The following is a 56,372-nucleotide window of genomic DNA, read 5'->3' as shown; positions in this document are numbered from 1 at the left end:
ACGGCCGCGCCGGCCCAGGCGGGGCTGGGCGGCAGGCTGCGGCGGGGCTGGGCGGCGGGCTGCCCCTGGTGATGGCGCTGGCCTGCGGGGTCGCCGTGGCGAACGTCTACTTCCCGCAGGCGATCACGCCATTGATCGCGCGAGGCTTCGGCATCGGCCAGGACGCGGCGGCCGTTCTGGCAACCGTCACGCAATTCGGCTATGCCGCCGGGATCTTCCTGCTGGTGCCCCTCGGCGACCGGCTGCCGCGGCGCCCGCTCGTCACGCTGCTGTTGGCCGTGACCGCGCTCGCGCTGCTCGTCGCCGGCCTCGCCCCGGCCGTCGGGCCGCTGCTCGCCGCCGGTGCGGCGGTCGGCGCGGCCACCGTGGTGCCGCAGATCCTGCTGCCCATGGCCGCGGGCATGGCCGAGCCCGACCGCCGGGGTGCGGTCACCGGCACTCTGCAGGCCGGACTGATCGGCGGCATCCTGCTGGCCCGCGCCTTCGGCGGCGTACTGGGCGAGCACTTCGGCTGGCGCGCCCTGTACCTGGTGGCGGCCGCGCTCACCGGTCTGCTGGCCCTCGTGCTCGGCCTCGCCCTGCCGCGCAGTGCCCCGGCCGTGCGCGATCGCTATCCGACCCTGCTCGCCGACACCCTCCGACTGCTGCGCCACGAGCCCCAGCTGCGGCGGTCGGTCTCCTTCCAGGTCACCGTCTTCGGCGCCTTCAGCGCGGTCTGGACCGCGGTCGCCCTGCTGATCACGGGCCCTCGCTACGGCATGGGAACCCAGGCCGTAGGTCTGCTCGCACTGATCGGCGCGGCCAGCATGTTCCTGGCGCCCGCAGCCGGCCGCTGGGTCGACCGGTACGGCCCCGACCGCGTCAACCTGTGGTGCGTCCTGCTCGCCCTCGCCTCCGGCGCGCTCCTCCTCACCGGCCTCGCGGGCGGTCCGGCCGGCCTCGTCGGGCTCGCCGCCGGGCTGCTCCTGATCGACGTGGCGGTGCAGTGCGGCCAGGTGGCCGACCAGGCCCGCATCTTCGCCCTGCGTCCCGAGGCTCGCAGTCGCCTCAACACCGGCTACATGACTTGCGGGTTCGTCGGTGCCAGCGCCGGCTCCTGGCTGGGGACGCGCGCGTTCACCCAGCTGGGCTGGGGCGCCGTCTGCGCCCTGGTCGCCCTCGCCGCGTCGCCCTCGGCGCGTACCTGTCCGGCCGCCACGGCACCACGGCACAGAATGACTCATGACGAGCCCCGGACACGGCGGAATCGACGTGCTCCCGCCCGCCCTGGGAGGCAACACCTTCGGCTGGACCAGCGACGAGCCCTCCTCCCGACAGGTGCTCGACGCCTTCGTGGACGCCGGCGGCTTCCATGGGCAAGCACGGCACCAGGGAAGACCTCGGGCGCGTCTCGCGCGAGCAGCGCGCCAGCGGATACCCCTCCGCCGCCGGACTCGCCGTGGTGGACACCCTGCCCGCCCTCATGGCCTCCGCCGAGCTGACCCTCATCCCGGAGGAGATCAGCGGTCTCGACGAGGTCTCCGCCAGGGTGCCGGAGCGGATCCCTCGCTCCGCCGCCGTTGTCCGCCCCGGCGCGCGTCCGATGATGGCGCGGTGAGGTCACAGAACGGCGAGTCGGTCCTGGCATGCCGTTCATGGAGGGCATCCGTCGGAGCGTGCCGTCATGCCGTCCGTCAGCGATGCCGACCCGTTCGCCCATGACCTCCCGATGGATCGTGAACCGCCGCACCGGGCCCTGCACCAGGCCGGCCGGGAGAGCCTGGTGCTGTGCGGCAAGAGGGCCTTCAACGCCTTCGGCCCGCGCAACGACCTCGTCACGGCGGACGCCCACCGTATGGCGGGTCTGCCGGCGTGGGTGAACGTCCAGTGCGCACGGGAGGCATTGAGCGAGGACGGCTTCGGCGCGGCAGTCCGGGCCGCTGCAGACCGCGGTGAACTCTCCCGCACGGCAAGCACCGTTGGTGGCGCGGTCGCGGCTGACCGGCGGGGCTGAGCTTCTTCCTGGCCCCCTGGGCGACCCCGACCGCTTCGACCCCGCCCGTGACCCTCCGGCCACGCCGGCTTCGGCACCGCCACCCCGACAAGACCCTGCGCTCGTGGGCGTCCTTGCCCGTGCGCGTTCACCCGGCTGCCTGACCAGCCGACGCCGGCCCCGGGCCGCTCCCGGGGTTCTTCGAGTCCGCCGCATAGGATGGCCGAATGACCACAGTACTGCTGAAGACCTCGGCCGGAGACATCACCCTGGACCTCGATGAGGCGAAGGCCCCGAAGACGGTGGCGAACTTCGTCGAGTATGTCCGGGCCGGCCATTACGACGGCACCATCTTCCACCGGGTGATCCCGGGTTTCATGATTCAGGGCGGCGGCCTGACCGCGGACATGAAGCAGAAGCCCGCGGCGCAGCGGGTGGAGAACGAGGCCAAGAACGGCCTGCGCAACGACAAGTACACCGTGGCGATGGCGCGGACGTCGGATCCGCATTCGGCGAGCGCTCAGTTCTTCATCAACACCACCGGCAACGACTTCCTGAACTACCCCGGTCAGGACGGCTGGGGCTACGCGGTGTTCGGGAAGGTCGTGGCGGGCAACGACGTGGTGGACGCGATCGAGGGCGTGGCCACCACCTCCCGGGGCGGGCACGGCGACGTGCCGGTGGAGCCGGTGACGATCGAGTCCGCGCAGTTGGTCTGAGGCCGGTCACCTCCGCCCGCGTCGCCCGTCGCCGAGGCGACGCGGGCGTGAACCCCGCTCGGACGGCCAAGGGATCCGAGCCCAGCCAACGGGGCACGAAGCGGACGCCGAAGGCCATGGGCGCTCACGGGCCGCGGGTTGTCCGGCGGGAGCGTCACCAGGATCTCGTACTCGGTGGCGCCGTCGATGTGCGGCCTCGTCGAACCCGCGGTCGCGCCGTGCCTTCGGCGCGTCCACGGCACGCCGCAGCCCCGCGACAGCCGAGTCGTACCGAACGCTTCGGCGATCCGGCCGCTCGGCCCGGGGCGCGGCGGGTGCGTTGAACGCGAGCACATGAGGCAGCACGACCTCGTGGGAGTCCACGCAACGGGCGAGGGCGGTCAGGTCCGAGGTGATGCTCACCGGCACCGGCACCGACAGCGACAGCGACGGCGTGAGGGTCGCGTCGTAGACGATCGAACGCGGAAGAACACGCGGATCCACGCCGGTGGTCCTGTGCGCCCCTTCGGCCGGCTCCAGACACCGGTGGCCTCCGAGCCCGCGTACGTCGTGGGTACAGCCATCCCGGGGATCCCCCTGGTCAGCGCGACTGCCAGGAGCAGTTCCCGGCCGGCCTGGAGCGGAGCGGTCCCCTCGGTGAGGAGTGACAGCCCCGTCGGCCACCCCGCCGACGTCAGGGTGACGCAGGCACGATGCCGTCGAGCACCGAGTCGACCACCTGCCTGGAGAACTCGGCGTCAGGCCGCGGTGCGTCGGGGTGGAGGAGCGAGCGGGAGAGGACCGGACCGACGATGAGCTCGCCGATGAGGGCCGGGTCCAGGTCCGCTCGGATCTCGCCGTGCCGCTGGGCCGCGGCGAGCAGGTCGTACAGGGCCTGTCGGCGCGGGCCGATGACCGTGCGCAGGAAAGCCTCGTTGAGCTCGGGCAGTGTGCGGATCTCCGCCGTCAGGACGGCGAGGTTGGTGCCGGAGTTCTCGCTGAGGTAGTCGCGGCGGATGCTCTCCAGGACACGGAACAGAGCCTCGCGCAGCGGCACGCCCGTGAGGACGGTCTCCTCCTCGACCTCGGCCTGAAGACGCTCCAGCACATGCAGCAGAAGCGCCTCCTTGCCGGGCCAGCGCCGGTAGAGGGTGGCCTTGCTGATTCCGGCCTCGCCGGCCACCGCCTCCATATGCATCGCGCTCAGGCCCATGCCGCGCTGCATCAGCCGGAGCACCGCCTCCACGATCCGGTCCTCCGTGCCCTCGCGTCGGGGCCGCCCCCGGTGGCGCGTCGCAGGCCGGACCGTGCCGACCGCGGTCCCTGTGGTGTCGGTCATCGCCCCATTGTCCCAGTGCCCGTGCGGCCGGAGCGGCTCCGGTGGTGCAAGACGATTGTGCTGCGCCACCGGGTGTTCGTAAGCTCTCCACATGAAAGGGATTGAAACGTTTCAATCCCTTCTGTGCTGCTGACGAACGTGCCCCTGACGAAAGGAATCCGAGCCGTGGCCGAGGACAACAGAACCGCCCTGAGCCGCCGGCACCTGCTCGGCGTCATGACGGCGACGGCGGCAGGGGCGGCTCTCCCGCTCACCGCCGCGCCGGGGGCTCGGGCGGCGAGCGCGGCGGCATCCGCCGGACACGGCTCCGCACCCGTGCACCTGCGGGTCAGCTCCAGGGTCGAGCCGCTGGGTACGGAGACCGCGCCGACGTTCAGCTGGGTGCCCCGGGTGGCCCGGCAGAGCGCGTACGAGATCCAGGTCGGCACCGCACCCGGCGCGGCCGACGTCTGGCGCAGCGGGAAGGTGGCCGGCGCCGAGAGCGTCGAGGTGCCCTACCGGGGTGGTGCGCCGCGCTCGGAGCAGACGTACTTCTGGCGCGTGCGCTCCTGGGACGACCAGGGCGTGCCCGGTCCCTGGAGCGAGTCCGCGACCTGGGAGACCGGCCTGCTGAAGGGCGAGCGCGACTGGTCGGCCATCAGCGGCGGCCGTCTGCCGCAGGACCACGACTGGCAGGACCTCACCGCGACGGTGGTCTTCCGGGGCGGTCCTGACGCCGGCGGTGGACTGTCCCTGCTCCTGCGCGCCGAACCCATCGGCAAGACCTGGGGCGAGGGCCTGAACTGGACCCTGCGGCAGAGCGGCGACGCCATGCAGCTGGTCATGACGACCCGCCACTACGCCGGCAACACCTGGGTGGACGACGGCACTTCGGAGCCGGACTGGGGCGTGAACCACTACGACCCGCGGAGCGAGACCAACCCCACCACCGCGGGCACCCGCAGCGTCCCGGTCGGCACGGTCACCCTCCCCGCGTCGACCGGACTCACCAAGGACACCTGGGCCACCCGCGACCACACGGTGCTGGTCACGGCACGCGGGCTCACGGTGACCACCACGGTCAACGGCGTCGAGGTCGACAGCCGCACGCTCAGCGGCGACCAGATCCGCCGCCACGGAAGCTTCGGCTTCGCCGGCGGCACCTCGGCCACCGTTCGCAGCGTCACGGTGACCGGCACCGGCGCCCCAGACGTCACCGCCGACCTCACCACGGGCGCCAACCCCTTCGAGGCCGGCATCGGCACCCTCGACGGCCTGACCTTCCCGCCCAAGAACCCCTACATCCCCGCCAAGAACGCCGTGCTGCCCCTGGCCAACCCGGCACCGGTGCTCCGCCGCGCCGTCACCCTGCCGCGCGGTCGCAGTATCGCCAGGGCCCGGCTGTACCTGAGCGCCGCAGGCAACGTCACCTTCACCGTCAACGGCGACCCGATCACCGTCGACGGCCGGCGGGCCACCCGGGAACGGACCAACGTCCCGAGGCTGCTCACCGAGCAGAGCACCTACGACCGCACGGTGCTCTACGACACCTTCGACGTCACCGCGCTGCTGCGGGCGGGCCAGGAGAACGTGCTCGCCGCCGAACTGGGCCGTGGCTGGTACGGAGTGACGACACCGCAGGAGTGGTACTGGCACCTCGCCCCCTACGCCGGTCCGCCCCGCCTGCGCGCGAAGCTCGTCGTGACGTACACGGACGGCTCGGCCACCTCCCTGGTCACGGACGGGGACTGGCACACCGCGGACGGTCCGACGACCTTCGACTCGGTGTACTCCGGGGAGAAGTACGACGGCCGGCGGGCGGACGCACTGGGGGAGTGGCGCTCGACCGGCTACCGGGCGGGGCGCGACTGGCGTCCGGCCACCGTGCTGATCCCGCCGGGCAGTTGCTCTGGGCCGTCGCCCACATACCACGGCGCGCTGCCGGACACGACCGTGCCCGAGGGTTTCAAGCCCGCCGTCCTGCGGGCCCATGAGGGGGAGCCGGTGCTGGTCAGCCAGATCCTGCGCCCGGTCTCGATCACCGAGACCGCGCCCGGCTCGGGAACCTGGGTCCTGGACTACGGGCAGATCCTGACGGGCTTCGTCCGCCTCACGCTCACCGGCATACGCGTCGACAAGGAAGGCCTCACCCTGCGGATCCGCGGTGGCAACCGCATCACGAGCGGCGACGGCACGGCCGGCTCCCCCCCTCTCCGTGGAGGAGGAGAACTTCCAGCACGACGCCGACCTCCAGACGCACTACTACACCCTCGGCAGGCGGCCGACGCAGGTCTGGGAGCAGCAGTTCAGCCACTTCGGCTTCCGCCATCTGGAGGTCATGAACCTCGAAGCCGTCCTCGGCCGGGCCCCCGACCTGACGCGGGACGCCGATGTGCTCACCGTCGCCGTAGCCCGCTCCGGCTTCGCCCGCACCGGCACCTTCACCACCGACAACGCCCTGCTCAACCGGCTTCAGCGCAACCTGGAGCGGGCCGAGCGCAACAACCTGGTGCAGAAGCCCACCGACACCCCGTCCCGGGAGAAGAACGGCTGGACCGGCGACGCCATGGCCAGCTCCGAGTCCGAATCCCTCACCTGGGACGTCAACGGGGTCCTCACCACCTACCTGCGCCACTTCCCGGACACCCAGATCTCCACCGGCCAGCTGCCCATGTTCGTGCCCATCGCCAAGGGCGGCTACGGCTACGACCACACCCCCGGCTGGAACGCCGCGTGGACGTACTACGGCAACAGCCGCCTGTTCGCCGAACTGTACGACCACCAGGACACGTTGCTGACATACTACGAGACGCTGTTCACCGCCGAGAACGACTACCTCTTCGACGCGTCCCTCGGCGCCTACTCCGGGGCCGAGGATCCGGCCAGGCAGCGACCGCGCCGGCGTCGTCGTGGCCGCCGGCGCCGGGGTGGAGGGGCCGGCCGTCGGCGACGAGGTGCTGAGCTGGGCGGTGGCGGGCTCCCTTCACATGGCCGGCGCCACGGCGTACGCGGCCGCCCGCGAGATCCTCCTGGAGCTTGGTCGGCCTGGTCGCCACCGGAACCGTCGAGGTGCCGATCGCCGCCCCGTACCCGCTCGACCGCGTCGCCGACGCCTTCGCCGAACTGGAACGGCGGCACACCCGGGGCAAGATCGCGCCGGCCCCCTGAGCGGCCCCGGACCCCGGGCACGCTCCGGAGATCAAACGAACTGGTTCGTTACCATGGGGGCATGGCATACGACTCGGCAGCGACCAGAGAGCGCATCCTCGCGGCGGCGACCAGGGAGTTCGCCGCGCACGGCGTCTCCGGTGCCCGGGTGGACCGTATCGCCACCGAGGCCAAGGCCAACAAGCGTGCGATCTATGACTACTTCGGCGACAAGAACAAGCTCTTCGCCGTCGTCCTGGAGCGCGCGCTGGCCGAGCTGGCCGAGGCCGTACCGCCCAGCGAGGACCTGCCCGGGTACGCGGCACGCCTCTTCGCCTATCACCGGGCCCGTCCCGAGGCCCTGCGCCTGGTGATGTGGGAGGCCCTGGAGATCGGCGACCAGCAGGTCCCGGCCGAGGAGGCCCGCACCCGCCACTACCAGGACAAGATCGACGCCGCCGCATCCGGCGGCGCGGGCGGCGACGCCCGCACCCGCGTGTTCTTCACCCTCGCCCTGGCCGGCTGGAGCATCGCCATGCCCCAGCTGCGCCGGATGATCCTCGGCCCCGACTACAGCCTCGACGACCTCGGCGCGGATGTCGCCCGGGCCGTGCGGACCCTGCCGGCCGGCCAGGAGCAGCAGTAGGGCCGGCTCACGGCGCCGGCGAGCCTGAGTGCGATGCAGGCGAAGCCGAGCGCGATCCGGGTGCGCGGTCGGGAACGGAAAGCGAAGTGCTTGGCCGGGGCCGTCCCCAGGCAGCACAGGTGAGGCAGCGCGGACAGCACGCCGGAGGGTCGGCGAGGCGCCCGGGGCGACGGTCGTCGACCAGGGCGATCAGGTGCGGGAACGAGGTGACTGCGGAGAACACGGAGGCGAACTCCAGGGCGTGCAGGGCCTTGAGGGAGCGGGAGCGAGCAGGGCGTACTGACGGTGCGGTGACAGCCGGCCGGACAGTGAGCCCGCGATCGGGGGCACGACCAGAGCGGTCCGCGCGCTGCCCTGTATCAGGGTGAGGGCCTTCGACAGGGCAGGCCCGTCCAGGGCGGCGCCTCCACCCGTACCCGGCCGGCGTCGGCTTCCGCCATCTGCGCGACGAGGACAGCCTCGTGCACGCCACGCGCACGCGTACCGGATGCTGCATGTTCTCCACGATCCGCCCCGGCGAGGCCTGCGTGACCTGCCCCCGCACCCTAAAGTGATCGACATGGCGATACCTGTACATGCCCTCGTGCACCGTCCGTTGACCGTACAGGCCGTCGCGGAGCTCGTCGCACTGCCGACGGCGCCGCAGGTGCCCGACGACTCCGACGCCATGACCGAGGAGATGCGGCGTCGAGGATGGGAATGGGAGCACCAACTCGTCTGCGACTCCTTCCGCACCGCTCACCAGCACGTGGTCTGCGACGAGTACGGCAACCCGTTCGGTAACGCCGGCTCACGGACGTTCCTCGTCTTCGGCGAGGTGTACCCCGTCGACCCGAGAGACGAGGACATGAGGAACGGTCCATGGCTGTACGGCTATATCGAGGGCTGGGAGCAGGTGCCCGGCTGGGTCAGCCGCAGACCGTCCACCGACGAGGACTGTGAGGCCGTACTCGCGCAGGCGGCGCTGGCGGTCACCGAGCACCTGGGCGAAGCCCCCGAGCGGACGACGGTGTCGTCGTACACCGCGGGTATCGGCCCTGAGCTGACGCACCGCATCTGGCGCACCCCCACGCACGCGCTCATTCTCGGGCCGACGGCCGACAACGGCCCCTACGGCTATCTCACGCACCTGCAACTGTCCTCCACGCCACTGACCTGCGCCCCCGACCTGCCCCCTGCAGGCGACAAGGACGGCTTGGACAGATGGATCACGGCGCATATCGACTGGTAGAGCGCAGGTGCACCTCCCACTCGCCCAGTGACAAGCCTCCTGGGAGAGACGGGCGGTCAGAGGCAACAGCACGAGCGTCAGGGTTCCGACGATCGCCGCGGCAGTCTGTGCGACAGCACCGTGGTGGCGTCCACGTCACCATCCGGCTGAAGGTGTCGACGAGTTCCTGGGTGGCTTCGCCGGCGATGCCCACACGGACGTCCGTGCGCGGAGCTTGTCCGGTTGCCCAGGCAGCCGAGCCGCGATGGTGCCGGCGTTCGGACCTGCGTCCCAGCGTGCCGAATTCGCGCGACAGGAGGTGCGGGCTCTGGAACGCTACGGGCTTGGGCCTGCGGCCTGGACAGCGACGATCGGTACGAGCACGCGATGGGTGATCGATGACTTTCACGCTTGAGGGACCGGTTCTGGACGGCACGCTCGTGCGCCTGGAGCCACTGGATCACCGCCATGCGGCGGACCTGGCCTTGGCGGCGGAAGAGGACCGCAGCTCCTATCGGTTCACCTGGGTGCCTACGGCGTCCGAGGTCGAGGGATACATCGATGTCCAGCTCGCCCGTGCCGCCGCCGGGAAACTGGCCCCGTACGCGCAGGTGGAGCAGGCGTCGGGGCGGGCGATCGGGGCCACGGCCTACTGGGATCCGCGGCTGTGGCCGACGACCGGCGGACTGTGCGCGATCGAGGTCGGTTTCACCTGGCTCGCGGCGTCGGCCCAGGGCACGGGTGTGAACACCGAGGCCAAGTACCTGCTGTTCCGGCACGCGTTCGAGAACTGGGGTGTGGCTCGTGTGGACTTGAAGACGGACGCGCGCAACAGCCGGTCGCGGGCGGCGATAGCAGCGGTCGGCGCACAGTTCGAAGGTGTGTTGCGGAACTGGTCCCGGTCCTGGGTGCCGGGCGAGGACGGCCGACTGCGTGACTCCGCGATCTTCTCGATCACCATGGAGGAATGGCCGGACTGCCGCACCAGGCTCGAACAGCGCATGGCACGCGGCACTGAACGCAGGCGACCGGGAGCAGGTCTGCCTTTCCCCGCCTGAGCCCGAGCCCCGTGTACACCGTGCCGTCCGGGCGAGTGACGGCGCCGGTGTCAGCGGCAGAGGGCGGTGAGCGGCGGCAGACCGAGCGGCCTGGTCAGCCGACACGCCCTTGGTCCATGCTGGCCCCTGCCCGCCCCGCACGTCCACAGGAGTCACCCCGTGCCCAAGCCCCGCTTCGCCGTCCTCGGCGCCGGTAGCATCGGCTGTCACCTCGGCGGACACCTCGCCGCCGCCGGACATGACGTGACCTTCATCGGCCGGCCCGCCGGAATGGACGTGCTGCGCGAGCGGGGACTCACCCTCAGTACGTCCGTCCGGCCGCCGGTCCACCTCACGCCGGACCGGCTGACCCTGGCCACCGGACCGGAGGCCGCGGCCGGCGCCGACTACGTGCTGGTCACGGTGAAGACGGCCGGCACCGAGGCCGCGGCGAAAGACCTCGCCGCGCATCTCGCCCCCGACTCCGTGGTGGTCAGCTTCCAGAACGGCCTGCACAACCCCGCCACCCTGCGCGCCGCGCTTCCCGGTCACACCGTGCTGGCCGGAATGGTCCCGTACAACGTGGTGCAGTCCGAACCGGGCACCGTGCACCAGGGCATGCCGGGCAAGCTCATGACCGAGCCCGACGACACGCTCTTCGCCGCCTTCCACGCGGCGGGCCTGGCCTGCGAGGCCCGCACCGACATGTCCGAAGTGCAGCACGCCAAGCTGCTGATGAACCTCAACAACGCGATCAACGCCCTCTCCGGGCTGCCGCTGCGCGACCAGCTCGGCCGACGGGCGTACCGCCGCTGCCTCGCCCTGTGCCAGCGCGAGGCCCTCGCCGCGTACCGGGCGGCCGGGGTCACTCCCGCCCGCCTCGGCCCTACGGCGCCCGGCGTCACCCCGTACGTACTCGGGCTGCCCGACGCCCTCTTCCGCCGGGTGGCGGCGGCGTCCCTCCGGATCGACGCCCACACACGCTCCTCGATGTGGGAAGACCTGCAGCGCGGCCGGTCCACGGAGATCGATTCCCTGCAGGGCGAGATCGTCGCCCTGGCCACCGCTCACGGCATGAGCGCGCCCGCGAACGCGCGTCTCGCGGCCCTGGTGCACGAGGCGGAGGCCACCCCGCGCACATGGACAGGACCGGAGCTGTACGCCGAACTGCGCGCGGCGCGCTGAACCGCGCGCAGCAGGTCAGCCCCTGCTCCTCGGGCGCGCGCCGAGGGCGGCGGCGAGACGCGAGCGCATACGGCGCACTCGGAACGGCACGGTGCCGGACAGCCACGGAGGTCTTCGAGTGCCACCGGACAGGCGTGAAAGCGCCTTTTCAGAAACGCCGAGGCGGGCGGCCCGACCCGGCACCGGAGATCTAAGTCCCGGCCATCTTCCCCCAGTTGTTCAAGTCCGGCCTCGACAGGGACCTCGACTCGACGGCTGGGCCGCGGCCGGGGTGGTCGTACGACGAGGTGCTGCCGTACTTCCGGCGCGCCGAGGACAGCGAGCGCGGCGAGGACGCGTTCTCCACCCCGGTCTGGAACGGCCTGACCTCACCGTCCTGGCCTCGGCCCGCGCCCACCGCGGCGTCGTCGACGGCGGCCGGGTGACCGGCGTGGAGGTGGAGCGCGGATGCGCCGTCGAGGTGGTCCGCGTCCAGCGCGAGGTGATCCTGTCCGCGGGCGCCTCCGAGTCCCCGAAGCTGCTGATGCTGTCCGGGATCGGCCCCGCCGCCGGCCTGTCCGCCCTCGGCATCGGCGTCGTACGCGAGCTGCCGGTCGGTCAGGGTCTGCAGGGCTGGGCCAGACCGCCGGGGCCGCCTGAGGCTCGGCGCGCGGCGGTGTCGCCGCCGTGCGGTGCCCGGCCCGGCGCTGACCACCGCGTACGTCGCCTCCGTCCTCAGCGTCCTCTACGGTACGGCTGGGGTACCTTCCCCGCCCACACCCCGGACGACGTGCAGCGCGGGGCCTCGACGCCGGCTAGGCCACGGCTTGCGAGGCGGAGGCGTGAGCGGCCGTCTGCCGGAGCGCCGGGATCAGGTCCGCGAGCCGTTCGAGCTGCTCGCGCTGGGAGCGGAGGTCCAGCGCGCCGAGGCGTGCGACGAGGTGCCGGACACCGGCGGCGACGTACTGTCCCAGGCGCTCACGCACCTGCTCGGCGGAGCCGGTGACGATCGCCTGGATCCGCTCCAGTTCCCGCAGTGGCATGCCGTAGGTGGCTCGCGCGTAGCCGTCCACAGCGCGACGGCCGCTCTCCACGTCGTCATCGATCCGTACCGTGACGAACAGCGCGGGCGTGATGTCCTCGGCCCTGCGCCCGGCGTCGGCCGCCGCTTTGCCGATGTCGCGGAGGCCGGACGCGTAGTCGGCGGGGTCGGGCGGATAGGGAAGCCATCCGTCGTAGCTCCGGCCGGTGCGGGCCAGCGCCGCCGGCGTCGCGCCGCCGAGCCAGATGGGCGGTCCGCCGGCTCGGGACGGCCTGGTCATGGGCGGGATGTCGGCGAACCGGAGGATCTCGCCGTGGAAGGAGTCGGCGCCGTTCCACAAGGCCCGCCACAGCGCGACCGTCTCGTCCAGGCGGGCGAAGCGCCTTTCCCACGGCACCTCGGACAGGGTGTAGAGGGGCCGGCCGAAGCGGCCCGGGAAGCCGGCGCCGACGGTCACGGTGAGCCGGCCACCCGACAGCAGGTCGATCGACGCGAGCGACTGCGCGGTCTGGACCGGCCGACGCAGGAACGGCATCAGCGCGGCCGTGCCCAGTGTCACCTCGGTCGCCGGTGCGAGTGCGGCCAGCATCGTGAGCGCCTCTATACGCGGGCTGATCAGGGAATCGTTGACGAAGAGCGAGGAGAAGCCCGCGCGTTCGGCGTGGCGGCCGAAGTCGACCAGCTCGCGAGGGTCGTCGGCCGGGCCCCACTGGGCGGTTCCGGTCGGAAGCAGTACACCGATGTCCATACCGGTGATCTTCATGACCGGCGTGAGCGGAGACAATTCCCCGCAGGGAATGGCCCGGGACCCGTCGCCGCCGTTACAACATCCCTGTGGACTTCCCTCGTGCGCTTCGCCGCTGCCGTACCCGTCGTCATCTCAGCCAGCTCGACCTGGCGCTGCGGGCCGGCACCACCCAGCGGTATCTCAGCTTCATCGAGTCCGGCAGGTCCGTCCCCGGCCGGAACATGGTCGTGCGCCTGGCCGAGTCGCTGGAACTGCCGCTGCGGGAGCGCAACGAGCTGCTGCTGGCCGCCGGATACGCGCCCGCCTACCCCGAGAGCTCGCTCGACGACCCGGCGCTGGCCCCGGTGCGCACGGCGCTCGACCACATCCTGCGCGGGCATCTGCCGTATCCGGCGCTGGTGGTCGACCGAGCCGGTGACCTGATCGCCGCGAACACCGCCTTCGATCTGATCACCGAGGGCGCGGCCGCCGAACTGGTGGGCCCGGGAGCCAACATCTACCGCCTCGCGCTGCATCCCCACGGCCTGGCTCCCCGTATCGGGAACCTCGCCGAATGGGGGCAGCACATCCTCGCGCGCCTCGGCCACCAGGAAGACCTGCACGCCGAGCTCGCCGGATACGTCGCCCACCTGGAGCCGTCCGCCGCGCCCCTCGGATTCGCGGTTCCGCTCCACCTGCGCTCCTCGTACGGCGAACTGCGCCTGATGACGACCGTGACGACCTTCGCCACCGCGGTCGACGTGACACTCGCCGAGCTGAAACTGGAGGCGTTCCTGCCGGCCGACCCGGCGACGGCCGCAGCACTCCTGGCAGCCGCCGGCCCCATGGCCTCCGCCGCCGCGGGCCAGGCCCCCGAGAACACGCGGTCGGCCTTGACCGCGCCGTAGAGGCGTACACCTGCCAGCATGTCGGCGCGTCGGCCCCCTGGGCAGCAGGAGGAGTCCGCCATCCTGTCGATACGGCGCCCCGTCCGGATCCCGCGGACCGGATCCCCGGGCCCTGTCCGGTCCGGGCCCGGGAAGGAGAACGCCCGCATGACGCCCCCGCCTCCGCCTTCGCACGATGCCCCGTCCCCGCGGGAAGCCGTCGCCGGATCCCTCCTCGACGAGGCCCGCCGCCTGGCCCCCGACGCGGTCGCCCTGCGCCGCGCCCTGCACGCAGGTCCCGAGCTGGGCCTCGATCTGCCGGACACACAGCGCCTGGTACTGGACGCGCTCGACGGCCTCGGCCTGGAGATCCGTACCGGCCGTGCGCTGTCCTCCGTCACCGCCGTCCTCGCCGGACCGTCCGACGGACCGAGCATCCTGCTGCGCGCCGACATGGACGCCCTGCCGGTCACCGAGGAGACCGGAGCGCCGTTCGCCTCGCGCACTCCCGGGCTGATGCACGCATGCGGGCACGACACCCACATGGCGATGCTGGTGGGCGCCGCCCGACTGCTTGCCGCGCGGCGCGAACGGATCGCCGGACGCGTCGTGTTCATGTTCCAGCCCGGCGAGGAGGGGCAGCACGGCGCTCGCCACATGATCGAGGAGGGCGTGCTGGAGGCGTCCGGACGCAGGGCCGACGCCGCCTTCGCCCTGCATGTGCACCCCAACCTGCCCGCCGGCGCAGTGCGGCTGCGCCCAGGACCTCAGCTGGCGGCCTCCGACCGGTTCCGGGTCGTCGTCCGCGGGCGCGGCGGCCATGCCTCGGCGCCGCACACCGCCTGCGACCCGGTACCCGCGGCCTGCGAGATCGTCCTCGCCCTGCAGACGACGGTCACCCGCGGCCTGTCCGCCGACGACCAGGCCGTCCTCAGCGTGACGCAGCTGACCGCGGGCACCGCCACGGGCGTCATCCCGGACACCGCGGAACTCGGCGGTACCCTGCGCACCGTGTCCGAGTCCACGAGGCAGCGGATGCACGAGGCGATCGCCAGGGTGGCCCGGGGTGTGGCCGCCGCGCACGGAGCACAGGCCGAGACGACCGTCGTGCCGGGCTACCCGGTCACCGTCAACGACCCCCGCTTCACCGACTTCGTGCTGCGTACGGCCGAGGAGACGCTCGGTGCAGCGGCGGTGGGCGTGCTGCCGGCCACCCAGATGACGGCCGAGGACTTCTCCTACGTCCTCCAGGCCGTTCCCGGCGCCCTGGCCTTCCTCGGCGTGTGCCCGCCGGGCGTGACCCCGGACGAGGCCCCGGCACTGCACTCGCCCCGCATGACCGTCGACGAGGACGTGCTCGCCTCGGGCATCGCCTGTCACGCCTCCGTGGCCCTGGCCTTCCTGGCGGGCGGCGGACCGCGGACCACGCCGTGACCGCCGCCGCGGCCCCGCCTTGTCGCGGAGGAGTTCGTGCCGCGCGCAGGCATCCCTGGGCAGGCGGATCGCGGGGTCAGGCCGTCGCCTCCCGCATCCTGGCCGCTGTGCCCGGATCCGCCGGGAGGAACGTCCGGATGGCGATCTCGTCGAGCGTCACGTCCCGTGGCGAACTGAAGACCGTCGTGGTGTACAACTCCGTGAGCCCTGCGGCTGAGGTCCGTTCCAGCTGACGGCGGCCCCGCCAACTCCCCTGACACGGCACCGAGAAACAGCCCCATGGCATGGTTCGCGGCCGGCGACTCCCAGCGCGCGCACGTCTCGACCGCGAGCGCCGGGTCCGGTTCATGCCCGGTCAGCACGGCCTCCACGTCCAGTTCGTCCCGCAGCCGCCGGATCGAGTCCCGGCTGGGGCCGGCGTGTCCTGTCTCTTCCGTCCTGCGCGAGCGGCCCCAGGTCCACCACGACCGCGCGGGGCTCCAGTGGGAATTCCTGCCCTTCGACGACCGTGGCCGGCGCGGTGGCGGTCACACATTGAGGGCGTCCAGGATCGACTCCATCGCGAGGACGCCACCGAGGCCGAGGACCGAGAGCACGGTCGTGTAGGTGGTGCGTGCCTTGATCGCGTCGATGACGGACAGGTTGAAGTACTCCTTGAACATCCAGAATCCCGGGTCGTTGACGTGGGAGAAGGCGATCGAGCCGCAGGAGATGGCGAGGACCATGATCTCCGGGTGGACTCCGCTGCCGGCGAGCAGCGGCAGGGCCACGCCCGAGGCGGTGACGACGGCGACGGTCGCCGAGCCGAGGGCGACGCGGAGGATGACCGCGATGAGCCAGGCGAGGATGATCGGCGACAGGGACCAGCTGTGGGTGGTGTGCTTGATGTAGTCCGAGATCCCGCCTTCCACGAGCACCTGCTTGAACGCGCCGCCCGCGCCGATCACGAGCAGGATCATCGCCATCGCCTGGGCGGCGGACCGGCACGAGGCGCTGACCTCGTCCAGACTGCGGCCGATCCGCGGGCCGAACGCCCAGATCGCGACGGCCAGCGTGAGCAGCAGGGCGATGGGTGCCGAACCGATGAATGCGATGAAGTGCAGGACGGGCCCCGACCCGGAGGTCGCCAGGTCGGTCACCGCGGCTCCGGCGATGAGTACGACGGGCAGCAGGGCCACCGACAGCGACCAGCCCATGCCCGGCATCTCCTCGTCGGTGAAGACGCGGTCGCTGACCAGGCCCGTGGGTATGGAAGGGTTCATCTTCCGGACGAACGGAAGGCGCGGCCAGACGAGGGCGATGAGCGCTCCGGCCGGGACGGCGATGAACAGGCCGTAGAACAGGGTGAGTCCGACCGAGGCGTGGAAGGCCGAGGCGACCGCGGTCGGGCCGGGGTGCGGCGGCAGGAAGCTGTGCATGGTGGACAGGGCGATCGACATCGGCAGCCCGACCCACAGCAGATTGGCCCGCGTGACGCGTACGAGGGTGAAGGCGACCGGCACGATGATGACGAAGGCCACCTCGTAGAACATGGTGACGCCGATCAGCATGGCCGACAGCACCATGGCGACCTGGACCCAGCGCGGACCGCAGAGGTCGAGCAGCTTGCCGGCGATCCGCTGGGCGGCACCGGAGTCGCCCATCACCCGGCCGACCATCGCGCCGAGCCCGATGGTGAGCATGGTGTCGCCGATCTGCCCGCCGATGCCCTCGGAGAGCACGTCGGGGATTTTCTCCAGCGGGATGCCCCGGACGATGCCGACGCCCACGGCCACGAGCAGCAGGGCGACGAAGCCGTTGAGTCTCAGCTTCGTCATCAGGAAGAGCAGGATCAGTACGCCGACGGCTACGACAACAAGTGGCATGGGCCCGTTCCCCTTTGAACCGTGGTCGTGTCCATGAACGGCCTCCTCATGTGAACGGAGAAGCTGTCCAGATATGGGGATGGAGGCTATGGATGTGGACGCGCCAGGTCAATGGGCATGCGTGGAGGGAGATCTGACGCTTCGTCGGCTCATGCGATGCCGGAGGTGGGGGAGGAGCGCCCGCCCCTGCCCGACTGCGGGTGCTCGGGGCGGCCTTGTAGGTTGGGCGGTGGCCCCGCGGGGATCCGCCGGGCCGAACACGAGGCGAGGGGGCGGGTGTTGGGTGTCGTACTGCTGGCGCTCGGGGGCACGATCTCGGTGGCGGGCAGCACCCAGGGAGCGCGGCTGACCGGTGCCGAGATCACCGCGGCGGTACCGGGCCTGGCGGACCTGGGGATCCCTCTGGAGGTGCGGGACGTGCGGGCCGTGCCCAGCGGAAGCCTCACCTTCGCCCAGATCCTCGACGTCGTCGACGTGGCCTCGCGGGCCGTGGCCGAGGGCGCGGACGGCGTCGTCGTGACGCAGGGCACCGACACCCTGGAGGAGACGGCGTTCATGGTCGATCTGGTGTGGCCGCACGAGGCGCCGTTCGTGCTGACCGGTGCGATGCGACAGCCGGCCATGGCGGGGGCGGACGGGCCGGCCAACGTCCTCGCCGCGGTGCGCGTCGCCGCGGCGCGGGACACCCATGGGGCGGGTGCGCTGGTCGTCCTCAACGACGAGGTGCACGCGGCTCGATGGGTGCGCAAGACGCACAGTACGAGCCCCGCGACCTTCGCCTCGCCGAGCGCCGGTCCGCTCGGGCACGTCGTCGAGGGCCGGGTGCGGATGCTTCTGGCGCCGCCCCGGCACGAGCCGCTGCCGGTCGGGATCGACCGGGAGCGGCTCCAGGCCGCCCGTGTCGCCCTGCACGTGGTCACCCTGGACGACGACGGCACGCAGCTCCACGGCCTGGAGGCCACGCACCAGGGCTTGGTCGTCGCCGGTTTCGGCGTCGGCCACGTACCGGACGTGCTCGCGCCACGGCTCGGCGCACTGGCCGAGCACCTGCCCGTCGTACTGACCTCGCGCACCGGGAGCGGTTCGGTCCTGCGGCACACCTACAGCGCGCCCGGTTCGGAGACGGACCTGCGGCGCCGCGGACTGATCGACGGCGGCTTCCTCGACCCGTACAAGGCCCGGGTGCTGCTCCGGCTGCTGCTGGCGACCGGAGCCGGGCACGGCGACATCGTCGAGGCGTTCGCGCTGCGGGGCTGAGACCGTCCTGTGTACGGCTCACCCTCCGGGCCGACCGAGGACCGCGGTGACCTCCGGCGCACACCGGCTGCCGTCGTGACCGACACGATGGAGCACCGCTCCGGATGGGCGAGGCGACGTGGTGGACCTCCTCGCAGGCGGCCATCGCGGTGCGCCGGCCGCCGTCGGCCATCGGGTCGGCGGCGACGATCTCAGCGTATTCGGGCCTCAGCGGACCCGTCGGCATGCTCCGTGGTGAGCGCCCGCTGCATGAGGAAGGTGTCGATCCAGCGGCCGTGCTTGTGGCCGACCCGCACGAGGTGGCCGGCGTCGGTGAAGCCGGAGCGGCGGTGCAGGGCGCGGGAGGCGTCGCTGCCGGTGTCGGCGATGACGGCGATCATCTGGCGCATGCCGGCCCGGGCGCACGCGGTGATGACCGCCTCCAGCAGCGCCGTGCCCAGCCCCTGTCCGGTGGCGTCGGGCGCGAGGTAGACGGTGTCCTCCACCGTGTGCCGGTACGCCGGTTTCGGACGCCAGGGAGACGCGTACGCGAAGCCGGTCACCGCACCGTCCGACTCGGCGACGAGGAAGGGCAGTTCCCGCGCCCTCAGGTCCGTCAGCCGTCCCTCCCAGTGGGCGACGGCCGGCGGGGTCTCCTCGAAGGTGGCGACGCTGTGGCGGACGTAGTGCGTGTAGATGTCGGCAACGGCCCTGAGGTCGGACGGGGTGCCCGGGCGGACGACCGGTTCGGGAGCTGCCCTCACGGCCCTCGTTTCTCTATAGTGAAACATATAGCTATTATAGAGGAATGCTGGATCTCGTGACCCTGGGCGGCCGTGTGCAGAAGGCGCGGCATGGACTCGGCCTGACTCTGCAGCAGTTGGCGGACGCGGCTGAGGTCAGCGTGAGCATGCTGTCGTCGGTCGAGCGTGGTCAGAAGGCGCCCACCGTCGTCGTGCTCGCGCGCATCGCGGACGGTTTGGGCGTCCCGCTCGCCGAGTTGGTGGCCGAGCCACAGGGTCTGCGCGTGATCGTGCGCCGCGCCGCCGATCAGGACACTGTCGAGGAGCCGGGTGGCTGGCGACGGACGATCCTGACCCCGGTGGTGCCCGGCGTGAACTTCGAGTGGATCCGCACGGTCCTGCCCCCGCGCTGTGACGCCGGTGAGTTCCCCGCCTACGCGTCCGGCTCACACGAGTTCGTCGTCGTGGAATCCGGCACTCTGCGCCTCACACTCGCCGACCGTGCCGTGGACCTCGGTACCGGGGACTCGGTGTACTTCGCCGCCGATGTCGTCCACGGCTACGCCAACCTCGGACCGACGCCGTGCGCGTATCACGTCGCGGCCCTCATCATGCGGCCCCGGGCCGCTCGATAGCCGGGGCGACGGCGACCGAAGAAGGGACGGAGCCCGCACCCGGGCTGGGTGCGGGCTCCCGGTATCACCGGTGCGGAGCGGCTGGTACGGCGGCACTAGCCGCATTCGACGCGGTCGATCTCGTCGTACGCCGCCGCCTCGTATTCATCGCCGTTGTACGTCTCGATGAATCCATTGGTCACGCCCGCGATGCGCTTTTCGAGCCGCTTGGGCAGCGATGCACTGGCGTGGTTCAAACCCGAACCATTGGTCGCTGCCTGGGCTTGTGCCGGGCGACTGCCAGCAGTGCGAGCACACCGGCTAGTGCGGCCGGCAGAAATATGAAGCGCCGTCTCACGTGTTTTCCCCCTGTGTCAGTGATCTTTTCGGGATCGCTGTCGCGGGGTGACGCTAGTCGCACGGGTGACGAATCGGCGCTTTCTTCACAGCCTCTACTTCACTCGCCATCTGCCGGAATGGCGCGTTCTTGTCCACTTCCAGGCTCGGTGGGCGGGCCGACGCGGGGTTCACGCACCCCGCCTTCCTCTCCGTTCTCGTCGTTATATCGGCGCGTTCCGGCGCGTGAATTGCGCATTTTTCGCCCGACGGTCACAGGTGCTGAATTCCGGTCGCGGATTCGGTACAGGTGGCCTCTCCATCCTGGGGTGGAGAAGGGCGGGGCCATGTCCATCGACCCGTGGGTGGTGGTGATCCATCGTGTCCGCGGAGCAGTCTTGAGTCATGGGATCGCTTCACTCGGCGCTCGTCGTACTCATCGGAATCTGTGTCCTGATCTTTTATGCTGCCTGGATCGCGGGCGCGCTCTACTTCGGCGTGAAGAGCCACGCCGGCGTGCGCGGCTGGTGGCGCGGGCAGCGTCGTACGTTGCCGCGCCGGATTCTCCTGATCGCGGGTGTCTACGTGTTCTCGGTGCTGCTCGACCACTCCCGGGGCTTCTGGCGGCATCTGCGGTACTGGCAGCCCGAGCTGGCCCTGCTGGGCGCCGCGCTCGCCGTCGCCTCGACCGCCCTGCTGCTGTGGGCCCGCTGGGTGCTGGGCACGATGTGGGCCAGCGTTCCGACGGTCCGGGAACACCATGAACTGCGCACGGACGGTCCGTACGGCCTGGTTCGCCATCCCATCTACACGGGGCTGCTCGGCCTCGTCATCGGCGGCATGCTGGCCTGTGGCTTCGGCGTCTGGGCCGCGGTCCTCATAGTCGCCGTTCCGTGGCTGCTGCTGCGGGTCCGGGCCGAGGACCGGCTGATGGCAGGCCGGTTCGGTGCGGCCTACGAGGCCTACCGCGCCCGTGTTCCGGCGCTGCTCCCCTGGCCGCGTCCAGACCGGGCGGGAGTGGGCCACGGCGACCGTGTGCACCAGTAGCACCGGAGTTCGGTGAGCGGGAGGGGAAACTCACCCGGGAGTCGGACCTGTTGCCGGGGCCGTGACACGGCCCCGGGTGATGTCCCGAGCCGACGCTGTGGCCGCGTCGGTCATCGATGAGCCAAGAGTGCTCTAAAACAAGGACGGCTGGTCCGGATTCCGGACGGAATCGATATGTACCGGCCAGCCATGGGTGCACCGAGCGTGGGCGGCGGACGTGCGGACGGCCACCGTGCGTGACGCCGGACATCGGGCCGAAGGTGCGGAGTGCAGAGATGGCGGCGCCGATCGGCTGTCCGCCGTACCGGATGCCCGGCCGGAATCCTTCCTTGTTGTGGCGTGAGCGCATCGCCATACTCGTCGGCGTTTGGCATGGGCACGACCGGATCCCCAGGGGTCGGGGCGTACCCGTGTCTGTCATCCCTCCGGCCCCGGCCCGTCGAGCGGGCGGGGCAACCCCCACTGGAGGCTTCACATGGCGCAACGCCGAACAGCTCTCACCACCCGCGCGCTCACCGGAGCGAGCGTCGCGGTTCTCATGGCCGGGGCGGCCCTGCTCCCCGGTGCCGGCTCGGCCACGGCCGCCCCCGCTTCCGCCGCGGCCACCCCGGCCGCGGCCCGTGCCGCGTCCACCGCCGCCCTCGTCGCACGACTGGGCGACCGCGCCGCCGGTTCCTACTACGACGCCGCGGCCCACCGGTTCGTCGTCAACATCACCGACCGGTCCGCGGCCGACCAGGTCCGCGGCACCGGCGCCGTGCCCAGAACCGTGCGCTACTCCACCGCCCAACTGCGCGGGGTGCTGGGCACGTTGACCCAGCGGGCCCGGATCGCCGGCACCGCCTGGTCGATAGACCCCCGTCAGGACAAGGTGGTCGTGACCGTCGACCCGACGGTCACCGGAGCCAAGCGCACCCAGTTGAACACCGTGGTCGGCGCGCTCGGAGACAAGGTCGTCATACGTCGCGCCGCCTCCGTGTTCAAGCCGCTCATCGCGGACGGCGACGCCATCTGGGGCAGCGGTGTGCGCTGCTCCCTCGGGTTCAACGTGACCGTGAACGGAGCGCCGTACTTCCTCACCGCCGGGCACTGCGGCAACGCCTCCTCGACGTGGTCCGACTCCCAGGGCGGCGGCGAGGTAGGCCAGACCGTCGACTCACAGTTCCCCGGCACCGACTACGCCCTGGTCCAGTACGACGACGCGAGCAGCGACCACTCCAGCGTCGTCGACCTCTACGACGGCAGCAGCCAGCAGATCACCCACGCGGCCGACGCCTACGTCGGTGAGTCGGTCCAGCGCAGCGGCAGCACCTCGGGTCTCCATGGCGGCACGGTCACCGGGCTCGACGCGACCGTGAACTACGAGGAGGGCTCTGTCTCCGGGCTCATCGACACCGATGTGTGCGCGGAGCCCGGGGACAGCGGCGGTGCGCTCTTCGACGGCGACGCGGCGATCGGGCTGACCTCGGGCGGCAGCGGTGACTGCACGTCCGGCGGCGAGACCTTCTTCCAGCCGGTGCCGGCGGCGCTGAACGCCGAGGGAGCCACGCTTCCGTAACCCGCGGGTTGCCGTGCGCATCCGCGATCACCGCGGTCACGCCTCAACCGGTCCTCCTACGGGGCCGGTTGAGGCGTCTTCATGTCCGGGGTTCCGGGGCCGGGTCACCGCACGATGAAATCTCATACGTCACACGCGTTTCAGACATCGGCGATTCGGCCAATCCTCGCCGCCCCAGGGCGGCTTCATCACGGTGGCCACGCGTTCGAGGCCTTGCGATTCAAGGGCCCCAGCGCGTCCGGAATCGAGTGCGTTCGAATCTCCAGGAGCGTCGTTATGCCGGGCACCGCCGAGCCATCCAGGTGCGGCGCCGCCCCCAAGGAGGAACGCAGGTGACTGTGACCGACGCCTCGACGGCATACGCGAAGACGCCGCCCCCACCACCCCCGGCCACCATCACCTTCGAGGGGAAGCACGGGAAGAATCCCCTGGCAGATGCCGGTTTCGGGGCCATGTGCCGGCGTCTTCCGGCCGTGCTCAGGCATACGTCGCGCATGGCGTGGGCCGTCGACAGGACCGGCGTCGCGGTGCTCCTCGTCTGCCAGTTGCTCACCGGCATCGCGGCCGCGGTCGTCCTCACGTTCACGGCCCAGGCGATGAGACACCTCCTCGGCACCGGCGCGGTCTCCGAACGCCTGCACGCCGCACTGCCCGCTCTCGCCGTCGTGACGGTCGCCGCGGGCATCGGCCGGATCAGTGGCGCCCTGTCCTCCTATGCCGACGCGCGCATCACACCCCTGCTGATGACCGAAGCGGACATCGCCCTCGTGAACGCCGTGTGCCGCGTGGAGTCCTCCGCATACGGCGAGGACGGATTCGCCGATCGGCAGGAAGCCGCCGAAGTCGGCGTCACCAGGACCCGGACGATGGTGCAGGACGCCCAACGCTTCATGTCCGCCCTGATCCGCATGATCGCGGCGAGCGGTGTCATCACCGCGCTGCACCCGCTGATGCTGCCTCTGCTCCTGCTGGCCGTGCTCCCGGCCGGCGCCGGCGCCGTACTGTCCGCCCGCGTGGACTACGAGACCCACTACCTCAACATCGGTGATCGCAATGTGCGCTCCATGATGCGCTGGTGGGCCACCTACTCCCGCTACGGCGACGAGGTCCGGGCCAACGGCATGACCGGCTACCTCCTCTACTGGTACCGGGCCCTGTCCGATCGGATCGACCAGCGCACGCTGACCGCGGCCCCGCGGATGCTGCGCATCGTCCTCGCTACCAGCGCCCTGGGCGGGATCTTCCTGCTGTGCACCTGGACCGCCCTCGCCTGGCTGGCCGTCACCGGCCAGGTCGCCCTGCCCGTCGCGGCGACCGCCGTCGTCGCCGTCCAGACCACGCTGGCCGCGCTCTCCCAGTTCGTCATTCACGGCGCCGCGATGTTCCACACCTCGCTCTACCTGGCAGACATGCGATCCTTCCTCGACATGGCCGCTGAACGCGCCCCCGAGCGAGGAGAGCTGACCATCCCGGCACGCGTGGACGAGATCCGCCTGGACGAGGTCGTGTACCAGTACCCCGGCAAGGAGGAGCCGGCCGTCGCCGGCGTGTCCCTCACGCTGCGCCGGGGAGAGATCCTGGCCGTCGTCGGCGAGAACGGCTCGGGCAAGTCGACCTTGACCAAGCTCATCACCGGCATCCTGCTCGCCGACAAGGGACGAGTCGTGTGGGACGACACCGACCTCGCCCAGGCCGATCCTGACGCCGTATGGCAACGCACCGCGCTCGTCCCCCAGGGCTTCGCATGCTGGCCCCTGCGCGCCCGAGAGAACATCACCCTGGGCCAGCCCAGGACCTACGACGACGGGCCGGTGTGGGAGGTCGTCGACGCCGTCGGCATGCGCGAAGCGATCGAAAGGCTCCCCCAGCAGCTCGACACCCTGCTCGCCAAGGAGCTCTGGGGCGGCGCGGAGCTGTCCGGCGGGCAGTGGCAACGACTCGTGTGCGGGCGGGCCTTGTACCGGCGGACACCCCTGCTGATCCTGGACGAGCCGACCTCGCAGATGGACGCCCGGGGCGAGCACGCCATCTTCCTGGAGATCAAGCGGGTCGCCGCCGAACGCATGACGATCGTCGTCACCCACCAGCTGGAGAACACGCGGCTCGCCGACCGGATTCTGGTCATGGACAAAGGACGAGTCATCGAACAGGGAACATACGAGGAACTCGCCCACGCGGACGGCCTGTTCGCAGAGCTCCTCGCCCTGGCCCAGGACCGGTGACCGCGTGGGACATCGCCTGACGACACAGAATCGAGACACACGTGACGGACACCTGGCAGACGATCACCCGCCTCGCCATCCGCTTGGAGAACCACTCCACGCTCCCTCGTGAACAGCGCATCCTCCTGCAGCTGCTCAAGATCCAGGAGGAAGCCGGTGAGGTCGCCGAGGCGGTGATCGGCGCCATGGGACAGAACCCCCGCAAGGGCCACTCACACACCTGGGAGGACGTCGAAGCCGAGGTCTGCGACGTCATCGTCACCGGCATGGTCGCACTCATCCGCATGAATCCCGACGCGGCGGCCGTATTCGCCCGGCACATGGAACGCATCGCCGGCCGAGACCTGGGCGAGAACGCTGAGCGGCCCGCGGGATGAACCGACACGCAGCGCCCGCCCCCACCTGTTCCGACCGAAGGACCCGAAGTGGATCTACCACGTAGTTTCACCATCCGCGAGAGCAGCCACCGCATCCACAACCCCTTCACCAGCGAGAAGCGCGGCGAGCCGTTCTGGCGGCGTGAACCCCCGACCCAGGAGGCCGTCGAAGCCTGCCATGCCGGCAGCCGTGCGGACTTCCACCCGCTGGCCGGGCTGATCGAGCAGTTCGGGTCACTCGGCTACGACGTCGTCGAGATGGTGCTCGCCGACCAGGACAGCTGGGACCGCTACCGCGCGGCCCAGTGGCTCAACATCCGCCGCTGGCTCGACAGCAACCCCGAGGACGAACTCGCCCCCGCTTTCAGGGAGGAGCTCACCACCGACCCTGTCCGGTACGCGCGCTATGAACGCGAGTACCTGGGCTGGGGCGTCTTCGTGCTCATGCGTCGCTGACCGCAGCCGGGGCCGGCATCTCACCGGCCCCGGCCGTCGGCGCACCCCAACGCCCATAGCCCACGTGAGACTTCGCTGCCTCGGCATCCGGCTACGGTGCTGAACATGGACAACGATGCTCATCGTGGGAGTCGTTGATCCGCCGCACGTCGCCGGCTGACACCGCCCGCGATCCGCCGGTCACCGTGACCGGGTCAGCGGGTGATCTTCTTGTAGAAGCACACCCGGTCCTGACCAGGACCGTCGTAGTCGGTGTGTACGGGCAGGCCGTCTACCTCGCTGTCCCCGCTCTCCAGGGAGAACCCCATGGCGCGGTGGAACGCGATGGACCCCGCGTTCGTCGGCGAGGTGATCGCCCGGACCTCCGTGCGGCCCCGTTCGGCGGCATCGCGGAGGAACTCCGTGTAGAGGCGTCGTGCCATGCCCTGTCCGCGCAGCTTGGGGTCGACCCCCACGAAGTGGATGTATGCCTCGGTGTCGTTGTCGGCGGCATGGAAGCCGATGAGGAACGCACGGATGTCGGGGCCGTCCTCCAGGACCAGGCTGGTGCGGGAGAAGTACTGCAGGAACAACCTGGGCAGCAACAGGGACAGTTCCCGGGCTTGCTCGGGGGTGCGTGAGTCTCCCCACCACTGCTGTACACATTCCACGATCGTGCCGTGGTCGGAAACGCGGGCCGGGCGCAGTGCGGGCATTTCGGTCCTCTCGGTCCTCTCGGTTCCGTACGTCAGTGAAGCCGACGCGTCGCTCAGTTCACGAACTCCATGTCAGCAGATGCAGCTGTGGGAGGAACGCTTCCGCATCGGTGAACGGGGCGTGTTGTGGGCCACGGAGGGTGACCTGTCGGTTTCAGCCGGGAGCGTAGTCGCGGAACGCGCGCCAGCCCGGTCCTGTGTCGGTCTCGCCGTCCTTCCCGAGCAGCAGGAAGGGTCTGTCGAGGCCGTGCTGGGCGACCGGCATGAGCCAGCCGTCGATATGGCTCAGATTTCCGTCCATGTCGATGCCCGCGGCGACGGCACAACCGCGGTCGGCAAGGTCCGCTGCCAACGTGGTGCCCCAGGTGCGGGGTTCGCCGAGACCGGGGGAGTAGAGCACCGCCGGCAGGCGCCCGCTGCGTCTGTCCGTCACCGGCACGGTGCGTCAGCCTCCCGGGGTGCGACAGAGAGCTGGGGGCGCGGACGGCCGCTCCGGCGGGGAGCGCGGCGGCGAGGGTACAGACCGCGGCGGCGGCACAGGCGGCAAGGGAGCGCAGCCATATGGCTGTACGACGACGGCGCCGGTGACGGTTCGTCATACATCCAGGTTGATCCTTCGCCCGCCCCCGGCATCAGGGAAACCCCGGATCACGCCTCGGGGTCCCCTGGGTGTGGGCCGAGCGTTCTGGTCGCGTGGGCTACAGGATCGCGGTCAGATCGTAGTGCCCGGACGGCAGCCGGTACGAGGCCGAGCCGTTCGTGAAGCCCAGGTACTGGACGCCTTGGGCGCGGGACAGGGGAGTTCTGCCCTCGCGGACGGTGGACGGGTCGGCGGTGGGGAGGGACAGGGTCGCCGTGCTGTTGGCGGGGACCGTCGCCCGGTAGGCGAGCGTCCGGTGCTCGGTCCGCCACTCGCTGACGATCTCACCGTAGGGCGACACGTGCGAGCCGGACACGTGGGTGATCCTCCCGGTCGGGTCGAGGTGGGGCCGGAGGAAGAAGTGGCGGAAGCCGGGGCCGGCCGGGTCCTTGGCGATGCCGGCCATGCTCTCGTACATCCACTCCATGATCGCGCCGTAGGAGTAGTGGTTGAAGGAGTTCATCGCGACCGGGCCGAAGCCGTCCTGCTTGGAGTAGGAGTTCCAGCGCTCCCAGACGGTGGTCGCGCCGTTGTCGACGGAGTACAGCCAGGACGGCATGGCGTTCTGGTGGAGCAGCTTGTAGGCGAGGTCGGCGTGGCCCTCGTCGGTGAGTACGGGGGCGAGGACGTTGACGCCGAGGAAGCCGACGGCGAGGGTGTCCTCGGCGTACTGGACACGTGTGCTGTCGGGGTGGGCGGCCTTGTAGGCGGCGTCGTTGCCGATGTTCTCGGCGAGCAGCGTGACCAGTTGGCGGTGCTGGGCCTCGGTGTCGTAGAAGCCGAGCTTGAGCACCCACAGCAGCGCGGTCTGGGAGTTGTCCTCGGTCTTGGTGGTACCGCCGGGCGTGACGGGCGAGGCGTCGCCGAGGCTGGAGCGCACGGTGAGCCGGCCGTCCTCGGTGCTCAGGTACTTGGTGATGAAGGCCCGTTTGATGTGCGCGAAGAGGTCCTGGTAGGCGCGGGCCTGGGTGGTCCGGCCCGTGGCCGCGGCCATGTCCGCCATCAGGCGTGCGCTGTAGCCGTAGTAGACGTCGCTCATGAGCTGTGTGCTGGTCTGCTGGAAGGCAAGCCAGTCACCGTAGATCGCGCCCTGCCCGGCGTAACTGTCCCCGGTGCGCTGCCGGATCCAGTCCATGTACGTCGTCATGGCATCCCAACTGCGATCGACGACGGTGGTGTCACCGGACATCTGCCACACCGTCCAGGGGACGACGACGCCACAGTCGGCCCAACCGCTCGCAGGAACCGGCGAGTTGTACCGGTTGCCCGGTGCGACATGGGTGAACTGGGCGTGGTCCTCGCCGTAGGTCTTCTGCGAGTCGATGAGGATGTCCTCGAAGTGGCTCAGGAAGGCGACGGCGTCGACGTTGTACAGGCCGGTGTTGGAGAACAGCTGGGTGTCGCCGGTCCAGCCGAGGCGTTCGTCGCGCTGTGGGCAGTCGGTGGGGACCCAGAGATAGTTGCCGCGCTGGCCCCAATGGACGTTGCTGATCAGCTGGTTGACCTTGTCGTCGTCGGTCGTGACCGATCCGATCTCGCGGAGGGCCGACGTGGCGACCCTGCCGGTCAGGTCGGTGACGGTGACCGGGCCGCCGGTGACGGTGACGGAGGCGTACCGGAAGCCGTAGAAGGTGAGCGAGTCCTGGTGGGTCTCGCCGAGTGGGTCGCCCTTGAGGGTGTAGACGCTGGTGGCCTTCGCGCCCCGCAGATTGGCGCGGTAGACCGAGCCCTCCGGGCCGTCGGCGCCCTTGCTCGCGTCGTTGAGCATCTCGCCGAAGCGGACGGTCACCTGGGCGCCTGCGGACCCGCGCACGGTGTAGCGGGGTACACCGACCATGTTCTGTGCCAGGTCGAAGATCGCCGTGTCGCCCTCTGCGAGGGTCACCGAAGCGGTGGCGGCCCTGGCGGGGTCGGTGACCGTGCGCGAGGCGTCGACGACGATGTGCCCCTTGCCGTTGGGGCTGCCGTCCTGGCCCGCGACCCCGGTGCAGACGGTGACGGAGTGGGGTCTGCGGTCCCACTCGGGCGTCAGCCGGGCGCTCTCGCCGGGGTAGGCGATCAGCTTGGCGGCGGGGAAGCGGGTCGCGTACGGGTGCTCGGTGACGTCCGCCCACCCGGAGTCGTTGTAGCCGCCGGCCGTCCAGCCGGGCAACTCTTCGCGGGCGTCGTAGGTTTGGCCGTCGTAGATGTCGTCGGCGCGGTAGGGGCCGCTGTCCGTGGCCTTCCAGCCGGAGTCCGGCGCGGTGACCAGGCTCTGCGTCGAGCCGTCGGCGTAGCGCAGCAGTAGTCGGGCCTTCAGGGCGAGCGGGTTGCCGTCCGGGGAGTAGTAGACGCTGCCTTGGGAGACGCGGCCGTTGTACCAGCCGTTGCCCAGGACGGCGGCGAGGGTGATCTTCCGTTCGCCGGCGAGCAGTTCGGTGACGTCGTAGGTGAAGTAGCTGACCGTGGTGTCGTAGTTGGTCCAGCCCGGGGTGAGCAGTTCCTCGGTGGAGCCGCCGGAAGATTCTCCGTGCGGTGCGGTGACGCGGTGGCCGTTGACGTACGCCTCGTACACGCCGAGTGCCGACACGTACAGCCGTGCCGCGCGCACCCGCCCCCGGAGCGTGGCCTCGCGGCGCAGCAGCGGGGCGCCGGGGGAGTTCGGCTTCTTGCCCGCCATGGTGATCCAGCGGGCACCGTCCCAGCCGATCTTTCCGTCCGTGCTCAGCAGGCCGGTCTCGAAGAAGGCGACGGGGGCGTCGGGGACGTCCCGCCCGTCCTCGTCCTGGACCAGGACCGTCCAGAAGTAGCGGGTCGAAGGCCGCAGGGCCCGGCCCGCGTACCGTACGGCGACGGAGTCCGCCGAGGTGACGCGGCCGCTGTCCCAAACGTCGGCCCGGCCGTCACGCAGGCGCTCGGCGGTGGTGGCCACGAGGAGCCGGTAGGCGCTCTGCCGGCGGCCGCGGGCCGAGGAGACCATGCGCCAGCCGAACCGTGGCGCGGCCGCGTCCACGCCCAGCGGGTTCGTGCGGTGTTCGACCGTCAGCCCTGCCACGCTTGTGCCTCCTGCGGTCGGTACGGCCGCTCGTGCCGTGCCGGCTCCGCCGATCCCGCCCGCCACGACCGCCGGCACCGAACCCAGTGCCGTGGCCAGAACCGTCCTGCGGCGTATGCCGTCGCTCATGCCATGTCCCTTCGACTGAGGCTCGTTTGTATCGATTCAACTCGCCGTCCGATGAAGCTAGTGACGGATGTGGTGTCTGTCTACCGCTCTAGCAGCAGGAACATTCGACAGAATCAAACAGAAGCGGCTGCGGTGAGTGGGTGATTGAAACCGTTCAAAACCGTGATGCTTAACTGGTCTGCGATTCGCGCGCCCGTCCCGCTTCACCAGGAGGTTCCGCATGATGTCGCTCGATCTCCATCCGATCTTCCGCAACAACCGCGACATCGAACTGGCTCTGCGTCAGTTCCTGTTCAAGGCCAACCATTCGGGCGAGTCTGTCGTGGAGATCATTCCGGGCAAGGGATCCGGGCGGCTCAAGGCCCGCGTACTCGCGTTCCTGGACCAGAAGCACATCCGGAAGCTGTATGTCCGGCGCGAGGTCGACACCGGCAACGCCGGACGGATCCTCGTCCACTTCCGGTGATCATTCGCGCCGCAAAAACCTTCTCGAAGAGGTGGGGGGCCATGGCATTGGCCGGTGCGGTACTGGAGGTACCCGCCACCGCACAGGCGGCCTCCACCGCACCGGTGCCGGGAACGGTTTCCCCCACTGTGCACGCCATGTCCCTTGCCGGGGGCCGTGCCGTCCTCCCTGCAGATGACCGTCCAGGTGTGGCTGAAGCCTGACCTGGCCGGTGGGCTACGACACCATGACGGGCGTCGGCACACCGAACGGCACGGCCTTCGTCGCCGGGCTGCGCCACGACGCACCCTGACCGACCGGCCTTCGCCCGCATCGGTACCGCCGGACGATTTACCTTCGCCGCCGTGCCGTTCCTCGTCACGGGGTACTACGCCGCCTGCGGACCGGGCCGGCGGCCGGTTCGCTGCGCCGGCCGTGACGCGGATCTTCGACTGGCCGGGACTCGGTGTTCGGCGCCCGTGGTGCCGTCGAAGGTGAGTCGAAGAAGCCACCGGGGTGAGCGCGTGTCGCATCGGAAAGTCGAACTGCATCTGTCCGGGCGCCGTCCACCGCTCATGCGTCTGGCGGCCGCACGCGGCCTCGGGAATGCGCCGGGTGCCCGCTGCCATGACCGCCCGGTCGTAGGCGACGTGGTCGGCGTGCTCGAAGGCCGGCCGCCGGTCACGCGCGGCCCGCTTGAGGCAGGGGCCGACGCGCAGGGTGTGCACGTGAGGCGCTGCGTGTCAGGACGGCTGCCGCAGCCACGAGTCGAGAGCCGCGTAGTCGTCGTCGGTGAGACCGAGGCGTGCATCGACGCGACGGAGCAGGGCGGGGCCGGGGTGGTGGACGGCGACCCAGGCACGATCGGTGTCGGTGACCTCGTCGTCGACCCAGGCGAAGGGGCGACCTGCCGCCCGGTCGACGAGCGTACGGGTCTTCCAGTGCAGTCCGTCGCGTTCGTCCTGGTCGTCGAGGTCGGACGGCCCCGGCCAGATCACCACGGCCAGCTCAGGCAGTCCGATGCGGGGGCAGATGCACTCGTTGGCGTCAGCCATCCACGTCGTGGCCCAGACGATCTCGCACGGGAGGCTTTTCAGACGGGTTCCGTGTTCGGGATCGATCCTGGTCAGCAGTGGATTCGCGGCGGCCGCACCCGGACCCGGATCTGTCGCATGGATCGGATACTGCTGCCCCGTCGCGCCGAACGGGATGAGCGGCCCGTCGACATCAAGAAAAAGCAGCGGACCTCGTGCAGAACCTGTCACAGCAGCACGATAGCCACCACGCCCAGGTGGGACCAGCCTGGAACGGGCGAACGGCTCGGCCCTACGCCGGGTCCTCGACGCAGGCCGGGAACCGGCGGAGGGCCGGTGAGCGCGCTAACTCGTGGAGGAGGGGAGGGTGAGCCGCTGGCCCGGCTGGATCATGCCTGGGTCGGCGCCGATGATGTTCCGGTTGGCTTCGTAGAGCCGCTGCCAGCCGCCGGTGACGGCGGCCTGCCGCGCGACGCCGGACAGGGTGTCGCCCTCGACCACGGTGTACGAGCCGTTGGGGCGGTGGCCGGTACCGCGGTGCGAGCGGGACGTGGGTGCGGTGTGCCGGAGAGTGCTGGGGCGTTCGACCGGCTCGCTCCGCCCGCCGCCGCGCGTGAGGTGCGCCCGTACCGAGCAGACCGGCCATGCTCCGGGCCCCTGCCGGGCGAGCACCGCTTCCGCCACGGCGATCTGTGCCGCCCGGCTCGCCAGATCGGCCCGCGGCGCGTACGCGGTCCCGCCGTACGCCACCCACGTCCGCTGCGTGAACTGCAGCCCGCCGTAATTGCCGTTGCCGGTGTTGATGCTCCAGTCGCCCCCGCTCTCGCAGCCGGCGACCCGGTCCCAGGTGGTGCCGGAGGCCGCTTGGGCGACGGCCGGTACGAGGAGCGGCAGAACGATGCCGAAGCTGCCGAGGACAAGGGCGGTGCGGAGCGACGGCAGGAGCCGTGGGGGCGCGGTGCGGCGGTGCCGCGGTCGTGCGGTCATAGGCCTTCCTCTCCACTGCAGTTCCCGCCCACCGGTGGTCCCCGGCGGGCTGTAGGAAGTACGGCAGCGACGCCTGGCCGCTCACAAGGCGCGAAGAGCTCACGGCCCGTCATGCGCCGTCACGTGCCACCACCCGCTTCAGTGACGATCCGTCAGATACCGTGGCTTGCGAGCACGCAAGTGGGCAGGAGCGCACGGAAGTTGAGTCCCCCACGTGACAGGGCTCCGACCGGCCTGAGACGGCGCCGCAGGGGCGGCGCACGCCTACGGCGGGGTACGGGACGCTCCGCTCGGATGCGGCGGCCGGGATGGCATCGTCGCAGTACCGGGCGCTGCGGCGAACGGGGCAGGAGGCGCACACGGGCCCCGGCCGCGCGATGATCCGCGTCTTGGCCACCCAGGACAGCGACCTGGGGCGCGTACCCGTCCCCGCATGCGGATTCGGTAAGGGAATCTAGGTCAACGCTCACCTTCCCCCTTGAGCGAGGCGTCTGCCGTCCCCGTACTCAACGGTGCGACACAAGACGAAGTCACCGGCGAACAGCGCTGATTGACGGACCGTCAGGAAGGGATACGACAATGTCCTTCGCCAAGATCATGCTGGCCAAGAAGGCCAAGAAGAAGGAAGGCGGTGCCGCCGCCAAGGCCAAGCACCACCACAAGAAGCACCACCACAAGAAGCACAAGAAGGCCGCCGCCAAGTAGGACGGCGGCACTGGAACACGACCACACAGGCAGACCGTGCCGGGGTCCGTTCGCGCAACACGGAAGCGCGGCGGACCCCGGCACGCCGTCGGACCGGGCAGTGCCCAGGAAGCGCCGGCCATGCACTTCGCAGCACCCCTCACCATGTCCACGGACCGCTCCGGGGCGGAAACCGCGGCCGGTGCCCCGACCCGGATGCGGCACGCCCGGATCTCGCCACTGGCCGCGTTCCGCACGTTCTGGCCGCTGGTCAGCGTCAACCGCGCGGCCGTACTGGTGGCCGCCGCGCTGCTGGTGGTGTCCGCCGGATGCGACGCGGGCGCGATCGGCGTCGTCGGCGTCCTCACCGACGATGTGCTCACCCCCGGTGATCTCGCGGCCTTCTGGGGGCCCGCCGCCCTCTGGCTGGGGCTCGCCGTGGCCGGCGCGATCGCCTCCGCGGTGGGGGGCTACCTTGCCGGGTGGACCAGCGAACACTTCCTGCTCGGTCTGCGCGACCGGGTCTTCCAGCATCTGCAACGGATGCCCCCGGACGCCCTGGACCGCTTCGGCACGGGCGACCTGGTATCCCGGCTGACCGGGGACATCGAGACCGTCGAGTCGCTCGTGGCCTCCGCGCCCGTCGAACTGATCACCTCCGCCGTCGGGGCGGTGGTGTTCGCCGTGGCGGCCTTCTGGACCAGCTGGCAGCTGGCCCTGATCACCCTGACCGCAGCCCCGCTGATCTGGTTCGGCGCCCGGTGGTTCGGCACCCTGATGCGCTCCGCCACCCGCGCCGAACGCGACAGCAACGGCCGGCTGGCCTCGCTGCTGGAGGAGAGCCTGGCCAACATGCCCCTGGTGCAGGCCTACGGCCGGCAGCAGGCCGAGCACGGCAAGGTGCACCGCGAGGGACGCACCTGGATGCGCGCCGGACTGCGGCAGATCCGGCTGTCGTCGGTGTACGGCCCGATGGGCGAACTGGTCGAGACCCTCAGCGTGTTGGCCGTGATCGGGGCCGGGGCCTGGCAGATCTCCGAGCACCACCTCAGCGTCGGTGGGCTGCTCTCCTTCGCCGCCTTCCTCGGCTATCTCCACCCCAGGCTCCAGGAACTCGGCGAACTCGTCGTCAGCGCGTCCTCCGCGACCGCCGCCTGTGAACGCCTCATCGAGGTCCTGCGCACCGGCACGGTCCGCGAGACCGCTGTACGGCCGGACGTCCCGCCGCTCACCGAACCGGTGCGCGGCGCCGTGATCTTCGAGGACGTCGGCTTCTCCTACCCCGGCGGCGGCCGGCCCGTGCTGAACCGGGTGCGCCTGGACATCGCCCCCGGCCTGCTCGTCGCCGTCACCGGGCCCAGCGGCACCGGCAAGTCCACCCTCGGCAAACTGCTGCTGCGGTTCCACGAGCCGTCCCGGGGCCGGATCCTGCTCGACGGCCGGGACATCGCCGAACTCCCGGTGGACGAGGTGCGCCGGCACATCACGCTGCTCCCGCAGGACAGCATGCTCTTCGACGGTACGGTCCGCGAGAACATCACCTACGGCCGTCCCGACGCCGCCGAGGCGGACGTGCTCGCCGCCGCCGTCGCGGCCGACGCGCACGGATTCGTCAGCGCGCTGCCCGACGGCTACGACAGTCCCGTCGGCAAGCGCGGCAACCACCTCTCCGGGGGCCAGCGCCGCAGGATCGCCCTCGCACGGGCCATGCTCCGCACCGCGCCCGTGCTGATCCTCGACGAGCCCACGGCCGGGCTCGACGACGACTCCACGGCCCGCATCATGGCCCCACTGCGCCGCCTTGCCGCCGGGCGCACGACCTTCCTCATCACCCACGACCTGCGCCTGACGGCCCAGGCCGACCTCGTCCTCCATCTCACCGACGGCACGGCGGTGATCACGGCGCCGGGGCTGTCATCGACTGCCGGCAGGGAGCCGGAGCACGAGGCGGCCTGACGTCCGGCGGAGCGCCTCAGGACGCAGCTTCGGCGAGCGCCGCCAGGGTTTCGAAGTCCCAGGTGAGAGTGCCTGAGCGCAGTTCCGCCGTGACCGCGTCGAGCCAGTTGAGCTCCGCGGTCAGAACGGCGCGCCGGTACTCGTCCTCCAGCATGGTGACCCGGGGCAACGCCAGTTCTCGCGCGCCCTCGGCGGCGGCCGCCAACTCGGCGAGCCGAGCCCGTACTTGGGCGGCGCGCGCGGACAGGTCGGCCTCCACCTCCCCCGGCAACAGCATCATGGTGAAGGAGAGCGCGGCGGGGAACTCGGGGTACTCCGCCCGCGGCGCCACGAGCATCTCCCGCAACCACTCACGCGTCGCCGCACGGCCCGCCTCCGTCACCTCGTAGACGGTGCGTTCCGGGTACTGCTGATCCCGGCTGGTCTCGCGCACCGCGATCAGGCCTGCTTCGAGCAGCCGGTCGATGGTCCGGTACAGGCTCGCCCGCTGGCTGACGTTGACGACCTGATCCTTCCCCCACTGCTTGATGAGCCGCTGGATGCCGTACGGGTGCAGCGGGCGCAGGTGCAGGAGCGAGAGAACGGTGAGGCCGAGAGGGGAGCTGCGCATGACCAGAGCCTAGCGGAGTCGATCTCAGGGGAACTAGTTGACATGAGACTAGTTTCATTGCAACTATCGCCGCATGACGACAACCACTCCACTCGTCGAGTCCGCCGAGCGCATCCACGCGGACCACACCACCCTGAAGCGCCTGGGTCACTGGACCGAGGTCACCGAGTTCGACGTGCGAGCCCGCCGCTCCACCGTCGTGCTGGACCTCCGCTCCCCGGGGATCAGCTGGGACGAACCGGTCACCGTGCACCTGGGGCTCGTCTCCGCAGCGGTCACCCTGCTGCTGCCCGAAGACGTCGCCGTGGACAGCCGGGACCTCGCCTTCTCCGGCCGCGGCCGGGTGAAGGACGCACAGCCCGGCACCGGCCCGGCCCGGCTGCGGCTGGCCGGCGCGGTCACCGACGGCGGGATCCGCCTCCGTCGTGGCGGCATCGCCCAGCTCACCGCCATGTGCTCGCGCGCCTACCTGGACGACCTGCGCCGCGCCCACCGCGAGGGCGGTCTGCCCGTCGTCGACGACCCCACCCGGGAGAGGGCCCACTGACATGAACCGCACCCGCACCGCCATCGTCATCGGAGGCGGTATCGCCGGCCCGGTCGCGGCCCTCGCGCTGCGCCGGGCCGGCATCGAGGCCGCCGTACACGAGTCCCACGCCACGACCGCCGACGGCATCGGCGGCGCCCTGAGTGTCGCCCCGAACGGCCGGGCCGCCCTCGGGCTGGTCGGAGTCGACCGGATCGGTGCCCCGATGAACGCCATCGTGCTGCAGAACCACAAGGGCCGGGTGATCACCGAGATCCGTCAGCCCATGCAGTTCAGCTGGCGCGCCGACCTGTACCGGCGGCTCTACGACCTCGCCCTGGACCAGGGCGTCGCGGTCCACCACGGCCACGAACTGGCCGACGTCCGGGAGAGCGGCACCGGCATCCGGGCCGTCTTCGCCGACGGGACCGTCAGCGAGGAGGCCGACATCCTGATCGGCGCGGACGGCCTGCGCTCCACCGTGCGCCGGCTGATCGACCCCCGAGCACCCCAGCCGCGCTACTCGGGGCTCCTCGGTTTCGGCGCCCGCGTCGACGGCGCCGGACGGCCGCCCACCGGCGACCGTATGTACATGTCCTTCGGGCGACGGGCCTTCTTCGGACACCAGTCCTTCGACGACGGCACCGGCGTCTGGTTCGCCAACCTTCCGCACCCCTATCTGACATGGACGCACGTGCGGCAGACCACGAACGAGGAGTGGCTGCGCCGGCTGGGCGAGGCCTTCGCCGACGACCGCGTGCCCGCGCTGGACCTGCTGCGGCGCACTCCGCCCCAGGACCTGGTCACGGCCGGACCCATGGAGGATCTCCCGCACGTCCCGCACTGGCATCGCGGCCGCATGGTGCTGGTCGGTGACTCCGCCCACGCCACGTCCCCCAGCTCCGGCCAGGGCGCCTCGCTCGCCGCGGAGAGTGCCGTGGAACTCGCCCGGGCGCTGCGGGACTTGCCGTACCCTCAGGCGTTCACTGCCTACGAGCGTGCCCGCCGCGCCCGGGTCGAACGCGTCATCGCCCAGGCCGCCCGCACCAACAGCGGTAAGGCCGCCGGGCCGGTGGGCCGGACGTTTCGGGACGCCCTCCTGCCGCTCTTCGCCCGCTTCGCCACCCCGGAGCGAATGGCCTGGCAGTACGACCACCGGATCAACTGGGAGGCTCCGATCGCCGCTTGAGCGGTGTTCGGACGGACGAGTCGTACGAGCCCGTGTTCCGCGCAACTCGGGCTCAGCTGCTGCGACATGGCGGGGCGACGTTTGCGCACGCGACACCGGGCAACTCGATGGGCACGCAACACGCAGAGAGAAGATGAAACGCAGTGACCACGCGAACCGCACCGAAAACGTCTCTTCGAGTGGCCGAAAGCGGCTGGGCCAAGGCGCGTCGCCTCCGGAACAAGGGCTTGCGTACCTGTGTCGCCGCCGTAGAGGGCGAGAGCGCCTCACCCATCGCGCGCACGAGGGCCGAGTGGAACATCGTCAGGGGCGAGGACTGAGTCATCCGGCGTCCCTCGCTCGGATCCGGGTGGAGCCGGGGAAACCGGGGATGGCCGAGGGCGAAGGAGCGAGCGCGTGTGTCTCCTCCGCCCTCCGCCCCGCGTCACGGCCCGCCGCCTACGAGTGCTCCTGTGTCCGGCACACCGCCTGCCGAGCCGAGTCCGTGAGGGTAGGGCGGCGCGGATGACCGTTCGCGTGGCGCGTTCTGGCGACGGCCGCCGTGAGCTGTCTGCGGATGGGTTCCGGCAAAGAAGTGCCCCGCACCGTGGTCACCACGTCGCTGGCCAGGCGATGCAGCTTGGTGTTGGTGTGCTGGGAGGCCGTGACCAGCACTTCCCATGCCTGGTCGGCATCCAGACCGAAGGACGCCATGAGGATGCCGCGGGCCAGGTCGATGTCCGGGCGGGTGCGCAGCGCACGCCGGAGCTGGACGAGCTCGGTCTGCAGGAGGCCGTCGTCGGTGTCCTCCTGCCGCCGTCCGGGCTTCCCGGGGGGCGTGGGTGTCCCGACGGGCGGGCCGGCGTCGTCGTGCCGGGCCGAGAAGAGGTCGTAGGTGTCCGTGAAGGTCAGCAGCCGCTCCGCGGCGGGGCTGGCAGCGGTGACGGTGACGCTCTTTCCCGTCTCGACCGCCTCGCGGCGCACGGCCAGCAGCACGTTGAGTGCGGAGCAGTCGGCGAACGTCAGCCCGCTCAGGTCCAGTTCGACTCCCTGCGCCGACCTCGCGAGGGCGTCGCACAGGGCGTGCCGCAGGCTCTGGCTGTCGTCGAGGAAGAACTCGCCTCTCACGGTGACGGTCACACGGCGGTGTCCCCGCCCCGCCTGCACCAGCAGCTGGGCCTTCGCAGGAGGAGACGGGCGGTGGCCGTTCGCACTGATCGACGGCCTCTCGGAGGATTGTTCCGGCATGATCGCCTCCTCCCCATGCCTGACTCCAGGCTCATCCGGCACCCCATGACACGTCAAGTCGTACCTGAATATTGTTTCGTGTTTTTGTGATCCTGAAAGCGCAGTCGTACGATTTGGGCATGGTGGTAGTCGACGGAGTGCCCGAGCCGCACACCGGATGGACGTTCCTGACCAGTCACGCGCGCGTCCTGGCCAGCATCGCGGACAACCACAATGTGCGCATCCGTGACATCGCGGCCCGCTGCCGGCTCACGGAACGTGCCGTCCAGAAGATCATCTCCGATCTGGAGCGGGACGGTTACCTGTCCCACACCCGCAAGGGGCGCGTCAACCAGTACAGGATCGATCCGAGCAAGATCCTGCGCCATCCGGCCGAGGCCGGCCTGACCGTGGCCTCTCTGCTGTCGATGCTGATCAGGGACGAGGCCGAGCGCCATGGCGCCACCGAGCGGTCGCAGGCGGATTCCTGAGCAAGGGCCGCAGCGGGCCGCTTCGCGTTCAGCCTGCCTTGCGGCCGCGCAAGAAGGGGGCGGTGCTCTCCCCGGCACCCTTCCGAAGCCTGTTCACGAACTCTCGCAGCACCTCCGGGCGCGGAGCGCTCCGGTTGCCGGCCCTGTGTGTGGCGGGCCCGTGTGCAGTCCATCAGGGGCAGCCGCAGTGCGGCGTCGTAGAGGTGAGGGGACGCGGGCAGGACCTGCGGCCGCCAGGCGGCGCCGATCGTGGACCGGGCGGTCGTACGGGGGAGCCGTATCGGGCGGTCGTACGGGGCAGCCGTATCGGGCGGCGGTCCAGCATCTGCGCGGGCAGGCCGGTGTCCACCACGGGCTCGGCGGCGGTGTTGAAGGCCCCTCGTGCGGCGGCGGAACGCAGCGCAAGACAGAACGCAGCGCAAGACGGAAGGTGCGCGACGTCGGCCGTGTGCCGCACCTGCTCGGTGGGGCCGGGCATGCCCGGGAGGACGGGCAACAGCTCGGATCGGGTCGGCGGACCGGGCGGGGGGACGGCCGCCGAAGATGCGACGCTGCTCGCTCGCCGACGCACGCTGGAACAGGAGGGCCGGGCGCATGCGCACCACTCCGACCTCGGGGTGATCACGCTCGAAGACGTCCAGCGTCCGCTCCAGGCAGGCCTTCTCGCGGCCGTACGCGGCGTCCGGCCGGCCGTGCGTCGGCCGGCCATCGTCCTTGGAGCCCGGAGAGTACGCGCCGACGGACGAGGCGTGGACCAGGACCGGCACCTGTGCCGCGGCCACGGCCACCAGCGATTTCTCCCCGCACAGGGGTTGTCCTGACAATCCCTGCGCCCCTAGGGTCGCCTCGTACGGAGCAAGCGCTTTCTCCCTCGTGCTTGAATCCGTGTGCCGAGCCCTCAGGAGCGCCGTATGCCCTTGTCCGCACCCCGCCGCCGTGTCGCTGTCATCGGCACCGGCGCCATCGTCACCGGCAGTCATCTTCCCGCGCTCAGAGCCCATGCGGAGCGCGTCGAACTCGTCGCCGCCGTCGATGTGGACGAGGGGAGACTGGAGGCCTTCCGGCAGGAGGCGGGTGCGCGGGTCGCCGGGTTCACCTCGACCGAGGCCATGCTCGACGCCGTACGCCCCGATCTCGTTCTCATCGGCACCCCGCCCGCCCTGCACCGTGAGCAGACCGTGGCCGCGCTCAAAGCGGGCGCCTGGGTGCTGTGTGAGAAGCCGCTGTGTCTGTCGCTGGCCGAGTACGACGACATCGCCGCCGCCGAGGAGGCCTCCGGCGCCTACGCCTCGGTCATCTTCCAGCACCGCTACGGCTCCGGTGCCGTACACGCCCGGGACCTGATCACGCGCGGCGAGCTGGGCACCCCGCTGGTCGCGCACTGCCAGACCACCTGGCACCGGGACGCCGGCTACTACGCCGTGCCGTGGCGCGGCCGGTGGGCGAGCGAGGGCGGCGGGCCGACCATGGGGCACGGCATCCACCAGTACGACCTGCTGCTGCACCTGCTGGGGGAGTGGGAGGAGGTGCGGGCCATGGCGGGCCGGCTGGTCCACGACGTCGAGAGCGAGGACGTCTCCACCGCCCTGGTCCGCTTCCGCGGCGGTGCGCTCGCCACCGTCGTCAACAGTGTCCTGTCTCCGCACGAGGTCAGCCGCATCCGCGTCGACTGCGCCGACGCCACACTGGAACTGACCCATCTGTACGGGCACAGCAACGACGACTGGGTGTACACCCCCGCGCCGCACGTCGATCCCGAGCGAGCCGCGGCCTGGCGGACCCCGGCGCAGGACGTGCCCAGCTCGCACATCGCCCAGCTCGGCACCCTCCTCGACGCGTTCGACCGCGGCGAGCGTCCCCCGGGCAGCGGTCCCGAGGCGCGCGCCACCCTGGAGTTCGCCGCCGCCCTGTACAAGGCGGCGTTCACCGGGCAGCCGGTGCGTAAGGGCGAGATCGGCCCCGGCGACCCCTACTACGCGGCCATGCACGGCGACCACCCCGACTGGGCCCCGAAGGAGCGCGCATGAGCATCCGAGTCAGCCACGTCCACGGTGAGCACCTCGCGGTCCAGGCATCCAATGGAACCGAGATCCTCCGCTACGTCTACCGGCCCGACCCGGACGCCTTCGAGGCCCGCAAGCCCTACGCCCACCCCCTGCGCACCCTCGCCGGGCGCACGGTGACCGGTTACCGGCCGAACGACCACCGCTGGCACAAGGGCCTGCAGATGACGGCCAGTCATCTGTCCGGGCAGAACTTCTGGGGCGGCAACTGCTATGTGCACGGCGAGGGTTACCTGCGGCTGCCCGACCGGGTCGGCTCGATGCGGCACGACGGCTTCACCGAGATCGCCGTGACCGATGAACGCCTCGATGTCACCGAGGAGTTGACCTGGGTCGAGAACGGCGGCCGGGAATGGGCGCGCGAGGTGCGTGGCCTGACGGTGCACTCGGTGGACGAGGAGGCCGGCGCCTGGACCCTGGACTGGTCCATCCACCTCACCAACACGCATGACAAACCTCTGCTGTTCGGCTCGCCGACCACCGCCGGCCGCGAGATGGCCGGCTACACCGGGCTCCAGTGGCGCGGTCCGCGCGACTTCACCGGTGGCGCCGTGTTCACGCCCGACTCCGAACCGGGCGTCGGCGCCGAGAAAATGATGGGCAGTCAGGGGCCCTGGCTGGCCTTCACCACCGAACACGACGAGACCGATGCCCACTCCACCCTCGTCTTCGCGCACGCCCCGGAGAACCTCGACGAGTCGTCCGCGATCCACGCCTCGCACTGGTTCGTCCGCTCCGAGCCGATCCCGACCGTCGCGTTCTCCTGGGCCTTCTTCGAGGAGTTCGCCCTGCCGCCGGGGGAGAGCTTCGGCTACCGCTACCGGGTGGTGATCGCCGACGGCGCCTGGGACCGCGACCGGGTCACCCGCCACCTGGAGGGCCTGCCGTGGTGAGCGAACCGTCCTCCCCCCTGCCCGGCGCCGTCGGTCTGTCGCACCTGAGCGCCTACGACTGGGAGGCCGCCGACGGTGTCTGCGGCGGCAGCCCGCATCTGCACCTGGTCTGCACCGAGGCGTACGTCGTCACCGCCGGCCGGGGTGCGGTGCAGACCCTGAGCCCCGACGGCTACCGGGACATCCCGCTGGAGCCCGGCTCGCTCGCCTGGTTCACCCCGGGCACCGTGCACCGCATGGTGCAGGGCGGCGATCTGCGGATCACGGTGCTCATGCAGAACAGCGGCCTGCCCGAGGCCGGGGACGCCGTGTTCACCTTCCCGCCCGAGGTGCTCGCCGACCCCGAGCGGTACGCGGCCGCCGCCACCCTCCCGCCGGGCACCGGCCCGGACACCGAGGCCGCCGCCCGGCGCCGCCGTGACCTGGCCGTCGAGGGCTATCTCGCCCTGCGCGAGGCCATGATCGCCGGCGACAACGGCCCGTACCGCGCGTTCCAGCGGGCCGCCGCCCGCCTGGTCCGGGCCCGGGTGCCCGCCTGGCGCGAGCTGTGGCGGGCCGGCGCCCTCGCCGCCGCCGAACGCACCGGCGCCCAGCTCGACGCCCTGGAGTCGGGCGAGCCGGCCTACCTCGCCGACGCGACCGCGTACCGGAGCGAGCCGAGTCGCGTGGGCGGCTTCGGGATGTGCGGGCGCCGGGACGAGTACGCCCTGCCCGGCACGACACTGCCCTACGACGGCAAGCCGACGGCCTAGCAGCCACCCGGCACCGGCGATGAGGAAGAGGTGACCTCGGCATGCCCGGACACAGGACAAAGGGGTTCTGCTCGTCGGCCGCCGCACTTGCCCTGTGCGCGGTGCTGGCCGGCTGCGGCGGATCCGGGGAGTCGGCCGACGGCGGCAGGATCGTGCTGCGCTACACGTGGTGGGGCAACCCCGACCGCGCCGCGCGCACCGAGAAGGCCGTCGCCCTGTTCGAACAGCGGCATCCGGACGTACGGGTGCAGACGTCGTTCTCCGGCTACGACGCCTACAAGCAGAAGCTCGCCACCCAGGCCGCCGGCGGCGACGCACCCGACGTGATGCAGCTCGACTACCGGCAGATCGACCAGTACGCCTCCGGCGGCGTCCTGCTCGACCTGGGCCGGCAGCGGCGGTTACTGCGCACCGACGGCATCGACCCCGGACTGCTCGCCACCGGTCGGGTCCGCGGCGCGCAGTACGCGGTTCCGCAGGGCCGGGGTACCGAGACCGTCGTCTACGACGTCCAGGCCTGGCGCCGCTCCGGAGTGCCGCTGCCCGGCCGCGGCTGGACCTGGGACCAGTGGGCCGACGCGATGCGCGCCCTGGCGAAGAAGACCGGCCGGCCGGGCGGCACCGACCCCGGGCAGAGCGAGGACGCCTTCGAGATCTGGCTGCGCGGCCAGGGCAAGTCCCTCTACACCAAGGACCGGGGGCTCGGCTTCACCGCCGCCGACCTCACCCGCTGGTGGACCTTCACCGACCGGCTGCGCCGCGAGGGCGCCGTATCGCCCGCCGAGCAGACCACCCAGCTCGACGGATCCGTCGAGAACACCCCGCTCGGCCGCGGCAAGGCCACCTCCGACGTCAACTGGGACGCGCCCGCCAGCGGTTACGGCGCCCTCGTCAAGGGCGGCGTGGCGCTCGCCCCGATGCCCTCCGGCGCGGACGGCACCCCCGGCCAGTACTTCAAGCCGTCGATGTTCCTCGGTATCGGAGCCCACACCCATCACGCCACGCAGGCAGCCCAGTTGATCGACTTCCTCGTCAACGACCCCGACGCGGCGAAGATCCTCGGCGCGACCCGCGGCATCCCCGTCAACGAGACGATCCGCAAGGACATCGGACCGCGGCTCACCGGCTTCGACCGGACCGTCGCCGACTACCAGGCCTCCCTGGAAGGCACCCTCAAGGACCCGCCGCAGGCCCCGCCCTCCGGCGACAACGCGCTGCAGACCACCTTCCAGCGCGACTACGACCAGGTGTCGTACGAGCGCATGTCGCCCCGCACGGCGGCCGAGAACTATGTCACCGAGGCGAAGGCGGAGCTGAGGTCATGACCACCACCGACGTCCCCGCGCCCACCGCCCACCGGTCCGCCGCCTCGGCACAGCGCCGCCCGACACGCGAACGCCAGGGCGCCGCCTGGGTGTTCCTCTCCCCGTGGGTGCTCGGCGCGACCGTGCTGACCCTGCTGCCGATGGCCGTGTCGCTGTATCTGTCGTTCACCGACTACGACCTGTTCGACCCGCCGCACTGGGTGGGCCTGCGCAACTACGTGCAGATGTTCACCGAGGACCCGCGCTACTGGCGCTCGGTGCTGACGACTCTCACCTATGTCGTCATCGCCGTACCCCTCCAGCTGGGCCTCGCGCTGGTGGTCGCCCTCGCCCTGAAAGGCATGAAACGCGGTAAGGGCTTCTACCGCTCCGCGTTCTACGCCCCCTCGCTGCTGGGCGCGTCGATGTCCGTCGCCCTGGTGTGGCGGGCGGTCTTCAACGACGGCGGTACCGTGGACCATCTCCTCGGCACCGGCGGCTGGGTCAACCAGCCGGGCTGGGCCCTGCTGGCCGTCGCCCTGCTGACGGTCTGGCAGTTCGGCGCCCCCATGGTCATCTTCCTCGCCGGACTCCAGCAGATACCCGCCGAGCTGTACGAGGCAGCCGCCGTCGACGGGGCGGGGAAATGGCGGCAGTTCGTCTCCGTGACCGTGCCGATGCTGTCCCCGGTGCTGTTCTTCAACCTGGTCCTCCAGACCATCCAGGCCTTCCAGGTCTTCACCCCCGCCTTCGCGATCAGCGCCGGCAAGGGCGGCCCCGCCGACTCCACGCTGGTCTACACCCTCTACCTCTACGACCGGGGCTTCGTCGCCTCCCACATGGGCTACGCCTCCGCCATGGCCTGGGTCCTGCTGCTCGTCATCGGAGCCGTCACCGCCGTACTCTTCCGCACCTCACGCTCCTGGGTCTTCTACGCCTCCGAGGGGGAGCGATGACCACAACTGCCCTTCTCCGCAAGCGGGTTGCCTGGGGACGGATCGCCCTGCACGCCGGCTGCCTGGCCGCTCTGCTCGTCATGCTGTACCCGCTGGCCTGGCTGCTGGCCACCTCGCTGAAGCCCGCGAACGAGGTCATCGCCAGCCTCGACCTGCTGCCCAGCCACATCGCATGGTCGAACTACACCACCGCCCTGGACGGCGTGAACGGCGTCTCCATCTGGCGGCTGCTCGGCAACTCGCTGCTGATCGCGGGCGGCGCCGTCCTCGGCAACGTGTTCAGCTGCTCCCTCGCCGCCTACGCCTTCGCCCGGCTCCGCTTCCGGATGCGCCGCCCGCTGTTCGCCTTCATGATCGCCACGATCATGCTGCCGCACCACGCGGTCCTGATCCCGCAGTACATCATCTTCAACAAGCTCGGCCTGGTGAACACCTACTGGCCGCTGATCCTGCCGAAGTTCCTCGCCACCGAGGCGTTCTTCGTCTTCCTCATCGTGCAGTTCATGCGCGGCCTGCCCCGGGAACTGGAGGAGGCCGCCCGCATCGACGGCTGCGGGCCCTTCCGCAGCTTCTTCTCCATCGTCCTGCCGCTGACCCGGCCCGCCCTGATCACCACCGCGATCTTCACGTTCATCTGGACCTGGAACGACTTCTTCACCCAGCTCATCTACCTCTTCGACCCGGACAAGTTCACCCTCACCCTGGCGCTGCGCTCCTTCGTGGACGCCTCCAGCCAGTCGTCGTTCGGCCCGATGTTCGCGATGTCGGTGATCGCCCTGCTGCCGATCGTGCTGTTCTTCCTCGCCTTCCAGCGCTTCCTCGTGGAGGGCATGGCCAGCTCCGGGCTGAAGGGGTGAGCAGGATGTCCCAGCCCCGCACCCGCGAGCCGGGCGAGCTGTTCGGCCCCCGGATGACCCTGTTCGCCGACATGCTCAGCGTCGGCCTCGCCACCGCCGTGGCCTGCCTGCCGCTGCTCACCGCACCGGCCGCCCTGTCCACCGCCTGCGCGGTCCTGCGCGGCGCGGGGGAGGACCGGCCAGCCACCGCGGGACGGTACGCGGCGCTGCTCCGCCGACGCCTGCGCCGCGCCGACCTGGCGGCCGGGGCCCTGACCCTGGCCGTGCTGCTCCTCTCGGCCGCCGACCTCGCCCTGGCCCGCGCCGGCCTGCCCGGCGGCCCGCTCTTCACCGTCGCCGCCTCGGCCATCACGGCCGGCGCCTGCCTGGTCGGCCTCCGCACCTGCGCCCGCCCCGAGTCCGTCACCGAGTGGGCAACGGCCCTGCGCGCCGCCGCCCGTGACACGGTCCACGACCCCGGCGGCACCGGCCTGATCCTCCTCGCCCTGGCCACAGCCGCCGCCGGCGCCTGGGTGCTCCCGCCCCTCGCCTTCCTGACCCCCGGGCCGCTGGCCCTGGCGCTCACCGCAGTCGACGTACGGCTCGCGGGGCGGCGGCACCGCTGACCGCGCACGGCGGATCACGGCGCGCCGCGGCGAACGTTCTCGGTCGAAAGCGGCGCCCTGGCCGAGTCCTTGCGGCACGGCCGGCCGGTGTCTCGTCGCCGCGCCCTCGGGCGGAACACCTGAGCCGTCGCGCGTTTCCCCTGGAAAAAACGGAATTCAGGCCCTCTTATCCGGAATGATCACCCTTCTTTTCCTTCTGTGTCCGATCAACCCTGCCTCGGCGCCGCACGACACGAATCCGGCCACACATAGCGGGCTCTTGTGACGCCTGTTCGGGCTCGATTACGATCCCGCTCGCTTCATCACCGCCACACTTTCTGCACAGTTTCGCCACATCGGTGAGGTGCTCAGTGGAACGGCCAGTGTTACGCGACTTCCGGCTTCTGTGGTCGGCCAACGCCGCCGACGGGGTCGGCAGTCAGGCCTCCGGCACCGTCCTCCCGCTGCTCCTGCTGGGGATGGGCAGCTCGCCCCAGACGGTCGGCCTGCTCGCCGGTGTCTCCACCGCCGTCGGGCTCCTGCTCGGCCCGCTCGTCGCGTTACCCGCGGACCGGGGCGCTCGCAAGCGGATGATGACCGGGTCCGCGGCCGTCGCCGCGCTCGCCATCGGCGGTGCGGCACTCGCCCTCGCCGCCGGCCGGCCACCCCTGGGCCTGATCCTCGCCGCCGTACTGGTCGAACGCCTGGCGACCGCCTGCTTCGAGGCTGCGGCCCGGGGAACGGTCGTACTCATCTGCCCGGGACCCGAGCAGCCCCGGGCGATCGCCCGGCTCACCGCCGCCGACCAAGGCGCGCTGATCGCCGGCCCGATGCTCGGCGGGGTCCTCTACCAGGCCGCCCGCGCGCTGCCGTTCCTCGCCGACGCCCTCTCCTACGTCATCAGCGCACTGTGCGTCTCGGCCCTGCGCGCGGACCTCACCGCACCGGTCACGCGGCAGCGCGGCGAGGGACCGCTGCGGGAGGGCGCGGCCGGGCTGCGGCTGGTGCGTTCCTCACCGGTGCTGCGGCTGGTCCTGGTCTGGGCCACCCTCGTCAACGCCGTCGTGGTGGCGCTGTACTACGGAGCCGTCTTCACCCTCCGCCGAGACGGCCACGCCGGCGCCGTGCTCGGCGCGATCCTCGCCCTGTCGGGCACCGCGGGCCTGGCGGGCGCGCTCGCCGCGCCGCGCGTGGCCCGGCGCTACGGCGCACCACGAGTCGTGACCGCCGTGACCTGGCTGCTCGTCCCGCTCGCGGCCGCGCTCGCCAGTGTCACCGGGGCATGGGCGTACGGGCTGCTGTTCGGCCTGGTGTGTCTGCTGATGCCACTCGCCTCCGTCGTGCTCCAGACGCGTGCCCTCCAGGTCACCGAGCCCGCGTTGCAGGCCCGCACCGGCGCGGTCCTGGCCACCGCGACCACGGGTGCCGCCGCCCTGGCACCCGTCCTCGCCGGAACACTCGCCGACCGGGTCTCCGACGCCGCGCCCGCGATCGTCTGCGGAGTGCTGCTGGCCCTGCTCGCGGCGCACAGCTCCCGGCGTCCGGTACGCGGCCTGCTCGCGGCGGAGGCCGTCCGGTGAGCGGCGGCTACCAGGTCTACCGGGCCGCCCTGCCGGAGGTGTGCGCCGGCGACCCGGCCAGGATGGTCTTCACCGCCGACGCCGAGGGCCGCTGCGAGGTGTTCGCCTGGGACGCCGCCACCCGCAGCGCCCGGCAGGTCACCCGGCGCCCCCGGGGCACCCTGCACGGCGCCATCGACCGGGACGCGTACGTGTGGTGGTTCGACGAGGACGAACACGGGGTGGGACGGTGGTGGTTCCAGCCCTTCGCCGGGGGCCCCGACCGGCTGGGTCTGACGAACGTCCCGGCCGGGCTTCCCCGGGGCCTGGCGGTGAGCGACCACGGCACCGTCGCCCTCGCGGCCGGCGACGGCCACGCCACCACCGTCCACGTGGGCCCACGCGGCGGTACTGCCCGCACAGTGGCCCGGACCGACGGCCCCGCCACCCTCACCGGCATCACCCCCGGCGGCCGGCTGCTGGCCCTCGCCGGTGCCGAAGCCGTCACCGTCCTCACCCATGACGGCGCCGTACGGGCCGTCCTGCCCGCCGACGACACCGGCCGGCTGTGGTGCCTGGGCTTCGCCCCTGCCGGGGACGGCGAGGAACTCCTCCTCGTCCGCGAGTGCGCCGACCGCTACGTCATCGCGACCTGGCGGCCCGGCACCGGACCGACCCTTCACGACTGGTGCGCCTTCGACACGGAGATCACCGCCCGCTGGGACGCCGACGGGCGCTCCGTCCTGGTCCGTCAGGACCGCCACGGCCGCTCCACCCTGCACCGCGCCGACCTCACAACCCGCACCCGCACCGCCGTACCCACCCCACCGGGCACCGTGCTGGACGCGGCCACCCGGCCCGGACACGATCTGCACCACCTCTGGACAGCCGCCGGCCACCCGCCCCGGCTGCACTCCACCCGGGGCACCGCGCTGCCCGAGCTGCCCACGCTCGCCGGCCCGGTCCCCGGCACCCACCGGGACCTGTGGACCCCCGGCCCGGACGGGCCCGTACACACCCTGCTCAGCCTGCCCGACGCACCGCACGGTCCGCCCGCCGCGGTGTTCCTGGTGCACGGCGGGCCCGCCGACCACGACCGCGACGCCTACGACGGTGTCGTCCACTCCCTGGTCGCCTCCGGCTTCGCCGTCGCCCGCGTCAACTACCGCGGCTCCACCGGCTACGGGCCACGCTGGCGGCGCGCCTTCCGGGACGGAGTCGGCCTCACCCAGGTCGAGGATCTCGCGTCGGTGCGCGCCGACCTCGTCGCCCGCCGGCTCATCCGCCCCGACGCCGTCGGCCTGTGGGGCACCTCCTGGGGCGGCTACCTCGTCCTGCTGGCCCTCGGCACCCGTCCCGGACTGTGGCAGGCAGGGGTGGCGGTCAAACCGGTCGCCGACTGCGCCGCCGCCCACCGCACCACCACTCCCGCGCTGCGCGCCCTCGACGAGCGGCTCTTCGGCGGCACACCCGACGAGGTTCCCGAACGGTACGCGCGCAGCTCGCCCATCCACTACGCCGCCGCGGTCCGCGCCCCGCTGCTGGTGGCGGGCGCAAGCCATGACGCCAAGTGCCCGCCCGGCCAGATCCGCGGCTACCTGGCCGCGCTGCGCGCGAGCGGAGTCCGGCACGAAGCACTGTGGCTCGACTCCGGCCACGACGGCTACGACGGCGGCGACCACGTCACCGTGCTGCGCCGGGCCCTGGTCTTCCTGGACCGGGAACTGCGCGGTCGGCAGGCCGCCCCACCCAGACACCCCGCTCCGTCCGGAGCGGGGGAGCACCACAGCGGCGAACACGCCACGGAGAGGAGAAGGTCCCATGCAGAAGGACATCATCCACAACGACCCGCTCGCGGGTGACGAGGAGAACCGCAGGCCGGGCATCGGCATCACCGTCACCATCCCGTTCCGCAACGCCGAGGACGCGGAAGAGGACTGACCCCCTGCCGGCCGGCCCGGCGGTGCACCGCCGGGCCGGCCGGTCCCCATCCCCGAGGAGCCGACATGCGTGTCCTGCTGGTCAACATGCCCTGGTCGCCCATCGACCTCCCGTCCCTCGCGCTGGGAATCCTCAAACGCAGCGTGGACGAGCGCGTGCCCGGCGCCGAGGCCGAGGTCCTGCACGCCAATCTCGAATTCATCGACTGGATCACCAGCCGTACCGACTTCACCGGTGACGACTACGAGTACTACGCCCTGTCGTCCTACTTCATGGGCTGCGGCGACTGGGTGTTCTCCTCGGCCCTCTACGACGACCCGCACTGGCGCGAGGAGGAGTTCACCGCGGCGATGCGCGGGAAACTCAAGAAGTCGCGCATGGAGATGACGCACGCGCTGCACCGGATCGTCCCGGAGTTCGTCGACGAGATCGCGCACCGGATCGTCGCGCACGCCCCCGACGTCGTCGGGTTCACCTCCACCTTCCAGCAGAACACCGCGGCGCTCGCCGCCGCCCGGCGGGTCCGGCAGCTCGCCCCGCACATCGTGACCGTCATGGGCGGGGCCAACTGCGACGGGGCGCAGGGCGCCGCCGTACACCGCAACTTCCCCTTCGTCGACCACGTCGTCAGGGGCGAGGGCGAGGCGGCCTTCCCGCAGCTGCTCACCGCACTTGCCGACGGCTCCGACCTCGCCGAGGTGCCGGGCCTGTGCCATCGGGGCGCCGACGGACACAGCCGCGCCAATCCGATGGCGACCCGCCCGCTGCCGCCCGCCGCGATCCTGCCCCCCGACTACAGCGGCTACTTCGAACGCCTCGCCGCCTCCGCCGCCCGCCACTGGGTCGAGCCCAAACTGGTCGTGGAGGGCGCCCGCGGCTGCTGGTGGGGCGAGAAGCACCACTGCACCTTCTGCGGGCTCAACGGCTCGTTCATGGAGTTCCGTTCCAAGAGCCCGGACACCTTCTACCAGGAGATCGTCGAACTGGCCCGCCGCCACCGGGTCCTGGACATGTACCTCGTCGACAACATCCTCGACATGGGCTACCTGACGACCGTACTGCCCCGGATCATCGACAGCGGATACGACCTGCGGATGCACATCGAGATCAAGGCCAACCTGCGCCGCCCGCAGCTGCGCACCCTCGCCGACGCGGGGATGATCTATGTCCAGCCCGGCATCGAATCGCTCAACCATCAGGTGCTCGACCTGATGGACAAGGGCGTCAGCGGTTGCCAGAACGTCCGCATGCTCCGTGACGGCGCCGAGACCGGACTGTCCGTCGCCTGGAACTACCTCCACGGCTTCCCCGGCGAGACCGCCCAGGACTACGAGCCGGTCATCGCGCAGATACCGGCACTGGAACACCTCGACCCACCGGTCGACCTGTCGGCCCGGATCGCCATCGAACGCTTCAGCCCGTACTTCGAGCGCCCCGAACTCGGCTTCACCGGCCTGAGGCCCGAGGAGCACTACCGCTTCACCTACGACCTGCCGGAGGAGGAGCTGTACGACCTCGCGTACGTCTTCGAGGCACCGGAACGGGGCATCGGCGAACCGACCGTGACCGCGCTGAACGACGCTCTGGCCGCATGGAAGAAACACCACGCCGACGCCCGCCTCTCCCACGCCGACCTGGGCGACCGGATCGTCCTCGTCTCCCGGCGCCGCGCCTTCGACTGGCGTACGACCGAGCTGACCGACCCCTTCGAGCTGGCCGCCTTCCGTCTCCTGGACCAGCCGCACACCGTCGCCGCGCTCACCCGCAAGGCCGCCCGGCACACACCCGGAGCCACCCGTGACGAGGCCGGCGTGCGACGGCTCCTCGACTCCTGGGTCCGCCTCGGGATCGTCTTCACGGACGGCGGACAGTACGTCCACCTCGCCCCGGCCGCCGTCAACGAGGAGCTGCTGCGGCTGGACTTCATGCGGCACACCCACGCGGCGCCGGCCGCGCCCGCCGAACCCGTCCACGCATGACCACGCCCCGAGGAGAAGGACGTCCATGACCGCCCCGACCACCGCGAGCCTGCCCGCCCTCCTCGCCTGGCGCGACTACGACCCGTCCGCCTGCGAACTCCCCGGCATGTCCCTGGGCGAACTCGCCCTTCCCGGCCCCCTGGAGAGCGAAGGCGACCGGCTCTGGCAGCTCGGCGCCCGGCGCGTACGACTGCCCGGGACCATCGACCTCACCGCCGGCGCGGATCCCGGACAAGCCGCCCGGACGGTGGCCGCACTCAGTCTCGTACGGGATCTGACCGCGCGAGCCGTCCTCGTCGAGTGGGACCTTCGCCTCCCCACGGCGCCGGTCGGAGCCTGGCAGCTCCTCAGTCACCTCCAGCCGCCCCGGCTCATCGAGGGACCCACGGACGCCCACGAGGCGCTGCGCACCTGGCAGCACAGCCACTACCTGTGCAAATGCCTGTGGCGCAAGGGCCCCGGCTTCGTGCAGATCCGCGACCGCCGCTGGGGAGAACTCCGCCGCTTCACCGCCGACGAGCCGGAGTACGAGGACACGATCGAGCGCCTGGCCTACGGCGCACCGGCGACCTCCGTGCCGCCCGCTGTCCTGGCCGACTTCAGAACCGAGCACCTCGTCCTCGACATCGGCCCGTTCGCCTGGTGGCTGCCGTACCGGATCAGCCGCTGGCTGCAGGAGCCGATGACCGTCTGACGCCCTGGACGGCGTCGTACCTGCGCGAGTTGGGCGACCCGGCCGCTTCCTCGTCACGTTTCGACCTGACCTGAGGCCATGTCCGAGAGCCCGCCGGCACGTTTCTACGACGACCTGGCCGACGACTACCACCTGATCTACGCGGACTGGGACGCGAGCATGCGCCGGCAGGGCGACGCCCTGGACGCCCTGCTGGGCCAGGACCGTGCGGCGCTGCTCGACTGCGCCTGCGGGATCGGTACGCAGGCCATCGGCCTGGCGCTGCACGGGCACCGTGTCACGGGCACCGATCTGAGCCCCCGCGCTGTCGCCCGTGCCGTCCGTGAGGCCGCCCACCGGGAGGTGACGCTGCGCGCGGCCGTTGCCGACATGCGGCGACTGCCGTTTCCCGACGCCGAGTTCGACGCGGTCGTCTGCGCCGACAACGCGCTGCCCCACCTTCTGACGGAACAGGACGTCCTCGCCGCCTTGACGGAGATGCGCCGGGTGCTGCGCCCCGCCGGCCGGCTGCTGGTCAGCACACGCCCCTACGACGACGTCCTGCGCGACCGCCCCGCCTCGACGCCCCCGCAGGTCCACCGGGGAGCGGACGGGGACGGGCGGACCGTCACGTTCCAGCTGTGGCACTGGCACGAGGACGGCGAGCACTACGACCTGGAGCACTTCCAACTCCTGCCGGCGGACGGCGCATGGCGTGTCGAGGTCCGCCGGAGCACCTACTGGGCCCTCGGCCGGGACCGGCTGACCAGCCTCGTGGCCGATGCGGGCTTCACCGACCCCGAGTGGCGGATGCCGCAGGAGACGGGTTTCTTCCAGCCGCTGCTCATGGCCGACGCCGGCAAGTGAGCAGGGCCGGCCGCCGCCCGGGCACGCACGCTCACGTCAGATCGTCGCGCCCCAGCACACATAGGCCTCCATGCTCGTGTCACCTTCCACCGTAGAAGAAGCTGCGAGGCCGGCAGAGCATACGCCGTACGTCTCCCTGAGGGATGATGGAAGGGAGGCACTGACGATGGCACGCATGCTTGTCGACGGGGACGACCTGGTCGTACGGCTGGCTTGGTGGGAGCGGGTGGCCGTGCGTCGCGGCGAGGTGCGGGTGCCGCTGGCGGCGGTGCGCCGGGTGACGGTCGAACGGGACTGGTGGCGTGCCCTGCGTGGTGTCCACCAGCGGGGTGTGCACATCCCCGGCGCCCTGTGCCTCGGCACGCGCGGCCATCAGGGCGGGAAGGACTTCGTGGCGGTGCGGCCCGGCAGACCCGTGGTGTGCGTCGAGCTGTGGCCGTCCGCGCCGTTCCGCCTGCTCGCCGTGGCCACCGGGACCGACCGGGAAGGCGAGGCCCTCGCCGGCGGACTGCGCCGCAACGCACCGAACGCCGACGCATCCACGCCGTGCCGGCAGCCACTGCCCGTGCCCGAGGAAACGGAGAAACACCGCGTGGGGTGATCTCGTCACCGCCGGCGCCGTTGCGGCGCGCGACCGGCTTCACCGCGCAGGCGTAATCGGCGCTGTGGACCTACGGTGGTCGAAGCGGCGCCGACGAGCCGCATCGGCGTCGCGGAGGAGGTCGCGATGGAGGAGCACTTCGTCTGGGTGACGACCCGCCGCATTCAGCCGGGCACCCTGGAGGACTTCGAGAGGGCGTGGCGGCCGGCCGGCCACCCGCCGGGCATGCGCCGGGCCTTCGCGTACTGGTCCGAGGACGGGCACGAGATCACCGGGGTGTCGTTCTGGGACTCGAAGGAGGCATGTGATGCCTGGCGGGCCTCCGAGGCCGAGGCGCAGCGGCGTGCCGGCATGGCCCCGTACGTCGTGGAGGAGCGGGAGTCCTTCTGCCGTGGCGGCGAACTCGCCATCCCCAGCGGTACCCCGGGGTGAGCGGACCTGCCCGGCGAGTCCACCCGCCGAGTACGCAACGTCACCCTCTGTGCGCGCGGACCGGGGAGCGGCATGAGGGACTCAGCAATGGGAACCCATGAGCTATGGAAGGCGCGCCTGTGGTTGTGCAGCCGCCGGGGCCCGACGGCGGTCGGCGGGTCACGGTCGGCGGTGAGTTCGTCGGTACCGCGTATCACCTGCTCGATGTGATCGAGTTTCTGCGCCGAAGGGGCCTGCCCAAGTCCAATACGACGGTCGACGATCCCGACCTGATCGAATGGCGCGGTGGTGGGCCGCAGGCCTGGACGGCGGGTGAGTGAACGGGCGCGGGTCAGGTCTCCAGCAGGTTTCAGGTCTCCAGCAGGCTGGAGAAGGCGTCCGCGTGTTCCTCTTCCTCCTCCGGGATCGACTCCGTCATGCGCGGCGTGGTGGGGTCGAGCAGGCCCTGCTCCAGCATCGTCCGGTGAACATCGTCGGTCATGGTCAGGACTTCCTGTGTGTTCTGCCGCGCGGTCCCGGCTCCGGGTGCCCGTCGGTCGGGGTGGGAAACCGCGCAGCGCCGACCTCCTGGTCGGCATTCCTCGGCGTGCACGGTCGTCCGCGAGCGGCTCTATGGTGGTGACGAGGAATGGTTGCTGCCCGCCCGCGGGGGTGCCATGCGAGTCGAACTGATCCAACAGGCTGCCGACGTGCTCTTCGACGTGCCGGACGAGACGCACGAGGAGATCATCACGCTCATCGACGCGGTCACCCGGGACTCGGAGACCTCGGCCCCGAACCTGGCCGCGGCGTTCGGTGAGTGGTGCTGGCTCGTCTACACCGTGCACGGCGACGTGATCGAAGTACTGGACGTCGGCTGCGCGCGCTGAACCCGGGGAAGTCCCGCCGCGCCGTCACCGCGCACCAGGGCGGGACTCGTAGTGCAGGCTGTGGAAACGGCCGCTCTCCTCGCGCCCGGCGGGGTCATGGCCCAGTGCCCGTACCGCCGTGATCGCATACCGCTGTTCCCGCTCGTCGGTGAAGCGGCGCTGCGGGTAGGTGCGTGAGACATCGAGTGTGGTGCGCAGACCGTACCCGTCCAGTGCCCGGACGATCGGCTGGTACGACACCGTGCGCAGCACGAACGCGCTGATCCACACCGGCCTGCGGGCACCGTCCAGCAGCGCCGTGAACGTGCGGGCGGTGATGTAGCTGCCGCCGCCCGTCAGCGTGATCAGGCCGACCTCGGCGAGCGCGCGGCTCAGCGCGGGACCGGGCGGGGCCTGTTCCAGATCGTCGGTGAAGGCGGCGTCCAGCAGACCCACCTCAAGCGCGTACCGGACGGCGGGGGCCGCGACGTCCAGGCCGAACACCGGCACCGCGTCCGGCCGGCGGCGCCCGGCATAGAACTCCTTGTCCTGCGCCGCCAGTTCCGTCGTCGGCATGGCCTGACGGGCGGGGGACGTGTACCGCTCGTACATCTCCGCCAGCGTCACGTCATGGTTGAGCAGTGCGGCGTTGATCCCGTACGAACAGCACACGTCCAGCACCGCCGGCCGGCCGGGGCAGC

53 protein-coding genes and 5 pseudogenes (2 of these 58 cut by a window edge) are annotated in these 56,372 nt (G+C 71.2%); 43 read left to right on the top strand and 15 right to left on the bottom strand.

The genetic code is table 11. The features are described 5' to 3' along the window. The 4 genes from O1G22_RS03025 to O1G22_RS03010 form a co-directional block, all read left to right on the top strand. A protein-coding gene (locus O1G22_RS03025; RefSeq protein ID WP_270079837.1) for an MFS transporter crosses the window boundary here: on the top strand, positions 1-1,481 show its 3' portion. Its footprint begins 37 nt before the window's first position; only the last 1,481 of its 1,518 coding nucleotides appear in the window; its start codon lies off the left edge, out of view; it ends in the stop codon at positions 1,479-1,481. Then, on the top strand, positions 1,463-1,597 hold the full coding sequence (locus O1G22_RS03020; protein ID WP_270079836.1) for a hypothetical protein: 135 nt from the start codon (positions 1,463-1,465) through the stop codon (positions 1,595-1,597). The genes O1G22_RS03025 and O1G22_RS03020 overlap by 19 nt, the downstream gene beginning before the upstream one ends. Before the next feature lie 66 nt (positions 1,598-1,663). Further along, a complete protein-coding gene (locus O1G22_RS03015; protein WP_270079835.1) occupies positions 1,664-1,993 on the top strand; it encodes a cytochrome P450 family protein in 330 nt (109 codons plus the stop codon). A gap of 206 nt (positions 1,994-2,199) precedes the next feature. Continuing rightward, positions 2,200-2,691, top strand: a complete 492-nt coding sequence (locus O1G22_RS03010) for a peptidylprolyl isomerase (RefSeq protein WP_270079834.1) — start codon at positions 2,200-2,202, stop codon at positions 2,689-2,691. 673 nt (positions 2,692-3,364) lie between these two features. On the opposite strand, the gene O1G22_RS03005 is transcribed toward O1G22_RS03010, so the two are convergent. Beyond that, a complete protein-coding gene (locus O1G22_RS03005) occupies positions 3,365-4,009 on the bottom strand; it encodes a TetR/AcrR family transcriptional regulator (protein ID WP_270079833.1) in 645 nt (214 codons plus the stop codon). 216 nt (positions 4,010-4,225) lie between these two features. On the opposite strand from O1G22_RS03005, the pseudogene O1G22_RS44485 reads away from it, so the two are divergent. The 8 genes and pseudogenes from O1G22_RS44485 to O1G22_RS44480 all read left to right on the top strand — a co-directional run. Next, a pseudogene (locus O1G22_RS44485) lies at positions 4,226-5,821 on the top strand (alpha-L-rhamnosidase N-terminal domain-containing protein); the annotation flags it as partial. A 505-nt stretch (positions 5,822-6,326) separates the two neighbouring features. Beyond that, a pseudogene (locus O1G22_RS02995) lies at positions 6,327-6,737 on the top strand (alpha-L-rhamnosidase-related protein); the annotation flags it as partial. A gap of 287 nt (positions 6,738-7,024) precedes the next feature. Further along, on the top strand, positions 7,025-7,156 hold the full coding sequence (locus O1G22_RS02990; protein ID WP_270079832.1) for a zinc-binding dehydrogenase: 132 nt from the start codon (positions 7,025-7,027) through the stop codon (positions 7,154-7,156). A 61-nt stretch (positions 7,157-7,217) separates the two neighbouring features. Next, positions 7,218-7,781, top strand: a complete 564-nt coding sequence (locus tag O1G22_RS02985; RefSeq protein WP_270086305.1) for a TetR/AcrR family transcriptional regulator — start codon at positions 7,218-7,220, stop codon at positions 7,779-7,781. 559 nt (positions 7,782-8,340) lie between these two features. Then, on the top strand, positions 8,341-9,012 hold the full coding sequence (locus O1G22_RS02980) for a hypothetical protein (RefSeq protein WP_270079831.1): 672 nt from the start codon (positions 8,341-8,343) through the stop codon (positions 9,010-9,012). 377 nt (positions 9,013-9,389) lie between these two features. Continuing rightward, on the top strand, positions 9,390-10,049 hold the full coding sequence (locus O1G22_RS02975; protein ID WP_270079830.1) for a GNAT family N-acetyltransferase: 660 nt from the start codon (positions 9,390-9,392) through the stop codon (positions 10,047-10,049). A gap of 159 nt (positions 10,050-10,208) precedes the next feature. After that, complete coding sequence (locus O1G22_RS02970; RefSeq protein WP_270079829.1) at positions 10,209-11,213, top strand: 2-dehydropantoate 2-reductase; 1,005 nt, start codon at positions 10,209-10,211, stop codon at positions 11,211-11,213. Between the two features lie 91 nt (positions 11,214-11,304). Further along, positions 11,305-11,763 (top strand): annotated as a pseudogene (locus O1G22_RS44480) (GMC family oxidoreductase N-terminal domain-containing protein); the annotation flags it as partial. 244 nt (positions 11,764-12,007) lie between these two features. Here O1G22_RS44480 and O1G22_RS02955 read toward each other — a convergent pair. Continuing rightward, entirely contained in the window at positions 12,008-12,997 is a 990-nt protein-coding gene (locus O1G22_RS02955) for an LLM class flavin-dependent oxidoreductase (protein WP_270079828.1), read from the bottom strand. A 71-nt stretch (positions 12,998-13,068) separates the two neighbouring features. On the opposite strand from O1G22_RS02955, the gene O1G22_RS02950 reads away from it, so the two are divergent. Then, on the top strand, positions 13,069-13,869 hold the full coding sequence (locus O1G22_RS02950; RefSeq protein ID WP_270079827.1) for a helix-turn-helix domain-containing protein: 801 nt from the start codon (positions 13,069-13,071) through the stop codon (positions 13,867-13,869). A 147-nt stretch (positions 13,870-14,016) separates the two neighbouring features. Beyond that, complete coding sequence (locus tag O1G22_RS02945; RefSeq protein ID WP_270079826.1) at positions 14,017-15,282, top strand: M20 metallopeptidase family protein; 1,266 nt, start codon at positions 14,017-14,019, stop codon at positions 15,280-15,282. Positions 15,283-15,809: 527 nt separating this feature from the next. Here O1G22_RS02945 and O1G22_RS02940 read toward each other — a convergent pair. After that, positions 15,810-17,147 carry a gluconate:H+ symporter gene (locus O1G22_RS02940; RefSeq protein ID WP_270079825.1) on the bottom strand — a complete coding sequence of 446 codons (1,338 nt, stop codon included), beginning with the start codon at positions 17,145-17,147 and terminating at the stop codon, positions 15,810-15,812. A 276-nt stretch (positions 17,148-17,423) separates the two neighbouring features. On the opposite strand from O1G22_RS02940, the gene O1G22_RS02935 reads away from it, so the two are divergent. Beyond that, positions 17,424-18,404, top strand: coding sequence for an asparaginase (locus O1G22_RS02935; protein WP_428986313.1), 981 nt, complete (start codon positions 17,424-17,426; stop codon positions 18,402-18,404). A 191-nt stretch (positions 18,405-18,595) separates the two neighbouring features. Here O1G22_RS02935 and O1G22_RS02930 read toward each other — a convergent pair whose 3' ends face one another. After that, positions 18,596-19,147 (bottom strand): GNAT family N-acetyltransferase, encoded by a 552-nt coding sequence (locus tag O1G22_RS02930; protein ID WP_270079823.1) that lies wholly within the window; start codon positions 19,145-19,147, stop codon positions 18,596-18,598. 44 nt (positions 19,148-19,191) lie between these two features. On the opposite strand from O1G22_RS02930, the gene O1G22_RS02925 reads away from it, so the two are divergent. After that, positions 19,192-19,761, top strand: a complete 570-nt coding sequence (locus O1G22_RS02925; RefSeq protein WP_270079822.1) for a helix-turn-helix domain-containing protein — start codon at positions 19,192-19,194, stop codon at positions 19,759-19,761. Positions 19,762-19,856: 95 nt separating this feature from the next. On the opposite strand, the gene O1G22_RS02920 is transcribed toward O1G22_RS02925, so the two are convergent. Beyond that, positions 19,857-19,997 (bottom strand): hypothetical protein, encoded by a 141-nt coding sequence (locus O1G22_RS02920; protein ID WP_270079821.1) that lies wholly within the window; start codon positions 19,995-19,997, stop codon positions 19,857-19,859. 484 nt (positions 19,998-20,481) lie between these two features. Between O1G22_RS02920 and O1G22_RS02915 the strand changes: the two genes are divergently transcribed. The 5 genes and pseudogenes from O1G22_RS02915 to O1G22_RS02895 all read left to right on the top strand — a co-directional run. Then, positions 20,482-21,123: a methyltransferase family protein gene (locus O1G22_RS02915; RefSeq protein WP_270079820.1), complete on the top strand. Its 642-nt coding sequence runs from the start codon at positions 20,482-20,484 to the stop codon at positions 21,121-21,123. Positions 21,124-21,598: 475 nt separating this feature from the next. Next, entirely contained in the window at positions 21,599-22,681 is a 1,083-nt protein-coding gene (locus O1G22_RS02910) for a S1 family peptidase (protein WP_270079819.1), read from the top strand. A gap of 338 nt (positions 22,682-23,019) precedes the next feature. Then, on the top strand, positions 23,020-24,903 hold the full coding sequence (locus O1G22_RS02905) for an ATP-binding cassette domain-containing protein (RefSeq protein WP_428986474.1): 1,884 nt from the start codon (positions 23,020-23,022) through the stop codon (positions 24,901-24,903). Between the two features lie 41 nt (positions 24,904-24,944). After that, positions 24,945-25,280 (top strand): MazG-like family protein, encoded by a 336-nt coding sequence (locus O1G22_RS02900; protein WP_270079817.1) that lies wholly within the window; start codon positions 24,945-24,947, stop codon positions 25,278-25,280. A gap of 123 nt (positions 25,281-25,403) precedes the next feature. Further along, positions 25,404-25,736 (top strand): annotated as a pseudogene (locus tag O1G22_RS02895) (SAM-dependent methyltransferase); the annotation flags it as partial. Between the two features lie 194 nt (positions 25,737-25,930). Here the strand turns inward: O1G22_RS02895 and O1G22_RS02890 are convergent. From O1G22_RS02890 to O1G22_RS02880, 3 genes are all read right to left on the bottom strand, one after another. Next, complete coding sequence (locus tag O1G22_RS02890; RefSeq protein ID WP_270079815.1) at positions 25,931-26,431, bottom strand: GNAT family N-acetyltransferase; 501 nt, start codon at positions 26,429-26,431, stop codon at positions 25,931-25,933. A gap of 154 nt (positions 26,432-26,585) precedes the next feature. Continuing rightward, the gene (locus O1G22_RS02885) at positions 26,586-26,864 is read right to left on the bottom strand and encodes a hypothetical protein (protein WP_270079814.1); all 279 of its coding nucleotides are present in this window, start codon (positions 26,862-26,864) and stop codon (positions 26,586-26,588) included. A 265-nt stretch (positions 26,865-27,129) separates the two neighbouring features. After that, positions 27,130-30,234 carry an alpha-L-rhamnosidase gene (locus tag O1G22_RS02880; protein ID WP_270079813.1) on the bottom strand — a complete coding sequence of 1,035 codons (3,105 nt, stop codon included), beginning with the start codon at positions 30,232-30,234 and terminating at the stop codon, positions 27,130-27,132. Between the two features lie 220 nt (positions 30,235-30,454). On the opposite strand from O1G22_RS02880, the gene O1G22_RS02875 reads away from it, so the two are divergent. Further along, positions 30,455-30,700: a Smr/MutS family protein gene (locus O1G22_RS02875; protein ID WP_225100006.1), complete on the top strand. Its 246-nt coding sequence runs from the start codon at positions 30,455-30,457 to the stop codon at positions 30,698-30,700. Positions 30,701-31,422: 722 nt separating this feature from the next. Here the strand turns inward: O1G22_RS02875 and O1G22_RS02870 are convergent. Together O1G22_RS02870 and O1G22_RS02865 are read right to left on the bottom strand one after the other, a co-directional pair. After that, positions 31,423-31,944, bottom strand: coding sequence for an HAD domain-containing protein (locus tag O1G22_RS02870; RefSeq protein ID WP_270079812.1), 522 nt, complete (start codon positions 31,942-31,944; stop codon positions 31,423-31,425). Between the two features lie 114 nt (positions 31,945-32,058). Beyond that, entirely contained in the window at positions 32,059-32,700 is a 642-nt protein-coding gene (locus O1G22_RS02865; RefSeq protein WP_270079811.1) for a LysM peptidoglycan-binding domain-containing protein, read from the bottom strand. A 579-nt stretch (positions 32,701-33,279) separates the two neighbouring features. On the opposite strand from O1G22_RS02865, the gene O1G22_RS02860 reads away from it, so the two are divergent. Then, positions 33,280-33,405: a hypothetical protein gene (locus tag O1G22_RS02860; RefSeq protein WP_270079810.1), complete on the top strand. Its 126-nt coding sequence runs from the start codon at positions 33,280-33,282 to the stop codon at positions 33,403-33,405. A 120-nt stretch (positions 33,406-33,525) separates the two neighbouring features. Beyond that, the gene (locus O1G22_RS02855) at positions 33,526-35,340 is read left to right on the top strand and encodes an ABC transporter ATP-binding protein (RefSeq protein WP_270079809.1); all 1,815 of its coding nucleotides are present in this window, start codon (positions 33,526-33,528) and stop codon (positions 35,338-35,340) included. A gap of 16 nt (positions 35,341-35,356) precedes the next feature. Here O1G22_RS02855 and O1G22_RS02850 read toward each other — a convergent pair whose 3' ends face one another. Beyond that, on the bottom strand, positions 35,357-35,950 hold the full coding sequence (locus tag O1G22_RS02850; RefSeq protein WP_270079808.1) for a PadR family transcriptional regulator: 594 nt from the start codon (positions 35,948-35,950) through the stop codon (positions 35,357-35,359). 73 nt (positions 35,951-36,023) lie between these two features. On the opposite strand from O1G22_RS02850, the gene O1G22_RS02845 reads away from it, so the two are divergent. Continuing rightward, complete coding sequence (locus tag O1G22_RS02845; RefSeq protein WP_270079807.1) at positions 36,024-36,497, top strand: hypothetical protein; 474 nt, start codon at positions 36,024-36,026, stop codon at positions 36,495-36,497. 1 nt (position 36,498) lies between these two features. Continuing rightward, positions 36,499-37,665 (top strand): FAD-dependent oxidoreductase, encoded by a 1,167-nt coding sequence (locus O1G22_RS02840; RefSeq protein WP_270079806.1) that lies wholly within the window; start codon positions 36,499-36,501, stop codon positions 37,663-37,665. Between the two features lie 438 nt (positions 37,666-38,103). Here the strand turns inward: O1G22_RS02840 and O1G22_RS02835 are convergent, their stop codons facing one another. Beyond that, a complete protein-coding gene (locus O1G22_RS02835; protein ID WP_270079805.1) occupies positions 38,104-38,892 on the bottom strand; it encodes an ANTAR domain-containing protein in 789 nt (262 codons plus the stop codon). A 119-nt stretch (positions 38,893-39,011) separates the two neighbouring features. On the opposite strand from O1G22_RS02835, the gene O1G22_RS02830 reads away from it, so the two are divergent. Next, positions 39,012-39,362 carry a MarR family transcriptional regulator gene (locus tag O1G22_RS02830; RefSeq protein ID WP_270079804.1) on the top strand — a complete coding sequence of 117 codons (351 nt, stop codon included), beginning with the start codon at positions 39,012-39,014 and terminating at the stop codon, positions 39,360-39,362. A 28-nt stretch (positions 39,363-39,390) separates the two neighbouring features. Here the strand turns inward: O1G22_RS02830 and O1G22_RS02825 are convergent. Further along, positions 39,391-40,147: pseudogene (locus tag O1G22_RS02825) on the bottom strand (Rossmann-fold NAD(P)-binding domain-containing protein); the annotation flags it as partial. Between the two features lie 126 nt (positions 40,148-40,273). Between O1G22_RS02825 and O1G22_RS02820 the strand changes: the two are divergent. The 15 genes from O1G22_RS02820 (at position 40,274) to O1G22_RS02750 (ending at position 55,143) form a co-directional block, all read left to right on the top strand. Beyond that, positions 40,274-41,389 (top strand): Gfo/Idh/MocA family protein, encoded by a 1,116-nt coding sequence (locus tag O1G22_RS02820; RefSeq protein ID WP_270079803.1) that lies wholly within the window; start codon positions 40,274-40,276, stop codon positions 41,387-41,389. Then, entirely contained in the window at positions 41,386-42,318 is a 933-nt protein-coding gene (locus O1G22_RS02815; protein WP_270079802.1) for a DUF6807 domain-containing protein, read from the top strand. The genes O1G22_RS02820 and O1G22_RS02815 overlap by 4 nt, the downstream gene beginning before the upstream one ends. Then, positions 42,312-43,070 carry a cupin domain-containing protein gene (locus O1G22_RS02810; protein WP_270079801.1) on the top strand — a complete coding sequence of 253 codons (759 nt, stop codon included), beginning with the start codon at positions 42,312-42,314 and terminating at the stop codon, positions 43,068-43,070. Before O1G22_RS02815 ends, O1G22_RS02810 begins: the two co-directional genes overlap by 7 nt. Before the next feature lie 41 nt (positions 43,071-43,111). Then, positions 43,112-44,395, top strand: coding sequence for an ABC transporter substrate-binding protein (locus tag O1G22_RS02805; RefSeq protein ID WP_270079800.1), 1,284 nt, complete (start codon positions 43,112-43,114; stop codon positions 44,393-44,395). Continuing rightward, entirely contained in the window at positions 44,392-45,330 is a 939-nt protein-coding gene (locus O1G22_RS02800) for a carbohydrate ABC transporter permease (protein ID WP_270079799.1), read from the top strand. Before O1G22_RS02805 ends, O1G22_RS02800 begins: the two co-directional genes overlap by 4 nt. Further along, positions 45,327-46,187 (top strand): carbohydrate ABC transporter permease, encoded by an 861-nt coding sequence (locus O1G22_RS02795; RefSeq protein ID WP_270079798.1) that lies wholly within the window; start codon positions 45,327-45,329, stop codon positions 46,185-46,187. The genes O1G22_RS02800 and O1G22_RS02795 overlap by 4 nt, the downstream gene beginning before the upstream one ends. A 5-nt stretch (positions 46,188-46,192) precedes the next feature. Next, positions 46,193-46,792, top strand: coding sequence for a hypothetical protein (locus O1G22_RS02790; RefSeq protein WP_270079797.1), 600 nt, complete (start codon positions 46,193-46,195; stop codon positions 46,790-46,792). 362 nt (positions 46,793-47,154) lie between these two features. Then, the gene (locus O1G22_RS02785) at positions 47,155-48,351 is read left to right on the top strand and encodes an MFS transporter (RefSeq protein WP_270079796.1); all 1,197 of its coding nucleotides are present in this window, start codon (positions 47,155-47,157) and stop codon (positions 48,349-48,351) included. Between the two features lie 62 nt (positions 48,352-48,413). Beyond that, on the top strand, positions 48,414-50,192 hold the full coding sequence (locus tag O1G22_RS02780; protein WP_270086304.1) for a S9 family peptidase: 1,779 nt from the start codon (positions 48,414-48,416) through the stop codon (positions 50,190-50,192). A gap of 144 nt (positions 50,193-50,336) precedes the next feature. Then, positions 50,337-52,250 carry a RiPP maturation radical SAM C-methyltransferase gene (locus tag O1G22_RS02775; RefSeq protein WP_270079795.1) on the top strand — a complete coding sequence of 638 codons (1,914 nt, stop codon included), beginning with the start codon at positions 50,337-50,339 and terminating at the stop codon, positions 52,248-52,250. 25 nt (positions 52,251-52,275) lie between these two features. After that, positions 52,276-52,944: a DUF5825 family protein gene (locus tag O1G22_RS02770; protein WP_270079794.1), complete on the top strand. Its 669-nt coding sequence runs from the start codon at positions 52,276-52,278 to the stop codon at positions 52,942-52,944. Between the two features lie 78 nt (positions 52,945-53,022). After that, positions 53,023-53,790 carry a class I SAM-dependent methyltransferase gene (locus O1G22_RS02765; RefSeq protein WP_270079793.1) on the top strand — a complete coding sequence of 256 codons (768 nt, stop codon included), beginning with the start codon at positions 53,023-53,025 and terminating at the stop codon, positions 53,788-53,790. Between the two features lie 166 nt (positions 53,791-53,956). Then, complete coding sequence (locus tag O1G22_RS02760; protein WP_270079792.1) at positions 53,957-54,391, top strand: hypothetical protein; 435 nt, start codon at positions 53,957-53,959, stop codon at positions 54,389-54,391. A gap of 75 nt (positions 54,392-54,466) precedes the next feature. After that, positions 54,467-54,823, top strand: a complete 357-nt coding sequence (locus tag O1G22_RS02755) for an antibiotic biosynthesis monooxygenase (protein WP_270079791.1) — start codon at positions 54,467-54,469, stop codon at positions 54,821-54,823. 104 nt (positions 54,824-54,927) lie between these two features. Beyond that, on the top strand, positions 54,928-55,143 hold the full coding sequence (locus O1G22_RS02750; protein ID WP_270079790.1) for a hypothetical protein: 216 nt from the start codon (positions 54,928-54,930) through the stop codon (positions 55,141-55,143). 29 nt (positions 55,144-55,172) lie between these two features. Here O1G22_RS02750 and O1G22_RS02745 read toward each other — a convergent pair whose 3' ends face one another. Continuing rightward, a complete protein-coding gene (locus O1G22_RS02745) occupies positions 55,173-55,304 on the bottom strand; it encodes a hypothetical protein (RefSeq protein WP_270079789.1) in 132 nt (43 codons plus the stop codon). A gap of 175 nt (positions 55,305-55,479) precedes the next feature. On the opposite strand from O1G22_RS02745, the gene O1G22_RS02740 reads away from it, so the two are divergent. After that, positions 55,480-55,692: a hypothetical protein gene (locus O1G22_RS02740; protein WP_270079788.1), complete on the top strand. Its 213-nt coding sequence runs from the start codon at positions 55,480-55,482 to the stop codon at positions 55,690-55,692. A gap of 24 nt (positions 55,693-55,716) precedes the next feature. Here the strand turns inward: O1G22_RS02740 and O1G22_RS02735 are convergent, their stop codons facing one another. After that, positions 55,717-56,372, bottom strand: the 3' portion of a protein-coding gene (locus O1G22_RS02735) for a hypothetical protein (protein WP_270079787.1). Its footprint extends 187 nt past the window's final position; only the last 656 of its 843 coding nucleotides appear in the window; its start codon lies off the right edge, out of view; its stop codon occupies positions 55,717-55,719.

The organism is Streptomyces camelliae (genome assembly GCF_027625935.1).
Lineage (GTDB): Bacteria > Actinomycetota > Actinomycetes > Streptomycetales > Streptomycetaceae > Streptomyces > Streptomyces camelliae.
This window is presented reverse-complemented; position numbering and strand designations above follow the sequence as displayed.

Coding starts and splice junctions, on each gene's coding strand:
- O1G22_RS02805 (WP_270079800.1), top strand. CDS start 43,112: ATGCCCGGACACAGGACAAAGGGGTTCTGCTCGTCGGCCGCCGCACTT.
- O1G22_RS02815 (WP_270079802.1), top strand. CDS start 41,386: ATGAGCATCCGAGTCAGCCACGTCCACGGTGAGCACCTCGCGGTCCAG.
- O1G22_RS02945 (WP_270079826.1), top strand. CDS start 14,017: ATGACGCCCCCGCCTCCGCCTTCGCACGATGCCCCGTCCCCGCGGGAA.
- O1G22_RS02835 (WP_270079805.1), bottom strand. CDS start 38,892: ATGCCGGAACAATCCTCCGAGAGGCCGTCGATCAGTGCGAACGGCCAC.
- O1G22_RS02790 (WP_270079797.1), top strand. CDS start 46,193: ATGTCCCAGCCCCGCACCCGCGAGCCGGGCGAGCTGTTCGGCCCCCGG.
- O1G22_RS02840 (WP_270079806.1), top strand. CDS start 36,499: ATGAACCGCACCCGCACCGCCATCGTCATCGGAGGCGGTATCGCCGGC.
- O1G22_RS02830 (WP_270079804.1), top strand. CDS start 39,012: ATGGTGGTAGTCGACGGAGTGCCCGAGCCGCACACCGGATGGACGTTC.
- O1G22_RS03015 (WP_270079835.1), top strand. CDS start 1,664: ATGCCGTCCGTCAGCGATGCCGACCCGTTCGCCCATGACCTCCCGATG.
- O1G22_RS02940 (WP_270079825.1), bottom strand. CDS start 17,147: ATGCCACTTGTTGTCGTAGCCGTCGGCGTACTGATCCTGCTCTTCCTG.
- O1G22_RS02880 (WP_270079813.1), bottom strand. CDS start 30,234: ATGAGCGACGGCATACGCCGCAGGACGGTTCTGGCCACGGCACTGGGT.
- O1G22_RS02740 (WP_270079788.1), top strand. CDS start 55,480: ATGCGAGTCGAACTGATCCAACAGGCTGCCGACGTGCTCTTCGACGTG.
- O1G22_RS03005 (WP_270079833.1), bottom strand. CDS start 4,009: ATGACCGACACCACAGGGACCGCGGTCGGCACGGTCCGGCCTGCGACG.
- O1G22_RS02850 (WP_270079808.1), bottom strand. CDS start 35,950: ATGCGCAGCTCCCCTCTCGGCCTCACCGTTCTCTCGCTCCTGCACCTG.
- O1G22_RS02860 (WP_270079810.1), top strand. CDS start 33,280: ATGTCCTTCGCCAAGATCATGCTGGCCAAGAAGGCCAAGAAGAAGGAA.
- O1G22_RS02955 (WP_270079828.1), bottom strand. CDS start 12,997: ATGAAGATCACCGGTATGGACATCGGTGTACTGCTTCCGACCGGAACC.
- O1G22_RS02925 (WP_270079822.1), top strand. CDS start 19,192: ATGCTGGATCTCGTGACCCTGGGCGGCCGTGTGCAGAAGGCGCGGCAT.
- O1G22_RS02855 (WP_270079809.1), top strand. CDS start 33,526: ATGCACTTCGCAGCACCCCTCACCATGTCCACGGACCGCTCCGGGGCG.
- O1G22_RS02865 (WP_270079811.1), bottom strand. CDS start 32,700: ATGACCGCACGACCGCGGCACCGCCGCACCGCGCCCCCACGGCTCCTG.
- O1G22_RS02795 (WP_270079798.1), top strand. CDS start 45,327: ATGACCACAACTGCCCTTCTCCGCAAGCGGGTTGCCTGGGGACGGATC.
- O1G22_RS02985 (WP_270086305.1), top strand. CDS start 7,218: ATGGCATACGACTCGGCAGCGACCAGAGAGCGCATCCTCGCGGCGGCG.
- O1G22_RS02750 (WP_270079790.1), top strand. CDS start 54,928: ATGGAAGGCGCGCCTGTGGTTGTGCAGCCGCCGGGGCCCGACGGCGGT.
- O1G22_RS02875 (WP_225100006.1), top strand. CDS start 30,455: ATGATGTCGCTCGATCTCCATCCGATCTTCCGCAACAACCGCGACATC.
- O1G22_RS02770 (WP_270079794.1), top strand. CDS start 52,276: ATGACCGCCCCGACCACCGCGAGCCTGCCCGCCCTCCTCGCCTGGCGC.
- O1G22_RS03010 (WP_270079834.1), top strand. CDS start 2,200: ATGACCACAGTACTGCTGAAGACCTCGGCCGGAGACATCACCCTGGAC.
- O1G22_RS02820 (WP_270079803.1), top strand. CDS start 40,274: ATGCCCTTGTCCGCACCCCGCCGCCGTGTCGCTGTCATCGGCACCGGC.
- O1G22_RS02765 (WP_270079793.1), top strand. CDS start 53,023: ATGTCCGAGAGCCCGCCGGCACGTTTCTACGACGACCTGGCCGACGAC.
- O1G22_RS02845 (WP_270079807.1), top strand. CDS start 36,024: ATGACGACAACCACTCCACTCGTCGAGTCCGCCGAGCGCATCCACGCG.
- O1G22_RS02915 (WP_270079820.1), top strand. CDS start 20,482: ATGGGATCGCTTCACTCGGCGCTCGTCGTACTCATCGGAATCTGTGTC.
- O1G22_RS02775 (WP_270079795.1), top strand. CDS start 50,337: ATGCGTGTCCTGCTGGTCAACATGCCCTGGTCGCCCATCGACCTCCCG.
- O1G22_RS02800 (WP_270079799.1), top strand. CDS start 44,392: ATGACCACCACCGACGTCCCCGCGCCCACCGCCCACCGGTCCGCCGCC.
- O1G22_RS02780 (WP_270086304.1), top strand. CDS start 48,414: ATGGTCTTCACCGCCGACGCCGAGGGCCGCTGCGAGGTGTTCGCCTGG.
- O1G22_RS02975 (WP_270079830.1), top strand. CDS start 9,390: ATGACTTTCACGCTTGAGGGACCGGTTCTGGACGGCACGCTCGTGCGC.
- O1G22_RS02760 (WP_270079792.1), top strand. CDS start 53,957: ATGGCACGCATGCTTGTCGACGGGGACGACCTGGTCGTACGGCTGGCT.
- O1G22_RS02980 (WP_270079831.1), top strand. CDS start 8,341: ATGGCGATACCTGTACATGCCCTCGTGCACCGTCCGTTGACCGTACAG.
- O1G22_RS02745 (WP_270079789.1), bottom strand. CDS start 55,304: ATGACCGACGATGTTCACCGGACGATGCTGGAGCAGGGCCTGCTCGAC.
- O1G22_RS02890 (WP_270079815.1), bottom strand. CDS start 26,431: ATGCCCGCACTGCGCCCGGCCCGCGTTTCCGACCACGGCACGATCGTG.
- O1G22_RS02910 (WP_270079819.1), top strand. CDS start 21,599: ATGGCGCAACGCCGAACAGCTCTCACCACCCGCGCGCTCACCGGAGCG.
- O1G22_RS03020 (WP_270079836.1), top strand. CDS start 1,463: ATGGCCTCCGCCGAGCTGACCCTCATCCCGGAGGAGATCAGCGGTCTC.